Here is a 57,671-nt window from a genome sequence, read left to right on the forward strand (position 1 = left end):
ATAAGGATCGACTTTCTGACTTAGATCGCCAGGCAAAAATCCCAGCTTTTCTCCTGCTTCTACAGCAGGTCGTGTCAATAGAATACGTCTGACTTCTTGTCGCTCTAATGCATCCACAGCTGCAGCAACCGCAAGGTAGGTTTTGCCTGTACCAGCAGGACCGATCCCAAAGGTAATATCATGGCTATTAATATGGGATACATAGTCACTTTGGTTGGGATTTCTTGGTTTAATAACACCTCGTTTTGTTTTGATATAGAGAGACTTATCATCACTTGGTGCTTCAAACTCTAATGCAACAGCTTCTTGAATAGCAATATGAACTTTATCAGGTTCAAGATCTGGTGTACTGCCTTTAACCGTTTGGGTCTCAATATATAGCGCTTTAAGCAGATTGTTAGCCGTTAAACAGTTTTTGGGTAAGCCCACGATTTGAAAATGGTTATCGCGATAGTTGATTTCAACACCGATTCGGCGTTCTAATTGCTTGATATTGTCATCAAAAGGGCCACAAAGAGAGGCGAGTCGACGTGTTTCAGCAGGTTCAAGATACAGGTTGAGCGTAGTTAACTTATTTGACAAAAATCACTCCAAATACTGATTGTCATTCTATTAGTTTACGAGTCTATGGACAGAAATGCTAACCTTATTTTCCGCTCCATTAAAGCAAAAATAAAAGGCAGCATTACTATGCTGCCTTTCTTATTACTTAAGTGTGTGGATTTATGATGGAATAAATTGTGTTACACCTAAATCGTCATCTTGTTTATGTTTGGCTAAGATGTCAGATGGGCGTAAATCACGACGTAAATCCATTTCATCTTCGCCACGAATGAAATTACCGCGCAAAGAGTTAGTGTAGACATCGACTATCTCTACATCAACAAAACTGCCAATATGTTTAGGTTGACCTTCAAAGTTAACCACACGATTATTTTCGGTGCGTCCTCTGAGTTCCATTGGGTTTTTAATGGAAGGGCCTTCAACTAAAATACGTTGCACTGTTCCTAACATGTTACGGCTATAACGCATGGCTTGTTGAGTAATGCGGTCTTGTAAAATCGCTAAGCGCTCTTTTTTCTCTTCTAAACTGACGTCATCGGGTAAATCTGATGCAGGTGTGCCTGGGCGAGCACTATAGATAAAGCTAAAGCTGTGATCAAAGCCTACGTCTTCAATGAGCTTCATGGTATCTGCAAAATCTTGTTTGGACTCACCCGGAAAACCAATAATAAAGTCTGAGCTAATTTGAATACCTGGACGAGCCTTATGTAAGCGGCGAATAATGGATTTATATTCAATTGCCATATGGCCGCGTTTCATTTGGGTTAAAATAAGATCGGAGCCTGATTGAACCGGTAAATGTAAGAAGCTCACTAATTCAGGCGTATCTTCATAAACATCAATGATATCTTGAGTGAATTCGATAGGATGGCTGGTGGTAAAGCGCAGTCTATCGATGCCATCAATGGCGGCGACGAAACGTAATAATTCAGCAAAAGTGCAAATGTCATCATCATGAGTGGCGCCGCGATACGCATTGACGTTTTGGCCTAATAAATTGACTTCACGAACACCTTGTTCGGCCAATTGAGCAATTTCAAGAATAATATCATCTAATGGACGACTGACTTCTTCACCACGAGTGTAGGGAACGACGCAGAAGGAGCAATATTTACTGCAACCCTCCATGATAGAGACAAAGGCGCTGGGGCCATCGGCTCTTGGTTCTGGTAGACGATCAAATTTTTCAATTTCAGGAAAACTGACATCAATGACGGCTTTTCCACCAGCTTGAATTTGATCGATCATTTCAGGCAAGCGATGAAGGGTTTGAGGTCCAAAAATAAGATCTACACATTGGGCACGATCTTTAATGGCTTTACCTTCTTGAGAAGCCACGCAGCCACCGACGCCAATAATGAGATCAGGGTTTTTATCTTTTAATTTTTTCCAGCGGCCTAATTGATGAAATACTTTTTCTTGGGCTTTTTCACGGATAGAGCAAGTGTTCAATAATAGAACGTCTGCTTCTTCAGCTTCTTCTGTTAAGGTATACCCTTGATATTCATCAAGTAAGTCAGCCATCTTTGATGAGTCATACTCATTCATTTGACAGCCCCAAGTTTTAATATGGAGTTTTTTACTCATCAGTCTGCATCACTCTTAAGAATACTGAAAAAAATAGCGGGATATTTTACCTTGCTGTTGAACTGATTACTAGCTTTACCATATAAGACGGAAGGGAAATATTGATTCATTTTTGAGTTTAATAAGGCATTAGGTTGGAAATTATTGGTTTTTATCAACATAAACTCCATTAAAAGCATATTGCTGGCCGGATTGTTTTTGTAATTGGAGTATTTCTTTAGTGCGTAAGCTGTTGCTACGTTCTAGCCCAATGGTACCGATATATTTTGCATCGATAGGCAAATAATCATAACCGCCTTCACTATTTTTGATTTTGACAAAGTTATCAGGTTTCACATCCCAGGGATTGAAGCCTGCTTTGCGTAACATTTTGAGTACGGATCCCGGAATAGCTTCAAAATCATGATTTCTGTAAATACCGCCTTTTTCTTTATGGCAAGTGAGTTGCTCACAATTCGGTATCGTGTTGAATGTACTGACGCTAATCGGTTTTTGATCTATGTCTATCATACGCTCTACTTTATGGGTCGCCAAATGAGCGTATTTTCCATTATAAAAATGTGGGCTAGTGTAGATTTCATTAAGCCTTAAGCAGGTTTTAGCCTGCGCGAGTGCATCTTTTGGTGATGAAGATTTACTGACTTTAACTCCTTTTCCATCAGGCGTAATGTATACATCTCTATTTGCCCCTTCATAGTGCTTAACCTTAGGGGTATATTTGATATCAAGAACTTTCTGTCGGCAATGTGTGTCAATTATTTTACTGAGTTGCTGCCCTCGAGTTTGAGTGGCATTTTGTTCTGGATCGCGTGCTCGTAAAAAGAAATCTTTGACAGCTATTAGCGGTCGTTTTAATTGATCTTCTATATGACTATGATCGCGTTTAATGCAGATTTCATCAGCATCACTCACTGTAATGTTATAAATCTTGTTATTTAATACTAAATGTGGCTCGACTCTTATGGTTTCAACCGCGTAATCTTTAATACCTTGGATACTGGTTAAAGTAATGGGCATAATTTGTGCTCTTATAATAATTTTAATCTGTAAATATGGCTTACTTTAATCATCATATCTTCCTAAAAAAGCCAATATTTTATTTTTTATAATAGAAGTTGGTTTAATTGGTTATTTTTTATTTTATTTGTATATAAAACAAATGATAAATAGGGTTGAATAAAATTTTAAGTGTCACTAAAAAGGCAATAATTAGCCATTGTGTTATATTTAATCTGTATTTTTATTTGATTGAGTGTGTAATCGGTAAAAAATGCATTTTTTTGATAAAAAGGACTGCGTAAAACTTGTACATGAGTCGTTATCAGTGTGGGTGAGGCTTATTAACCTGAACTCAGGATAAGCTGCGCCGCACAATAGCGCTTTTTTTGCCCCTATCTATGTTGTGTTTTCTACTAATAGTCCACTATTAGATACGAAATCCCGCCTTGATATAGACAAAAATAGCGGTATTTAGCTAAATTAAACAATAAAGAATAATTGGGCTGATTTTAACCTATTGACTTTAAATGGATTACCAATGTTCTTTGACACTCATTATCCCGAGTTCAGGTTTATTATCGATTTTAGGATTGGTACATGAATGAGAAAAAATGCCGTAATAAAGAGTCAGATTAACAGTCTCTTATATTCAATTGATATGAATATGCGAGTTTTTCATGTCACGTGGGGGATTCTCTGACAAAGAAAAGCGGTTTAGAGGGGGAGGCTGTACCTAATATTTTATGATTAAAATGTGGTTATTTCAGACATAATGCGATCATTAAGTCTCTAAGCTCGACTTTAATGCAATTAAATTTTATGGACTTTATGGATAAAGAGGGTGGTTGCTGAGCTATTACAGTCCAGATGAACACAGTTTACCAGAGTAAAGTTTAATATTATCAATCAGCTATTTTATTTTATTTAAGCGTATTATTTTTGCCATTTGTATTATGCTATTTTAAAGTGATATACCACCGTCAGTATCTTGTTTTGTTGGCTTGACTTTAGATCAAAATTTCGCTCTATTGGCTCAATACTGATAGAGGTGAGCAAGGTTTTCGTTCACCCCTCTCTATTTATCTTTTGTAGAGGCTTATTATGTTTGAATTGCCAAAAATAAACCTTAAAGACACAGTGTCAGCACAAGAGTGGCAAACGCGTGTTGAGCTTGCTGCTTGTTATCGATTGTTTGTCATGCAGGGCTGGGATGATCTTATTCATACCCATGTTTCTGCACGTATACCTGACTCTGAACATTTATTGATTAATGCATTTGGTTTGAGTTTTGATGAAATTACAGCATCAAATTTAGTGAAGATTGATATTAATGGCAATATTGTTGATCCAAATTGTCCTTTTAAGATTAATCCGGCGGGTTTTACTATTCATAGTGCTGTACATGAAGCGCGTCATGAGGATCAATGTGCCTTACATGTCCACACTAATGAAACCATTGCTATAGCGAGTTTAGAAGAGGGGTTATTGCCTCTGAGTCAATATTCTATGTTTGCACTGGCATCTCTTAGTTATCATGATTATGAAGGACTTGCGGTTGATCATGATGAAAAATTAAGATTACAGAAAGACTTAGGTTTGACGAACTTTATGCTACTGAGAAATCATGGTGCGTTAACGATGGGGAAAACTATCGGTGATGCTTTTATGCACATGTATGATTTAGTCCGTGCATGCCAAGTACAATTACAAGTCATGTCTACTGGTATGAAGCCTATTTATGTTGATCAAAGTATTGTGGATGGTATTAAAGCCCAAGCCAATATTGTGCATTCTGGCTTAACGGGCGGGCAAAAAGCTTGGCCTGCGATGATGAGAAAAGTGTTACGCCACTATCCTGATTTTGCAGATTAATGTAATCGCTTTTATGTTGAACTTTTATATTTAATCTGTTTTACCTTGTTTTTCTATTCTTGATTATGGACATGCTTAAGCTTGTTGTGGACGGTGTTGCTAACGTGCTTACCTTATGGCTTTAAACGTGTTTTAAATTAACTTTTTTGAGAGAACGCTATGAAAGTCACTCATGTAGAAATCTTTGATATTGAATGCCCTAAACGTCCTGCTTGGAATCCTGTTTTTATTCGTGTGCATACCGATGAGGGGATAAGCGGTGTCGGTGAAGCGGGTCTTGCTTATGACTGGGGCCATAGTGCTGCGGCAGCAATGATTAAGGAAATAGCAGAAGCCGTTTTAATTGGTTTTAACCCCTTTAATACTGAGCAATTATGGTCAAGGATGTTGCGTGAAAGCTTTTGGGGGTTGGGAGGAGGGCCTGTATTATATTCAGCGATGAGCGCGATTGATACTGCCCTTTGGGATATTAAAGGTAAAGCCCTAGGTGTGCCTGTTTATCAATTGTTAGGCGGTAAAGTCAATGAAGAGCTTCGTACCTATGCCAGCCAATTACAATTTGATTGGGATACCACCATTAGTAAATTAATTGAGCCAGAGGAGTATGCTCAAGCTGCGTTAAAAGCGGTTGCAGAAGGTTATGATGCGGTAAAAGTGGATCCTATAGTGTATAACCACGATGGCAGTTCATCTTTTGATCGCACTAAACTCTTCACTAAACCGCAAATGCGTCTATTTGGTAACCGGTTACGGGCTATTCGTGATGCAGTGGGTGAAGATGTGGATATTATTTTTGAATCTCACTCTTTAATGGGCGCGGCGTCAGCGATTCAAATGGGGAAAGTTATCGAAGAAGTGGGCTGTATGATGTACGAGGAACCAGTGAATTATTTAAACTCAGCCGTACACAAAAAAGTCTCTGATAATGTGAATGTCCCTATTGCGGGTGGTGAGCGTTTATACCACAGGTGGGATGTACGTTCTTATTTTGAAGATCAAAGTATTGATGTGCTTCAACCTGATGTGGGATTATGTGGCGGCTTTACCGAAGCGAAGAAAGTGTGTGATTATGCCGATGTTTATGATATTCGCATTCAAGCGCATGTGTGTGGCGGACCCGTTGCAACTGCCGCTTCATTGCATTTAGAAACTGCTATTCCTAATTTTTTAATTCATGAGCATCATACTTATGCGATTAAAGACTGGAACCGAGAACTATGCTTGCAAGATCCTCAGCCTAAAAATGGGGTGTTTAAAGTCACAGAAGTGCCCGGTATTGGCATTGAACTTAACGATGAAGTCGTTAAGCGCTCACCTAATGTGACTGTGAAGTAAAGCTATGACTATAGATTAAATTTATACCAATAAGCGGCATTAGCATAAGTGAGTGCCGTGATTTGCTCACTCGTTAGATTGAGCGTGGCGTCCAGATTAAGGTATTGTTCCCATAATGTATGATAATTTTGTGTTAATAATACTAAAGGAAAATTACTGGCTAGCATGACACGTTGACTCCCAAATGCTTTAAGGCATTGAGTGATCACTTCTTGTTGCCATTGCTTGTCATAATTTCGGTCCAGCATTTCCCAAGCCGAACATTTAATTACGCAGTGCTCAAATTGGCTTAAGGCAACAACATTGGTTTGCCATTGTTGCCAAGCAGATGGTGTTGAATCGTCAATGGAGGCATCATTTAATGGTGGCCAGCCACCGTGATTAATGATGAGCCTTAATGTGGGAAGATGGTTGAGAAGGTCCAATAACACATCAACTGAATGTTTATCGGCTAGGGGCATTTGTAAGTCAAAACTTAGCTGATTTTTGGCAAGGTAAGCTAAATTGTGTTGTACGTTTTTGTGAGAAAGTAACTCGTAAGCTTGCTCATCTAAAATATGGCGGCAACCAACAACAGATGGATACAGTAATAATTGGCTTATACTCTCTTTAAAGTCATCTTCCTTAAGTGTTAAGTCAATGCCTGCAACGGTTTTAAAAGGCAAGTTGCAGCTAGACTCTAGCCAAGCAATTTCTCGCCAAGGTTTTGTGTTATCAAATCCTGCTTCAATATGAACAAAACCCGCCAGTACTGCATCTTGCTTAAGAGTGAGTGATTGCTCATGAAAATGATGACGTAGTTTGTGTTTATCAGGCCAAAAAGGTGGATTACCTTGCTTTAGCCACTGATAATGGCCTTGAGTAAGCTCAAAAAAATGCAAATGTGGATCAATAATCTTGTTCATTTCATCAGCGCAAAAATGAGTTTATTTGATACTACTCGATTATTCAGCGCTGATGAATGTTTTTTGCTCTAATTGAAAGTTATTCTGTTTATCTGATGATATTGTTATTGTGTAGTATAACCACCATCGATTACTTGTAGGCTACCGGTAATAAATTTTGCCTTATCGGACGCCAAAAATAAAACGAGTTCAGCCACTTCTTCTGGCTGACCTAGGCGCCCTAAAGGCTGAAGTTTGGCTTCTTCTTTGTGAATATCGTCCTTATTGGCACCCGATTTGCGGCAATAACTCTCAATAGCATTGTGATATAGCGGTGTCTCAATGGTGCCGGGGCACACCGCATTCGCTCGAATATTGAAAGAGGCGTAGTCAAGGGCGGTGGTTTTTGCCATTGAAGCAAGTGCTGCTTTACTGAGGCTATAAGCAAAAGAGTTAGGTTTACCGACCAATGCTTGTTCGGATGAGATTAAAATAATGGCGCCCTGTTGATTGGCTTTCATATTGGGAAGCACAGCTTTAACGGCAGCATAAGCGCCTTTGACATTGATACTCAGGACCTTATCGAGCTGTTCTTCTTTGGTATTTTCTATTGTTGCTGAAAAATGTATTCCAGCGTTTGATACCAGTGCATCGATATGATGGTGTTGGCTTATTTTATCGATAATACTGGTGACTTGTTTAAGGTTTGTGATATCACATTGACAAAATTGGCCCAAGTCACTGGGCTGGATATCAAGATTGAACACCTGATAATTATTTTCAACAAAAAGCTTAACCACACTGAGACCAATGCCTGAGCTTCCTCCGGTGACAATACATGTTTTTTTCATTTTATCGACTCTTTTACTTCGTTAGCTTTATTGAAGATACAGGATTTGAACTTAATGCAACAGTTTTCCTTTTCTTCAGCGGATTTGCGTGATGTCTCAAGCGAGGACTGCATGTCTATGGTAAGATGCTTACTATTAAAAAGTCTTGCGATGATCGCGACTTGATTAACGTTTGAAAACACATCTTTTCAGTGATTATTAATACTAATAATAAGACATATATCGACAAATGTGAGGGGGCTTAAGTGAGCCAGATGCAAGGAGTGGATATCCAACACGATGTAGTGATCATGGGGGGCGGCATGATTGGGGCTGCCAGCGCAGTGGGACTTGCTCAGCTGGGGTTAAATGTAGCTGTATTGGAAATGACACAGCCAAAAAACTACGACGCTACGCAACCTATTGATTTACGTGTATCGGCTATTAGCGCTCAATCGGAAAGGCTCCTTGAGCGCTTAGGCGCAATGGATTTGTTACATCAAGGTCGAATGCAGAGATTTAACGGGCTTGAAACTTGGGAATTAGAGGGGTGTATTACTCGATTTCACAGTGATCAAATTGGTGAAAGTCATCTAGGTTACATTGTTGAAAACCGCTTAGTGCAATTGGCACTGTGGGAACAAATGAACCGCTTAGATAATGTTCATCTTTATTGCCCCGTAAAAGTTAAAAGGTTATCACGTCAAACTGAGTCTCATCCAGTGTCCATTCTTTCTCGTGAGCAAAAAGCGCCTTTAACATCAGGTGTGCAAATTGCTTTAGAAGATGGTCGCACGTTAACAGCGCCATTATTAGTGGGGGCTGATGGCGCCAATTCCTTTGTGCGTCAATGGGCGCAAATTGGAGTGAGTGGTTGGGATTATGCGCAATCTGCGATGCTCATTAATATAAAAATGGCGCAAGCTGAACCGCCAGTCACTTGGCAGCAATTTACCCCGGCAGGGCCTCGCTCTTTATTACCTTTACCAGATAATCATGCTTCTCTTGTTTGGTATGACAGCGCGCAAAAAATAAGGCAATTAGTACAACTGAGTAATATGGCGTTAGCCAAGCAAATTCGTGCCCAATTTCCTAGCCGCTTAAGTGCAGACTTTGAGGTGCTAGATAAAGGCAGCTTTAGTCTGACTCGTCGTCATGCACAGCGTTATTTCAGTGATAATGTAGTGATTTTAGGAGATGCGGCCCATACGATTAATCCACTCGCAGGGCAAGGTGTTAACTTAGGTTTTAAAGATGTTGATGCATTGATAGAGTCAGTGAAACAGAGAATGTCGGTTTCTGAGATCTGGTGGGATAATACAATGCTTACGCAATATCAGTCGAGTCGCTATCGAGATAATCAATTGATGATGTCGGCTATGGATGTCTTTTATGCCAGTTTTAGTAATGACTTACTGCCAATAAAAATGATGCGCAATGGGTTGCTTAAACTGGCTGATCTTAACGGCCCGATTAAACGTAAAGTGCTTAAGTATGCCATGGGTTTCTAAACAGGCATTGACGGTCATTTGTTGACAGGGTATTTGGATGCTAAAATACGTCGCTTTTATATTTTAGTGATGTTGATGGCCTCATTTATTCATAACATTGTGCCTATTGAGATAATAAAGATTGGAAAACATGAGCGATATAAAATTAATTGTGGGTCTTGCCAACCCTGGTGCTCAATATGAAAGAACACGGCACAATGCCGGTGCTTGGTATATTGAAGAATTAGTCAAATTATGTGGCGCAAACTTAGTGCCAGACAGTAAATACTTTGGATTAACGGCTAAGGCGCATTTTGAAGGCAAAGAAGTGCGCTTGTTAATTCCGACTACTTTTATGAATTTAAGCGGTAAATCTGTTGGGGCATTAGCGAATTTTTTTCGCATTAAACCGGCAGAAATTTTAGTGGCTCATGATGAACTGGATATGCCACCTGGTATTGCTAAGTTTAAGCTAGGTGGGGGGCATGGTGGGCATAATGGCTTAAAAGATATTATTGCAAAAATGGCCAATGATAAGGGCTTTTATCGTTTGCGCATAGGCATTGGGCATCCCGGTGATAGAAATTTGGTGAGTAATTACGTACTAAGTAAAGCGTCACCGACAGATCAAGGTTTGATTGATGCCGTCATCGATGAAGCTGTTCGGTCAACACAAGTATTATTTAATCAAGATATGAGCAAAGCAATGCAGAGGTTGCATTCTTTTAAAGCATAATTTAATCGTCGTCCTAATTGAATAAATTGATCAGGCGTCGAGCAGTCGATAAGATAAAGGTAAAAATATGGGTTTTAAATGCGGTATCGTTGGCCTGCCAAATGTAGGTAAATCAACTCTTTTTAATGCGTTAACCAAAGCGGGTATTGAGGCATCAAATTTCCCATTTTGTACCATTGAGCCTAATACGGGAGTCGTGCCTGTACCAGACTTACGTTTAGAAGCATTAGCGGCGATTGTGAGCCCTGAGCGCGTGATTCCAACGACTATGGAATTTGTTGATATTGCAGGACTTGTGGCAGGTGCATCTAAAGGTGAAGGCTTAGGCAATAAATTTCTTGCTAATATTCGTGAAACCGATGCCATTGGTCATGTGGTTCGCTGTTTTGAAGATGACAATATTGTGCATGTGGCTAACCAAGTTTCGCCGGCAAGCGACATTGAAGTGATTAATACTGAATTAGCATTAGCCGATTTAGATGCTTGCGAACGTGCCATTACTCGTCAGCAAAAAAGAGCAAAAGGTGGCGATAAAGACGCTAAGTTTGAAGTGACAGTGCTTGAAAAAATGCGTCCTGTATTAGATGAAGGCCATATGTTGCGTTCATTGGATTTAGCGAAAGAAGAGCTGGAAGCAGTTGCTTACCTAAATTTTTTAACCCTTAAGCCGACCATGTATATTGCTAATGTTTCCGAAGATGGCTTTGACAATAATCCACATTTAGATGCAGTACGTGAAATTGCTGCCAAAGAAAATGCCGTTGTTGTTCCTGTTTGTGCCGCAATTGAGTCTGAACTTGCCGAGATGGATGCTGAGGATCGTGATGAATTTATGGCTGATCTTGGTTTAGAAGAGCCTGGTCTTGATAGAGTTATTCGCAGTGGCTATGAATTATTAACCTTGCAAACTTACTTTACTGCGGGTGTAAAAGAAGTGCGAGCATGGACCGTTGCCGTTGGTGCAACAGCGCCACAAGCTGCGGGCGTTATTCATACCGACTTTGAACGCGGATTTATTCGTGCACAAGTGATGGCTTATGACGACTTTATCACTTATAAAGGTGAAGCGGGCGCAAAAGAGGCGGGCAAGTTACGTGTTGAAGGCAAAAATTATATCGTTAAAGATGGCGATGTCATGCATTTCTTATTTAATGTATAAGTTATTAAGTCAAAGCGTGTATTGATACTGTGGTTTCAAGCCGTTTGCTCTTATCGTCATTGGATATACCGTTTTTAATGGCGATGAGATAAACTGACTTGAGCTATGGTTGAAAATGGGGATGAGTGCTATGGCTAAGTCACTTGAAAGTGCTTGTGGGTTTGGTGTTAGAGTAAATAAAAGTCAATTTAATCGCGGTTTAATCGTAATGTAGTTATTAGCTCTGTTTTGAAAATCAATTAACTGGCTTTATTTACGGCATTAATTGCAGAAGTGTTAGTCATTTTGATGAAGTTATCGCCAAGCAGTGCTTTTTACGGTGAATTGCTAAAAAAAGCAGTTGACCTTGATACCTTGAATAAGCATAATACGCCCCGTTCCTCGCTGATGGCGATGAACAAAACGTTGGCAATGTAGCTCAGCTGGTTAGAGCACAGCACTCATAATGCTGGGGTCGCAGGTTCAAGTCCCGCCATTGCTACCATCTCCTTTTAAACTGTTAAGTTTAAAGGCAGATGTAAAACAGCAATATCGACGACTTGGGTATCAAGTCCCGATGATAAGTTGCTACCATCTTCTTCTAAGTTGTTAAGTTTAAAAGTGGATGTAAAACAAGTTGTGCGGGAGTGGTGGAATTGGTAGACACGCCAGATTTAGGTTCTGGTGCCGCAAGGTGTGAGAGTTCAAGTCTCTCTTCCCGTACCATTTAATTTAAACATTATGGGCTTATGCCGGTAATGATGTTTAAAGTAGGAAGATAAATTGGGATATCGCCAAGCGGTAAGGCACCGGGTTTTGATCTCGGCATCCCCAGGTTCGAATCCTGGTATCCCAGCCATTCCTTTGCTTAAACAAATAAAATTTTGGGATATCGCCAAGCGGTAAGGCACCGGGTTTTGATCTCGGCATCCCCAGGTTCGAATCCTGGTATCCCAGCCAATTCTTTATATAAAGAATTGTGGCAATGTAGCTCAGCTGGTTAGAGCACAGCACTCATAATGCTGGGGTCGCAGGTTCAAGTCCCGCCATTGCTACCATCCCCTTTCATACGATAAGTTTAAAAGTGGATGTAAAACAGCAATATCTTGACTTGAATATCAAGTCCAGATGATAAGTTGCTACCATCTTCTTTTTAAGCTGTTAAGTTTAAAGGCAGATGTAAAACACAAGTTGTGCGGGAGTGGTGGAATTGGTAGACACGCCAGATTTAGGTTCTGGTGCCGCAAGGTGTGAGAGTTCAAGTCTCTCTTCCCGTACCATTATTTAAACGTTAATGTGAATTTTTAGTTTAAACTTTTACGTTAATGAATATGCTTCATTGGGATATCGCCAAGCGGTAAGGCACCGGGTTTTGATCTCGGCATCCCCAGGTTCGAATCCTGGTATCCCAGCCATATTTAAAGGCGCATTATTGTGTCTTTATTTATCAGTAAAATGATAAGTATCAATATTGATAGTATCAATGCGGGAGTGGTGGAATTGGTAGACACGCCAGATTTAGGTTCTGGTGCCGCAAGGTGTGAGAGTTCAAGTCTCTCCTCCCGTACCATTGATAATATTGCTTAATAATATTACTGATAATATGTATTACAACAAAAAAGCCCATCTTCTGATGGGCTTTTTTGTGCTTGTCACTTTTCTTCTCGGGCAATTTATTGCCTGTTTGAGCAATTTATTGCCTGATTTGAGCAATTTATTGCCCAGTTATTATCTGCTTTTTTAAAAGTCATTAAAAATCAACAATATAATTATTGGCATGTTTCCTGCTGTTATTTAAATGTCTCATATTTGAGTTTTAATTGTTTTTATATTGTTTGTGATGCTGTAGTCGAATCTTCAAGAACAATTATTAACAACTTAGATTTTATTTGATAATGAAATTTTTTCAATATCAGCCCCTAATAAAAAGGAATTACATTATGCCAACACCATGTTATATCTCAATAGAAGGTCAAACACAGGGTAATATTACCGCAGGTGCTTTTACGTCTGATTCAGTGGGGGATATTTTCGTTGAAGGCCATGAAGATGAAATGCTAGTTCAAGAGTTTAAACATGTTGTGACTGTACCGACCGATCCACAGTCGGGCCAACCTTCAGGACAACGAGTTCATAAGCCGTTTATTTTCACTGTGGCACTCAATAAAGCTGTTCCATTGATGTATAACGCGTTATCTACAGGTGAGAAGCTTAATAAAGTCGTATTGAATTGGTATCGTACGTCTATTGAAGGGAAACAAGAGCACTTTTTCTCTACCACGCTTGAAGGTGCAACCATTGTGGATATTAATTGTCATATGCCCCATTGCCAAGATCCGACTCAAGCCGACTTCACTCAACTGGTTCAAGTGTCATTGGCTTATCGTAAAATCGATTGGGATCATACGAGTGCAGGCACATCAGGTGCAGATGATTGGCGTAAACCTCTAGAAGCTTAACGCAAGTATATCTGTGTATCATTCTCAAGTAGACCAAAGTGAATATTGCGAGTCAGTTTGGGAATGATTGGTTGATGTTGACTATACAATAAAAATAAAAGGATGTGAGCATGACAATGGCAAGCTCTGGGTTAGGTTATCAATTTGTCGCTGAAGGATTAGATGAAGCAAGTTTTGAATTGCTTGAGTTTAATTTTGAAGAGGCGTTATCGACTCCCTTTAAGATTGAGATGACTTTACTGAGCAAAAAAAGTGATTTAACGCCAGAGTCTATCGTTGATAAAGCGGGATTAATGACATGGACTATTGACGGTGAAGTGCAGCGACAAATCCATGGTATGGTCAGTCAATTTACCATAGGTGATACAGGCTACCACGATACCCAATATAAACTGACCTTAGTGCCTGCAGTGTCTAGATTAACACTTAGACAAAATAGCCGTATCTTTCAAGCGCAAAGCAGTTTGGCCATTATTCAGACTTTACTGACTGAGATGGGCGTAAAGGATTATGCGTTTAATTGCGATCCAAGCTTAGATCAAAGAGTGCGGGAATATTGTGTGCAATATCGTGAAACAGATTTTGCTTTCATGAGTCGTTTAGCGGCAGAAGAAGGCTTGATTTACCATTTTGAACACGAAAAAAGTAAGCATACTTTAGTGTTTACAGATAGCACAAAAAAACTGGGTAAGTTAGGCATGCCTTTTCCTTATAATGCCACCAGTGGCGGGATGTCTGAGGTGCCTTATGTGTCACAATTTGAATTACAACATCAAATTGCGCCGGCCAGTGTGGTGTTAAAAGATGCCAGTTTTAAACAGCCTCAATACAGTTTTTTACAAGAAAGCCTAGGAACGGATCTGGATTATCAGCGTCAAGATTATGAGCATTTTGATTATCCGGGGCGCTATAAAAGTGATGCATCGGGTAAACCTTTTACGCAAACACGATTAGAATATTTACGGCGCCATACACACCTTGCTTTTGCTAAGAGTAATTTAATGGCGGCCAGTGCCGGATTTAAATTTGACTTGATGGAGCATGGGGATCCCAGTTTTAATCGCGATTGGTTGCTCATTAAGGTGATACATACAGGTTTGCAAGGAGCCAGTGCAGAAGGTAGCAATACCAGTATGCCAACGTCATATCATAACCAGTTTGAGGTGATCCCTGCGAATAGTCCATGGCAAGCTATGCCTGAGACAAAGCCATTAGTCACAGGCCCTCAGTCTGCTGTGGTCGTAGGACCAAAAGGGGAAGAGATTTTTTGTGATGAACATGGCCGCGTAAAGGTGCAATTTCCTTGGGACAGAGAAGGAAAAAATGACGAGCAAGCCAGCTGTTGGATACAAGTGAGCCAAGGTTGGGCCGGAGCACAATATGGCATGACAGCCATTCCGCGTATTGGTCATCAAGTGATTGTGAGCTTTCTAGAAGGGGATCCCGATCAACCTATCATTACTGGCCGCACCTTTCACGCCACCAATGTACCGCCTTATGTTCTGCCTTCCCATAAGACTCGAACAGTCATTAAAACCCAGACCCATAAAGGCAAAGGCTTTAATGAATTGAGGTTTGAAGATGAAGCCACTCGTGAGCAAATTTTTGTCCATGGGCAAAAAGATCTCGACATTATCACTCGCAATACTCGCCGTGAAAATACCGGAATGGATCATCATTTAACGGTTGAAAATGAGCAGTTTGCCATCGTGAAGCAAAGTAAACACAGCACGGTAGGTAAGGATTTAATCGAAGAAGTTCGCGGCGATAAGCACCAAGCCATTGGCAAAAATCTCATTCAAAAAGTCACCGCAGGGCTAAAGCGCATTATTGGCGGTGGCATGGTGACCCAAGTGGATGGCGCCCACAGCATGAAGATAGCCGCATCGGAGGAGAAAATCATTGGCGGCGATCATAAATTGAAAGTCAATAAAGACAGTTATGTGAATGCGGCTAATATCGTATTAGAAGCAGGCACGGCTTTGACGCTAAAAGGCCCGGGTGGTTTTATTAAAATTGACTCGGGTGGCGTGACGATTTCGGGCAGCAAAGTCAAAATCAATGAAGGGGGCTCACCGGGTAAAGGTAAGGCGCCAAAAGAAGTCAAACCCGAAGAACCCAATCAACCGACACTGCCAGAGCCCGCGGATAAACGTTGAGGCTGGATATAAACCATAAACATAAACGCGAGCTTTTACAGTGAGTCACCGTTAAAAGGAAAATAAGCGCTTGTTATCAATTTTTCATAAAAAGGCAAGCGCTTAAAGGCAATAAAATAACAAGGAATTGGATATGCCAAAAGCGGCAAGATTAGGGGATACGGCCGCAGGGCATGGCTGTATGCCTGCGACCCCCATTTTAGCAGGCAGTGGTGATGTGAGTATTAATGGTATGCCTGCCGCCCGTAAAGGGGACATGGTGTTACTGCACATGTGCCCTTGCCCTAATATGCCCCACGGTATTCATATGCGCAGCGTCAATGCCGGCTCATCCAATGTTAGTATTAACGGAAAACCCGCAGCGAGAGTCGACGATGCCATTAATTGTGGCGGTAAAGTCGCCGCAGGCTCACCCGATGTGCTGATTGGTGATACACCGTATCAATCCCCTGCTCACAAATGTGCAGAAGGGGCCGCTAAGTCCCATTCGCCCATGCTGAACTTTGAGCCTATGCTGACGCCGCCAATGGGCGAGTTTGTTAAAGCATTTGATTATGTCGAACGTTTAGAGCAAGTTAAAGCCATAAAAGAGGCTGTTGCGAAAGAGAAAAGTGCGCAAGAGCCCGTGGCCCCAGCGACTAAATGTGAAAGTGATCCCATTGATATGGCAACAGGTAATGTGGTGGAGTGGCGCACCGATTTTACCTTGCAAGGGCTGGTTCCTCTGCTTCATAAGCGTTTTTATCATTCAGGAAAAAACAAACTCACAGGCTTGTTGGGACGGACGTGGCGCAGTTATTGGGACATGAGTCTTGAAGTTGACGATGGCATAGTCACTTTTATCGACGACAAAGGCAGTCGAGCCCATTATGCCTTGCCCGCCGATGGTGAGCAAAAGCGTGCAGCCCATATGCCCGCATGGCGATTAATCCGTCAAAATCAGCAGTTGGTGATGCGTCACCTTGATGGCACGTATTTAGGCTTTGATAGTGAGATCCCTATCTACCCGGTTGATGATGAAACTGATATTGGTCACCTTAGCAACGCTGCAGACACGGCTGTCGATGGCGCTGGAAAACATCATTTACCATTGAGCCATATTCGAGATGGCTATGGTCATGAACTGCGCTTTATTTATGATAATGGTAAGCTGGAATGGGTGAAGCTCTGTGATAACAAGCAGCAAGTGAAGGTCGAGTCACAAGATGGGCTTATGACTAAGCTTATTTTATGTGATGAAAAGCAGCAAGCTCTGAAAACCTTAAGTACCTTTGAATATAATCGTGAAGGGCAGCTTATCTCTGTGCGCAGTGGTGCGGGCAATAATTTTGACTATGAGTATGACAAGCAAGACAATTTACTTAAATGGTCAGACTTGGGCGGCACTTGGGTCAAGCATACCTATGATGAGCATAATCGTGCCCTCAGTACCCGCGCCAGCAATGGTCGTTGGCACGATGAAACTCGCTATGACGATACCAATAATGTTATTTTTTATAAAAGCCCTCATAAAGGCATTCAGTGCTATTATCGCGATGAGCGCAATAATATTGTTAAGCACATCGATGCCAGTGGGTTTATCACCTTATCTGAGTGGCAAGATAATCAGCTAGTATGTGAAATCAATGCCCTAGGTGAGAAAACCCAATATGCTTACGATGATTGGGGGCAGGTGAGCAGCATTGTTGGCGCCGATGGCTGTGAGCATGTGTATGACTATGATGACAATGGTCAGCTGGTTTGCGTCACTAACCCTTTAGGTGCTAACTGGTTGTATGAATACGATGAGCAGCAAAATCTCATTCAATCCAGTGACCCATTAGGGCGCAGTTGGCAGTTTGAGTACAATGAGCAAGGCTTATTAAGCAAGCAAACCAGTCCCGATGGCCTACAAACTCGGTTTAATTTTAATGAGTTGGGGCAAATGAGTCAGATGTGTCCGCCCTTTGGTTATTGCTTAGGGTTTGAATATGATGCATTAGGGCGGTTAACTGCCCGTCATACTTATGTCGATGAAGCCGCTCTTGATAATAATAATGAACAAGTAGAGCCTTCAGCCGATAAAGAGCCTTCAGCTGATAAAGAGCCTTCAGCTACACTTAATAAAGAGCCCTCAGCCAGTAAAGAGCCAGCTTCTTCGTTAGTCAGGCGTTGGCATTACCAGCAAGATAAATTGCAGCCCAGCCGAGTGGTTTTTGAAGATGGCAGTGAGCAGCGTTTTGATTATGATATAGAAGGCAACCTCACTAAAGTTGTCGATCCATTAGGCCAAGTCTATGGCTATGAATACGGTGCCTTTGATTGCCTAACTGCCAGTATCGATCCCCTCGGGCAGATCACCCGTTATATGTATAACGGTGAGGGGCAATTTGCAGGTGTTATTAATAGCCAACATCATCAGTGGCGATATCACTACAACGAGTTAGGCCAAATAACCGAGGAACGGCATTTTGATGGCCGTAAAACCCAGTTTGAATACGATCCTCTAGGGCGAGTGGCAAAACGTATTGCCCCTGATGGTACGCAACTTAGGTTTTACTATGATGTCCTTGGCCGTTTAATTCAAAAGCAAGCGCTGCAATTACAATCCCCTCATAAGCGTCATAATAAAACCGCAGCAAGTGGGTCAGTACTTGAACCTGAATATCGCATCACCAGCAATAGCTTTTTTGAATACGATGATGCTTCACAGCTCGTTAAGGCAACGGTGGATGATAGCCGTTATAAAAGCGCGATTACCGCTGAAAGAAACGCTACACAAGTAGAGGTTGATCCACTTACATCAATCCAAAGTAGCAAAGTGGTCGTTGAATATGAATACAACCTTGCAGGGCAACGTATTCTTGAGACTATCAACGGTCACGCTATTAGTAGTGACTATGGTGATAGTGGTGAGCGTATCTCTATAACAGGCCAGCTTGACGATGAAGCCCAAAGGATCAGCCCTGAGCGGCCCTTAGCAACTGCGAGCCCCTATCAAATGCAACTCACCCATCAACAAGGCTTGCTCACGGGTGTAAAAATTAGCGATCACCAAGCGCTGCAATTTGCCCACAACAGCCATGGTTTTGAAGTATCCAGACACAACCAACAAGGTTTTCATTTAGCTCAAGCGTGGAGTTTGGGCGGGGACTTACTTTCTCAAGAATTAGTCTCTCAGGAGTTAGTTAAAGGTGGAGTTCAGGCCAACAAGGGGTTAAAACTGTCTGCTCCCAATGCGCAGCAGCCTTATTATTTAGGGCCAGAAAAACCTCAAGGTCCACGTACCTTACAGCGGAGCTATCAATATGATGCGCTGGCACGTATCAATGCCATAGATGAAACCCATTGGGGCAGCAGTCAATTTAGCCACAATGCCAATGGCCAAATCACCCATCAAGCGACTATGCCTGAAAAAGGCGGCGCGCTCAGTGACACCTCGGTTGAGCCAGATCTCAAAGTACAGCAATTTGATTATGACGCCGCGCAAAATTTAGTGGCAGTGAATCAACTGAGTTCAGCTAAACAAAGCGACAAACAGCTGGAGGGAGGAGCGCAGCCAACAGCTACGAACATTATTGACTTCGCCACTAAGCGGCTGGAAAAACAGCTGACATACCAACAAGGTGGCCGAGTCGAGCGCATAGGTCATCACACTTACCATTATGATGCTTGTGGCCGTGTGTTTGAAAAAGTCACGCAGAAAAAGGGCTTTCGGCCGCAAGTGACTCGCTTCGAGTGGGATGAAGAAGACAGACTCATTAAGGTGCGATTGCCAAATGATGATACTTGGCAGTATCAATATGATGCCTTTGGCCGTCGTGTGGCTAAAATAAAACGGCAGAGTAAGCTGACAGGGGGAGTAGCAAAACGAGTCGCCAACGCTAGTCGAATCAACTACCTGTGGGACGGTAATAACCTTATCGAACAACAAAGGTGCTATGCCGACGGCACCTTAGCTGACTCGACTCAGTGGATGTATGAACCAGAGAGTTTCCGTCCACTGGCTCAGCGAGTGCAAAAAGTAAACAGTGAACAAAGTGAATGTACAGCGCAGCTGCATTACATTATTGCGGATCACGCAGGCACGCCACGGGAGCTGTGCTCTGAAGCGGGTGAGGTCAAATGGCGCGGAAAGCAAAGCCTGTGGGGTAAATTTAACCAGTTTAATGAGAAAGACACTCCGCTCACACGCTTAGATAGCCGTGATGAAGATGTACTCGTGCAGCAGGCCGCTAATGATCCTGTGTTTTGTGACCTGCGTTATCAAGGCCAAGTCTATGATAACGAGACAGGTTTGTATTACAATAGACACAGATACTATGATCCTGACAGCTGCCAGTATTTATCACCCGATCCGATAGGTATTGCGGGTGGATTGCGTCCGAGTTCGTATGTGAATAATCCAATGGAATGGGTGGATCCGCTGGGGCTGAGTGAAGGGGCTTGTAAAAAGAATAACTGCATTGTTAGAAGTGATAATCATATGAATTCACATCAAGGTAAGGTACCAGGACGATTAAAATCTTATATTGATGATAATGGTAATTTAGTACCAGCTAATCCTAATGGGAAAGCAACGGTTATTGATCATATTAGAGGAAGTGAACCGCGTAAAAGTGATAGCCCATATACATCATTTTCATCAATTCAAGATCCTAAAAAGTCATATGGAGACTCAGTTATTTTTTTGGATATTAATCAGTTAACATCAGATATTAAAAATGGAGTCATCAATGGTGTTGAAATTATTACTCATAGTAATGTGCTAGATATTCATGATAAAGCGATTGATGTAGCACAAGTTAGATATAATAATAACTCAACTTCAAAAAATTTGGAAAGGTTGGAACGGGCTATGATGGATAAAAGTAATTCTGAGCGAGACTCTGAAATATTAGTAAAAGGTATTGTTCCTAGTAAGTATTTGAATATTTAGATGTTACCAGTACTTTATCGTTGAGTATAAGCATATAGGAGTTAGCATGTTGTTACCTGAATCTGAAGAATACCATTTATTATACACCGATGAATTTGGAGATGATGTTGGACTTGATGAAGTGCAACTTTTAGATCCACCTTTAGAAGAGAGGGTGCCTAAATTATGTGAAATGTTAAATTCATCCAATGCATATCTTTCATATCAATCAGCTCTGGTATTGACGGCATGGGGGAAAGATATAGGATTGAATAAAGTTGCGCAGTTTATAGATACAGAAGTAGTGTCTACTTTTGAATTTTCACCACACCGAATAACAGATGAGGATAATGTATATGATGATTTATCATATGCTATTTATTTATACGGTTTATCAGGAGGTGATAGAGATAAGATGCTGGAGGTTTTTAAAAAAATATTGGCCATTTACCCTAAGTATTTTTTTGAATCGAAGTTAAAACATGGGCTGATAAAAACTGAATTTGTAGAACTTACCTTCCCTATTGAAAAGGCTATTAAGGAAACCTTGTTAAAAGGACGGATTTATCAGGCTAGTCAACTTTTACCTGTTTTAGCTAAACTGAACCCCAAAAAAGGCTGGGAAATGATTTCGAATTTTACTTGTTTTTTTAGAGTAGAGCCTGATCCCATAATTAATGTTACAGAAGCTTTAAAATATTGCTCATCAAAAGAATCTATAAACCTTTTAAAACAATATTCGTCTAGTGATAGTTCGATTATTGCCGATGAAGCCAAAAAATCTTTATCATATTTATTAATGAATTAAGTGGGAATATTATAGCAAAGCCTCTGGGGGGCGTTCAAGCAGTTTAATGAGAAAGACACTCCGCTCACATGCTTAGATAGCCGTGATGAAGATGTACTCGTGCAGCAGGCGGCTAACGATCCCGTTAATTGCGACTTGCGTTACCAAGGCCAGATTTTTGATGTTGAAACAGGGCCATTCGTTTGAGTAAAGAGTTAATCGACATCGCTATTATGATCCGCTGTATTACTTTGTTGATCGCTGCCAGTATTTATCACCCGACCCCATAGGCATACAAGGTGGTTTACGACCGAGTTCGTATGTGAATAATCCAATGGAATGGGTGGATCCCTTGGGGCTGGCTCCATGTCCAAAAAGTAAAAACAATACTATCCCTAAATCCAATGCAGAAATGAGAAAGAGGGTTGAAGAAAACATTGCTGCAAGCCAATTAGCAAGAAATTCATCTAATGCTGGAAATGGATTAAATAAAAGTACGATGCCAATCTCTAATAAGAACGCAACTAAACTTTTAGAGAATAGATTCTTAGGGCGATTATCAGCGAAAGAAGCTCGAGAAGATGCTTTGGGAGTTGTAAACTCATTTGATGGTCAAATAAATCTTAGAAGAGGGCAAGCAGGAGAGTTATTTGAATCTTTTAGTGATATTAATCAAAATTCACCAGCTTCTTTAGTTTTTGTGACTAAAGGTTTAAAAGATACAAGCAGCTCTTTAGAAAGACAAATAATCTTAGCATTACCAGATAGTGATTTAGCTAGAAATTCTGCAATACGATATCGCCCAGCAGTATTGAAATCAGATCAAATTTTACTAGAGGGTAAAGTTGCTGGGCAACAAGGAGGCATTTTTGGTCCAACGTATAAAGCTGGGGGAGGTTCTCAGGTTGTTACTGATGGAGGACGTTTTAGTGGAAAAGTTGCATTTGGAGATGAGTAAATGTTTTTAGATAATACCATTAAAAAATGTCAGATTGTTGCTGACATACTAAAAAATGATGGTTTGAGTCGTCAAGCTGAGAGAATAAATAAAACTATTCGAATGTTGTCACAATTGACTTCACTTACAGATTTAGAGGCTCAAAAAAAATGTTCTACTAAAGCCTATAGAACAGAAATAACATTTTTATTGAGTGCAGTAACTGATGTCAAAGGGTTGAAAGACATGTGTCCAACTCAGCTATCTTACAATGACTGGAGAGCTGCTCTATCTGCTATGAAAGATGCATTAGATGATATTAAATAACATAGAAATAGTTAGACAAACAAAAGAGCTAATTAAATTACGATTAAAACAAGCTCCTGATTTTGTTATATTTAAATCTATTGAGGCACAATTGGATTATGTCTTAGATATATTGGAAGGGAATACAATGGATCGTAGTAAGTTGAAGGACATAAATGTTGGCCATTATGCGGTACATGAATTTGAAGAATCTGATCCAGAATTAGCCAATAAATTGAAAAAGATACAATATTTCGTATATAAAATGAATGGAGGCATAATTCGATAAAAATCGTTATTTCTTGGAAGTAGCTTTTTATCAACTTAGGTGGCGTCGCGCGGTGAAAAGTAGCAAACAGAATCATGGGGATATTAGGCAAACAGTGCTTAGTGGGGAACATCATTTGACCCTGTTAGTAACAGAAGATAAAACAGAGGTGATTGTTGTATCGAATGAGCATGGAGAGCAGTTACTTGAGCTGATGCCACCGAGTGGTTTTGTATTTTCCTATTTAACGACAGATCATCAAGGAAAAGTCAGTGTGATCTGTAGTACCGAAGAATATGAATCCTCAGGTTGCGATTGGTTTTTTTGTATAGATATTGAGAAAAAAATGCTTTTTAAAAAAGGACTATCATATTGAATTTATTTATGTAGTTTAGATTTACTTTATTTGTGATTACAAACGTACATATGAAAACTGATTACTATATTATTGCAAATGTAGATAAAAGAAGCGCTGACAGTGGTAATAGTGCCGATTGGCCAAAGGTTTTAGCTTACTCATTTAAAGCAAAGAAGCTTTATATGTCTGAGGGTTGTGGTCATGGTCTTGTGGGAGGGGAAATTTCCATTGCAAATGTTAAGCTGGCTGATTGGAGTGAGTTTTTTGATGACATAGATGGAAAGAGGGTTTAGTGACTTAATTTTAAATGGTTCGTTGTCATCTATATTCGATGAATCCAAATTTATTGAGCTATTGAAAAATAATAACTGCACTATTGAAGTGATGAGTTACTGAGTGGCGTAAGGTATATAAAAAACTTAAATATCATATAATTATGTAATAGATGAGAGCGTTAAATACATTGTTGAACTCATATGATGGTGACGAAAACGGATTCATAACGGCTAAAGGCTCTGTTTCTTGCCCTACCTGTTCGAAAACAAATGAGTTTGTTATTTCTGATGGTATTTCAGCTAGCAAAGTGGATATTAGCTATTGTAATAAAGTATTGGCCAATATACCTCATATTAAAGAAATCAGAGTTGGTGATTCTTGTTTTTATAAAGTAAATGGATTACCCGTTCAATTTCACCATATGACGTGCGCTGAATGTGGTGAGCTGTTTACTGCCGTGGTGGGCGCGGGAGAATATCAGTCTTGTCGATATATGGCTGTGTTAGTCAAAGTGGTGATTGATCGAGCTTAGTGGATATGAATGACGATGAAGCGAGAGCTGAAGTGATAAATTTGATAAATCCTTATCTTGTTGGCAACGATCCAGAAGCAGATAATTTAGTTTTATTACTTCAAAACAAAGATAGGCAAATACCCATAAGAGGTGTGCTTGAACATCTTAGAAAATACAACAGTATGCCGTATACAGTACAAGAGCAGAAAATTATTGATGAATTACTGTATTTGTATGGTTAAAACGATCTAGTGAAAATAGAAAATACCAAGCACGGTTCCGGCAAACATGCTTATACAAGTATATCTTGGGACAGTGCTGATAAAAAAGTTGAAATTGAATTTCCTGTATTAGCAAGATGCTGTTATTCAAAAAAGATGAACAAGATTTTTGCCAGTCTATACCAAGAAAGGCAAATCTACCTCTATGATCTTGATGGTGGCTTGTATACCAAACTGCTCATTCCGATCAAAGACGGCTATCAATATATGGGGCTGAATGCTAATGAAAAGTCCACTACTGGTATTGCACTGTTATATGCGCCGTCCGAGAGTCAATATGGCAATGAATGGGGAGATTATGAGCAATATGAATTGCTGCAATCAAAGGCTGCTTTAGGCAAATTTATTGATATTTACCGGTAACGTTCAAAGGGGATGGAGCTAAACTCAGTGGATAATTTATTTGAACAAGCAGTATCACGATCAGAAACCGAGCGTTTTTTTAAGGGAGAAGGGCAATATTATTCCCATAATCCTATGGATGGTGGACATTGTTATGGGATCAGGTTATCGGGAAATTTAGCTCAATATCTGAATAATGATAAACATAATTTATATATTTTTAATGAAGTTTTTAATCATTTTATTGCTTCACTTTCGTCAAGTGAAGCAGATTTAAGGCACTTACTCGCCAATGTTTTTGAAATTAATAGATTAAAAAATAATGGTGTGTTGTCAGGTGTTAATTTTGTTAATGAGGAAGGCTCTCTAATTATGAAATCGATTCAACAGTATTTTAAGCAATTAGAAGTAAGTGAAGCTAATAAGGAGTTAGTTAACATATATTTAGCTGCGTTTGAAGACTTAGATTCGAAGCTATTAGTTAATATTATGAATAACTATATGGATAGAAATAATTGAATGCTTTTTTAATCAATTACGACAAGTATTGTATTTGAATAAAAACTGCCACTATTAATAGTGCGGCCAGTACTTTTTCCAAAGCGATAGTGTGAGTGGGTGTTCAAGCAGTTTAATGAGTCAGACCCCTCGTTCACGCGCTTAGATAGCCGTGATGCAGAAAGCCTCACCAAAGATCAACAGCCCCTAGACACTCGCTGTGCATTTGCTTTTTATTCAATAGCTTCTATAGGTTATTTAGAGGCTGAGTAACCTATTTTATTCAGTCGTTAGCAGCTCGCCTAGCTCATCATGAAAGGAACTTCATGAATAAGTCACTGTTTGTTTTATATTTGGTTATTTTTCTTGATGCGGCAGGGATGGGCATGTTTTTCCCCATTGTGAATAATTTAATTAATAACCCAGCACAAGATTTTTTACCTACCGGAACCCCTTTAAGTCAGCGGAACCTCTACTATGGTGTGATGGTGGGGTTGTTTTTCTTATTTTGGTTTTTAGGGGCGCCATTTTTATCTCGACTGTCTGATGCCATTGGCCGAAAGCGGGCATTGCTGATTTGCCTCGTCGGTATGTTTATCGGTTATGGTTTGACTTTGCTTGCCATTGTGATTAAAAGCTTTTGGGTGCTGTTATTGGGGCGTATGGTCGCGGGTATCACATCGGGCAATCAAGCGGTGTCGCAAGCGGCTATCGTGGATATGAGTAATGAGCACAATAAAGCACGATATTTAGGTTATACGGTGTCTGCGTTTGCATTGGGGATGATTTTAGGTCCAGCCATTGGCGGCATTTTTTCAGATCGTTTGTTGTCGCCCGATTTTAATAACCGTTTACCTTTTGAGATTTTATTGGTGTTTATTGCATTGAATATTGTTCTGCTTATATGGTGGTTTAATGAGCAGCAAACCCGCCGTGAGAATTATCGATTTCATTTAACGGATTTTATTACCCAATTTTCAATTATTAAGCGTAATCGATTAGTGAGAAATTTATCCATTGCATTTTTTACCATGCAATTTGCTTATAATATTTTTTATATTTTCATTTCAACCTTACTCTTAAAGCTGTATCACTTTACGGTGCTTAATAACAGTATGGTGATGATTCTATATGGTATATCAGCGGCTTTTGGTGGCATGGTGCTAGTGCCCTTTATGCATAAACGCTTTGAATCTAAATTCATTATTCAGTTGGGCGTGTTGATTATGGCGTTGATGTGTTTGGTGCTAACTGTGTTTAATCAAGCATCATTGCCCTATGTTGTGGTGGTGATTTTTATGCTGGGTTTTTCGCTGGCCTATACCACTATGTTGAAATTTTTTTCCGATGCTGTCGATGAACAAAGTCAAGGCTGGGTGATGGGGATTACCGTCTCTTTATTTACCAGTGGCTGTGCCATCGTCTCTATTTTAGGGGGCGCATTAATGGATATTTCTACTCGCGCTCCCATGATTTTAATGACCTTAGTTTATTTCTTGGCCTTAGTATTAATCGGTGTATTGCCGTTACAAAAATCATTAAAATAGTCGGCTGTTTTTTGTGCTTACTATTTCAATAATCTGGGCAATTTATTGCTCGCTGGGCAATTTATTGCTCATCTCAGGCAACTTATTGCCCAGCCCTCCTATGTTTATTTTAACAAATCCATATAAATCATTTACATACCTATTGGCATGTAAACTGCTTGTTAGTTTACCGTGTCTAATGCATTTTACTTGAGCTCGCATGGAGTATTTACGATCAAAGCCCATTACTTGGTGGTGATGCTAGCGCTTGATGATTGAGCGTGATGCTAGCGCACTGGGGCAAACTAGGTGATAAGACCGATTGGCATACAGTGAGCAATAAAGTGAACAAAAAAAGGATGTAGTTTCAATATGGATACGATAAACAACCCCTTATTGATAGTAGTAAATCATGATGATAAGGATTGGCTTGAGCGAGTACAGCAAGGTGGCTGCTTTATTTTAGCGGAAACCATCATCAATGAATGGATCCCGAGTATTGCCGATGAATTAATGTCTAATCGCGGTGAAGTGGGCCGTTTGTACTGGGGAGAAGCGGGTCGTATTCATGGTTCGATTTCACCCTATTTGTTACCTGTGACGCTGGATAATTGGCCGCAAATCAAACAAGAGGTGTGCCATCAAGATGCCTGGGGAGTGGCCTTAGTGCTAGGTAGCCATATGCGAGCATTAACGCCTGCACAGCAGTTCACTGAGCTATTAACCCATTTACGTCAATGGACGCTAGTTAACACCCATGAGGGTCAGCAAATATTGCGATTATCTGATTGGCAGGTGTTGTCGACTTTGTTGCAGGCGAGCAATGGGCAAGAATTGTCGGCATTATTGGGTCCGCTGGATGAAATCATGTACAGAGACCATGAAGGGGAGAGCCAAGGTGAGGAGCATAGCCTCAATGATGATAATAACAACAGGGCAGCTTTAAATGAAGGGGCGGCTCTGAGTGATAATACAAGCTTAAATCAGCGCGCTGACCCAAACCCAAGCCTAGATCCAAGCCAAGAATCAGATCCAGACAAGTCAAATGAATGGCAAACACTCAAGCTTGTGACCAAACAGCCTGTTGAGAGTGATGCAAGTTTCCCGAGAACTTTGAGCCAATCTCAGCAGCTTGCACTCGCGCAAATGAGCAAGCTTGAGCAATATAAAGATTATCGAGAACACTTGCATCAACATCATATTGCTACGCAGGAGTGGAATGATAAGCAAATGTCGAGTTTTATTGAAAAACAACTCGATATTGCCACTCAGCATGACTTTAATAACCCACAAGATAAAGTGCGTTTTTTAAGCTTGTCTGTGGTATTTGGCCAAGACGTTGTTGAACAGCCTTGGGCGAAGTCGGTGCTCACACACAATAAGCAACAAGGCGCTGTGGGTAAAATGGATCAATTACATGAAGCGGCCATGGCGCAGCTATAGCAAAGGGGAAACCCCAACGAATACTCAAGGCCAATAAAGACAGCTCAATGGAGCAATGTGATAACGCTTATTGAATGCGCTGCTAAGCCAGTTAAGTAGAAAGGAAACGCGTCATAATGGACAATAATAATCAAAGCAATACCGCAAACAATAGCCAAAATAAAAAAGCTGAACTGATCTCTAGCTCAGAAGCGGCAAAGAAAAATTTCAGTACCAATAATACCTTATCTGGCGGTTGCACTGAGTGTGGCTGCAGTGCGCTGATTTATTATCATTATGACGATGGCAAGCCTGTGCCGAATGCCCCCTTTGAACTCACCGACAGTAATAATACTAAGGTGACAGGAAAAACGGATGATAAGGGCCTGTGCCTCATTGAAGACATGGGTTGCGGCAGCTTTGATTTATTGCTTGAAGAGGGGAGTGACGAGTTTAAGGCCCCCGAGACTGAAATCAATAATCCAGTATTGCAAAGTAACCCTGAAAATGCGGTGTTGGCGGGAGAGTATTTTAGCTTATTCGTTATTCTACAAAATAAAGGTTATATCGTTTACGATGCCGATGACAGTAATAATAACAAGGTCGATGTGGATGACACTAGCCTATTTTTAAATATTCCCGATGAATACGAGCCCGCTTATGAACGTTTTTGGGAGCTCAATGAACAGATTAACGACGGCAGTTTAGCCTTAAGGCAATCGGTTAATAAAATTCATACCAGCTTGCCCGCCGAAGTGAGCAGTGATGCTAACGATAATTCGGCTATTTTACTGTTTTGTGAAATCGCGCTCGGGTTTGTGCCTGTAGTGGGTCAAGCCATGGATTTATATGATGTGGGTCAGTGGGGATGGACGACTTACAGCGAAGAGGCTAGCCGTAGCGATCCTCTGCATTGGGCCATGGGCACCTTAGCCATTATCGGCTTTGTGCCCGGCCTCGGTGACGCCCTTAAAAAGACGGGTAAAACCATTATTAATGCTCTGCAAAAGAGCGACAATAAAGCCATTCAAAAGGGCATTAAAGCGCTGCGGGCGTTATCGAACGGCAATCTGGTTAAGTTTTTAACCGGCTTTGCCAGCAAAATCAAAGAGTATGGTCAAAAAGCGCTGGACTTACTCAATCAAATCATTGCTGGCTTAAAAAAAGCCCTCAATAACGCCGCCAAGAGTAACTGGATTGTCAGACTGTTAAAAGATGGCTTTGATGGCATGATAAAAGCCATGGAAGGTTTGTCGAAAAAAGTCGATGAAATGCTCGATTGGATAGCGAATAAGGTCGATGAATTTATCGAGAAAATCTTTACTAAACTCAGCGGTACGCCAAGGCCTAAAGGCACCAAAGATCCGTTAGCGCCTGTCAATGCCGGTAAAGCGGACGTCAATAAAAACACCACGGAGGTGGTGCAGAAAAAAGATAAAGTCCAAGAGCATAATAATACTGCTAAGACAGATAAAGCGGAAAAGTGTAAGGGGGATCCTGTGGATATGGCCACGGGCAATGCGGTGGAGTGGCGCACCGATTTTACCCTGCAAGGCCTAGTGCCACTTATTCATAAACGTTTTTATCATTCAGGTAACGATAAAATCCCCGGTTTATTAGGCCGCACTTGGCGCAGTAATTGGGACATGACGTTAACCCTTTTTGATGGCATGGTGGTGTTTACCGACGATAAAGGCGGTGAGGCCCATTATGTTTTGCCCGATGAGGGCGGCTTTGAGCGAGCACCCCATATGCCCAAGTGGCGCCTTGAGCGATTAAAAGGGCGCTTATACATGCGCCATCTCGACGGCACGGTTTATGGCTTTAATCACGCGGGCTTTAATCCTCTTGTTGTTGATGAGAGTGCCGACAAGAGTGATGATCAAAGTGTTGATAGCAGTGTCGATAGCAGTGATGCTAAAAGCGAGGACCATCACGGGGCGACCAGAGGTAAAAACACCCTGTTACTCACGGACATAAGCGACGCCAATGGCAATGGATTGCAGTTTATTTATGAGCGCACAAAACTCAAGTGGATCCACTTAGACGCTAATCTCAGTGCTAATTCCAGTGCTAATTCCAGTGATAGTCAGCAAGGCATTAAGGTTGAGTTACATAAAGGCCGTATCGAGGCGTTGACCTTATGTGACGCTAACAAAAATCCCCTTAAAACATTGGCAAGGTTTAGCTATAACCGCGCAGGGCAATTAGTTAAGGTCAGAGGGGATGCGGGTAAGAATTTTGATTATGAGTACGATCACCAAGACAATTTATTGCGTTGGTCAGACTTAGACAAAACCTGGATTGAACACACTTATGATGAGCAAGGCCGCACTCTAAGTACCCGAGGCAGTGATGGCCGCTGGCAAGATCAAACCCGTTATGACGATGCCAATAAGGTCATTTTCTATAAGAGCCCTCTAAAAGGCATTGAGTGCTTTTACCGCGATGAGCGTAACAATATTGTCAAACACATCGATGCCAATGGTTATGTTACCTTATCAAAATGGCAAGACAATCAGCTGGTGAGTGAAACCAATGCCCTAGGTGAGACCACTCAGTACGCTTATGATGACTGGGGACAAGTCACTAAGGTCATCGCCCCCGATGGCAGTGAGCAGGAGTACACTTACAATGACGCTGGCTTATTGACTAGCGTCATCAATCCCTTAGGGGCGGTTTGGCAATATGATTATGACACACAAGGCAATTTACTTAAGGCGCAGGATCCTTTAGGAGCGGCTTGGCATTATGAGTACAATGTAAAAGGTCAGCTCATCTCACGTACCAGTCCCGATGGTCTTTCAACGGCGTTCAGTTACACTGCCCAAGGCCAAATCGAGTCTATATTACCGCCATTAGGCCATAAAATTGGCTTTCATTACGACACCTTAGGTCGCTTAACCGAGCGCCGCACCATTGTTAAAGCTGAAGCGCCTTCAGCTTCTCTTCCTTTTGACAGTAATAGTCAAGGAAACCAGACTCTAGTCAGGCGTTGGCAATATCAAAATACTTCACCCACACCGGAAAAAGTGATTTTCGAAGATGGCACTGAGCAGCGCTTTGAATACGATATTGAAGGTAATCTCACCAAAGTTATCGATCCTCTTGGGCAAATATACGGTTATGAATACGGCGCCTTTGATATGTTAAAGGTGAGTACCGATCCTTTAGGGCATCGCACTGTGTACATGTACAACGGCGATGGGCAATTCTCGGGGGTTATTAATAGCCAAAAAGATCAATGGCGTTATCGCTACAACGAAGCGGGGCAAATTGTAGAGGAGCGCCACTTTGATGGCCGCAAAACGCAATTTGCCTACGATGAGCTGGGCCGCGTGGCGAAGCGTACCACGCCTGATGGGGCGCAGCTGCGATTTTATTACGATAATGTCGGCCGCCTCATTCAAAAGCAAGCTTTTGCCTTGGCAAAACCGCTAAACGATAAACAATTGTCCGCCAAACAGCCTACCGCTGGATCTAATGGCCAAGAAACAGTTGAAAAACCTAGATATATTGTCGCTTCAAATACCTATTTTGAATACGACGCCGCCTCTCAGCTTATCAAGGCCACAGTGGATGACAGCCGCCGTAAAGCGGTATCGACGCTTGATGGTGGCTCTGCCAATAAGGTGGTGGTGGAATATGAATATGATTTAAGTGGTCGCCGCATTATGGAGACCATTAACGGCCAAACCCTTAACAGTGAATACGATGCCGCAGGTGAGCGTGTTGCTATCAACAGCCTTGAGCGGCCCTTAGCAACAGCCAGCCCCTACCAAGTGCAGTTCGATTATCAGCAAGGGTTATTAAATGGCGTTCAAATTAGCGAACACCAAGCCCTGCAATTTGCCCGCAACAGCCAAGGTTTAGAGACGTTTCGCTCCAATGGTCAAGGCTTTGATTTAGCCCAAGAGTGGAGCCTAGGCGGCGATTTACTCAGCCAGCAACTCATAGGTTATCAGCATACGCCCAATGCAAATGACACCTTAAGTCGCGGTGCTGATTTAAAAGGGCCCATTAAGCCCGATTCTTTTCAAGCGTTGCAGCGCAGCTATCAGTACGATGCGCTGGCGCGCATTACCGAAATCGATGAATCTCATTGGGGTCGAAGTCAGTTTAAGCATAACGCCAATGGCCAAATCACGCATCAAAAGCAAGAAAAATCTTGGATAGACGCAAAAGCCAGCATCAAGCAGTTTGATTACGACGAAGTGCAAAATCTGGTTGCTGTGAATGTGCTTGGCTCCGGGACTAATGCTAATCACAATGGCAATAACAAAGTCGTTGATTTCGCCGCTAAGCGCCTTGAAAAACAGCTTAAGTACCAACAAGGCGGCCGCGTCGAGCGCATAGGCGAGCACACATACCATTATGATGTCTGCGGCCGCGTGTTTGAGAAAGTCACCCATAAAAAAGGCTTTCGGCCCCAAGTCACAAAATTTGAATGGGACGAAGAAGACAGGCTCATTCGAGCGATTGTTCCAAATGGCGACACTTGGTTCTATCAGTACGATGCCTTTGGTCGAAGAATCAGCAAGATTAAACAGCAGAGCCGAGAAGCTGGCAATAAACGAGCTAATCAACCTGAGAAAATCCAGTATCTCTGGGACGGCGATAACCTTATCGAACAACAGCGCCGTTATGCAGACGGCACGCTGTACGATACCACGCAGTGGACCTATGAACCCGATTCGTTCAGGCCGCTCGCTCAGAGGGTCATAAAGGAGACTCACAATTCTCAGGCTGAGCTAGCGCCGCAGCTGCACTACATTATCAACGACCATGCTGGATCGCCACGGGAATTATGCTCTGAAGAAGGTCATGTCGAGTGGCGGGGCAAGCAGCAGCTGTGGGGAGGCTTTGATAGTATTAGTAATAGCCGCTTGCCTGAAAGGCAATATCTGGAGGAGGCAGCTAATGATCCCGTCAGTTGCGACATAAGGTATCAAGGGCAAGTCTATGATAACGAGACAGGATTGTACTATAATCGCCATCGCTATTATGATCCGGATTCATGCCAGTATTTAACCCCCGATCCTATTGGCATCGCGGGTGGATTAAGGCCTAGTTCCTATGTTCACAACCCCATGGAGTGGGTGGATCCGCTGGGATTGGCAAAATGTACAGCAAGTCGTAAGCCTGGTGGTACAGGTGCTAACTACGATCAAGTTAATGGTCAAGGATTATATGTTTTACGAGATCCTATGACAAATGACATAAAATATGTTGGTAGAGGGGATGCTCCAGCAAGGGCTGTTGCACATTCAGCTTCAGATGATAAGGGACATTTAGTACAAGAAATAATTCATAATAATAATTTAACTAAAGCTGAAGCTAAGCATTTAGAACAACGGTTGCTAGATAAATTAGGAGGAGCTAAGTCAACAGACCCTGACACAGAAATGTTAAACAAAATTAGATCTTATAGTCCTTCCAATCCTAATGCTCCTAAATATACAATAGCTGGGGAGTCTGAGTCACATGCAAATTTAATTTTCTCAGAGACAACAACAAAACTTGGAATTTAAAGCTCTTTAAGCTAGGAATCGTTTATGAAAGTAGAATTAGGTGATTTAATAGTAATACCTTTAGCAGGGAAAAATGCATTGGCTCATATTGTTTGGATTTCATCACAAATGAAAAATGTTTTTGGTTTTTGTGTATTTAATGAATTATATATAGAAGATTCCTTTGACATTAAGAAAGTTAAGGTTGGTGAGTATTTGAAGGTAAAGATGTTTTCAGGTGAAGTTTCTGTATTATATGGGGATATAAGGAATGTTAAGAAGAGTGTTTGGCCTAAAATAGCACATTTAGATCTTCAAGATTCTTATAAAGAAATGATAATACACAATATTGGTGGTAATCTTTATGAAGGAGATGTTCTCTTAAGAACATTATCTCCATCAGAATACCTTTTATTTCCGAAAGTATTAAGTGCTGGGAATAAAGCTGTTGAGAATATTTTAATCCAATCTTTTCAGTAAATTATGGGTAGTTAAAGGGCTTTTTTAGCCCTTTTCATTTAAAAATACTTCAAGTTTACTCTGGTGTGAATAGCGATGACCTCATAGAGCAACAGCGTGGCTTTTTATTAAGGGTTTAGGCCGATGGCAGCTTGTTCGATACCACCCAGTGGCCAATGCCAAAGGCATGAGCTTTCATAAAGAGTGAGCCAGATAGTTTCCGTCCGTTAGCTCAACGGGTTATAAAACAAACCAATGAGAACCAAGCGGAGCTAGCGCCGCAGCTACATTACATCATCAATGATCATGCAGCTCTTTATTTACTGCATGGCCTCGTGAACTTTGTACCGAGGAAGGCCTTTCTTTTATAAGGAGTTAAATGGCGCGGCCAGTGTTTTTTGAAAACTATGGGCTGATTATAAAGTATAAGCTTAATTCAGTATCAAACAGCCGTCTGCCCGAACGCCAATACCTCGAACAAGCCGCCAATGATCCGGTTTCGTGTGACCTACGCTACCAAGGTCAAGTGTATGATCAAGAAACTAATTTGTATTACAATAGGTTTAGGTATTTTGATCCGGATTCGTGTCAGTATTTAACCCCAGACCCCATAGGCATGGCTGGCGGATTAAGGCCCAGCTCATACGTACATAATCCCATGGAATGGGTAGATCCTTTGGGGCTGGCGGGTTGCTCCGATGATGCAAAAAAATTGAGAGCGAATATGGTCGAATCGGGTAAAATAGAACCAGAGTATAAAAACTCAGCACATCATATCGTGATGTCAAATTCAACTCATCCAGATGTAGTTGCAACGCGAAATCATCTAGAAGCACACAATGTCGATATAAATGACTCAAATAATGGTGTATTCTTACCCACAAGCTCAGCTGTTAAAAATGATTATCAATTAAATGATGTATCTCATTCTAAAGTACATACTAATGTATATAAGAAAAATGTTAGGGATAGAATTACATCTAAAAATACAGCGCAAGATATTAAAAACGAATTAAATAATATAGCTAATGAATTAACTGCCGGTACATTTCCAATAAGGTGATACATATGAATCGTGACGTGTTATCAAGTTTAATATCTGATTTTATTTTAAAAAATAAAATCATTCCTTTTGCAATTGGCTTTGTTTTGTCATTTGATCAAGATGATAATCCAGAAGTTTTAATTGGTATATGCCAAGATAAAGAGATGAAAACTTGGAAGAAACAATATGGAGGTGATGCTAAGTATTATATATGGAATGTGGCTGAATATGACATATTTGAACATGAATCACTATATATAGATATAAAACAGTGGGCAGATATGAACTCTAGGGAAGAGTATATCGACTATTTTTGTAATTCATTACCTTCAATTAAAACCAGTATTGATGCAAATACAGGTTATACTCCTTATTTATTCGCTCATGATCTAGATGATGATGATATTAATGGATTTTTGGATAAATCTTTAAGTAATGAAGAAATAGACAGTTTAAAGAAGGGGTTGTTATTATAATTTAGAGAGTATTGACTATTTCGGTTTTAAAAGGGCTTTTTAGCCCTTTTTTAGGACATTTTATACCTATTGGACGGTGACAACCTCATTGAACAGCAGCGTGGCTTTTTATTAAGGGTTTAGGCCGCTCGCGCAGAGAGTGATCAAAGAAACTGCTTCGAATCAAAATGCTTTACCGCCTCAGCTTCATTATGTGATTAACGACCATGCTGGATCGCCAAGGGAGTTATGCTCTGAAGAAGGTCATGTCGAATGGCGCGGCAAACAGCAGCTATGGGAAGGCTTTGATAGTATTAGTAATAGCCGCCTGCCAGATAGACAATACCTTGAACAAGCAGCCAATGATCCGGTTTCGTGTGACCTACGTTATCAAGGTCAAGTGTATGATCAAGAAACTAATTTGTATTACAATCGGTTTAGGTATTATGATCCGGATTCCTGCCAATACCTAACCCCAGATCCTATTGGCATGGCGGGTGGATTAAGGCCCAGCTCATACGTACATAATCCCATGGAATGGGTTGATCCTTTGGGGTTGGCGGGCGCTCAGCATGATTGGAAGAAGGAATTGGATCCTCAACCAGATAATGCACCTTATAAAAAAGATAGTAAAGGGCGATGGCATGATAAGAAAGGTAAATATGTTTCTCAAACTTGGCCACCAAATGAAGGGTTTGGTACTGTTCATGGTCAAGTTATTAGAGAAAAAATTACAATTGAACCAGGACATAAACTAGATCGATATGGTGGATGGGTTGATGATACGGGTTATCATGACAAAGGTAGTTATTTTTCGGATGTCGGTGCTCCGTTTAAAGATAGAGCATTACCGCCAGAGTCATTAAAAGCACCATATCATCAATATGAAGTTATTCAGCCATTTGAAGCAGAAGCTGGTCCTATAGCACCTTGGTTTGGTGAGCCGGGAGGTGCAACACAATATTTAGTTCCAAAATCAGAAGGTGGTGTCGATGGCTTGCTGGATTCAGGTAAAATAAAAAGAATAACAAAGGGTTAATTATGAATAAAAAGAAAAAATATATAGATTTTGAACCTAACCAACGTAAGGGATACCCTGCGGGTAAATCAATTTTTTACGAATGCAGCATTTGTGGGGATGTTGTTGAATCTAGACCGGAGCATTTTGCAGAATGCCAGTGTCAAAATATTACTGTTGATACAGCCGGAGGGCGTTTAACGATTACTTATCCTGAAAAGTTTAAAATTTTTAAGTAACTTATTGACTAGTAAAACAAAAGGGCTTTTTAGCCCTTTTTTATTATCTATAATTTTCCAGATCCATTACTTATGGGACGGAGATAATCTCATCGAACAGCAGCGTGGCTCTTTATTAAGGGGTTAGGCCGATGGCAGCTTGTACGATACCACCCAGTGGCCAATGCCAAAGGCATGAGCTTTCATAAAGAGTGAGGTTGATAGTTTTAGACCGCTCGCGCAGAGAGTCATTAGAGAGACTGAAGCTAATCAAGGTCAACTCGAACCGCAGTTACATTATATTATTAATGATCACGCAGGCTCGCCACGCGAACTCTGTTCTGAGGATGGCCACATTGAATGGCGGGGCAAGCAGCAGCTATGGGGAGGCTTTGATAGTATTAGTGATGGTTTAAGTAATAAACCCGAACGTCAATACCTCGAACAAGCGGCCAATGATCCCGTCAGTTGCGACATAAGGTATCAAGGGCAAGTCTATGATAATGAGACGGGTTTGTATTATAATCGCCATCGCTATTACGATCCTGATAGCTGCCAGTATTTAACACCAGACCCAATAGGTATGGCTGGCGGATTAAGACCCAGTGCTTATGTTCACAATCCGATGGAGTGGGTAGATCCGCTGGGGTTGGCGGGGTGTCCGAAAAATGAAACAACAAGAGTTAGACATTACACTAAAAAATCCTCTGCTAATAAGATAATGGAAAGTGGTGAAATTACTTCTAAAGATCACGGTAGAGTTTATGTTGAAAGCGCAAATAAAAAAGCATTAAGTCCTAAAAAAGCTGAATCTGTACATAAAATCAAACCTGGTAAAGGTAATAGTTATATAGAAACAGATGTGCCAACCAGTAATATAGAAATGATAAAAAATCCATTAACGGGTAAACAAGAAATGACAATAAAAGGCACTGTTAAGCTTAATAATGCCGAAGTTATACATAGGAGAGGCTAATGAAAGGTAATAACAATCCAAATGTGACATACTCTAAAGATGATATCTTTGGTGTACTAAAAACTATAAATTTATTAGTTGTATCTCTAAATTCTATAGCAATGGAATCAGTTGATAATCCAAAAATAAATTTGGCAAATGAAATCTTAACATTTTTACAAGAGAATAATATGCTAGATAGACTTTCGAGTATTAGAGAGGTGTTATCTGAGGCTTTTGATACAACACTTGGTGATGATGACATGGACGAGCTAGAAAGGGCAATGGAAGATATTGAATATTGGTCCGCACCGAATGATTGATTATAATAATTTTATTTAAATTTTTATGTGGAACATTTTGTATAAAAAGGGCGTTAAGCCCTTTTAATTTTTGGATTGCTTATATCTCGAACAAGCCGCCAATGATCCCGTTATCTGTGACTGACGTCTCTTTACTATAAAGAAGTAGGCCAAGTTTATGATGCTGAAACAGGGCCATTTTTTGGGTAAAGAGCCAACAGATATAGGTATTACGATCCTGATAGCTGTCAGTACCTAACGCCCGATCCTATCGGTATGGCGGGGGGATTAAGACCTAGTTCATACGTTCCGCCAATATTTAAATCTTATGGCCCATGGAATGGGTGGATCCTTTGGGGCTTGCCAGTTGTCCTAAAGGACGTGAAGCAGAGAAAAATGAGAGAAGACAACGACATCATTCAACCTCGGGAGAGTATGATAAACATACTAAAGCATCATCTGTTAACGAGGCAAAAAGTAAATCCTCAAATGGAGGAGCAGCGCAATATTGGGGTGATGAATTACCTGATAAAGCAACAGAAAGTAATGTAACAGCTTTTAGGAACAAAATAGAAAAAGAAGGTTTACGAAATGGTGTTCGGGTTCCTCAGGATGGTGGTTCTGATTACTACGTATATGATGCTGGTAGAACAATCGGATATAATGAAGGAAAAGCAACGCAGTTCATGCGTGTTGAGGTTACAAAAAATCCTAACCCTGAATTTCATGGACATCCTATTTCCGAAGGAAAATATAATTCATATTTAAAAGGTGCTAATTGATGGATTTTAGAAAGTTATTTCAACCTGTTCGTGAATTTTATGTTCCGAGTGGATGGCAAGTGGATAAAAATAATGTTTTTTATTTAGATAAAGATAGCTTTGAAAATATTCAATGTGAAAATCAGAGGTTTTTAGCTAAAGAATTTTTCATTAATTATACTGTTTTTTATAGTAAACATGAACTTTTGAAAGATAATAACATGGTGGTTTGTGTTGTAGATGCAGGATGTAGGGTCACAGATTGGGATAATTTTATATTAGAATATGATATTAACTTAAATGTGTGGCTTAAAGGAAAGAAAAAACGCACAAAATTAATAGAAAAAACGTGCCTTGCTCATTCTCCAGGTGAAGCAGCAAGAAAACTTTCTGATTTTATGGAAGACTATTACAATGAAAAATATATTGATTTTACGACAGGTAAACTAAAAGAAATGATTGAATAGGGAAGATGTAATCAACAGTTAAGATTAAATTAATGGGAAAGGGCTTAAAGCCCTTTTTCTTTTTAAACGTATTTAAATCCATTACCTCTGTGAATGGCGATAACCTCATTGAACAGCAGCGTGGCTTTTTATTAAGAGTTTAGGCCGATGGCAGCTTGTACGATACCACCCAGTGGCCAATGCCAAAGGCATGAGCTTTCATAAAGAGTGAGCCAGATAGCTTCCGTCCACTGGCGCAGAGAGTGATAAAGGAGACCAATGAGAACCAAGCGGAGCTAGCGCCGCAGCTACATTACATCATCAATGATCATGCAGGCTCGCCTAGAGAGTTATGTAGCGAGGACGGACTTTCTTTTATAAGGAGTTAAATGGCGTGGCCAGTGTTTTTGAAACTGTGGGCTGACTTTAAAATATAAGCTTGAGAGTATTAGCGATAGTCGTTTATCAGAACGCCAATATCTGGAGGAGGTGAATGATCCCGTTATCTGTGACTTACGTCTCTTTATTATAAAGAAGTAAGTCAAGTTTATGATGGTGAGACTAATCTTTTTTTTGAGTAAAGGGTCAATAGGCATCGCTATTATGATCCGCTGTATTACTTTGTTGATCGCTGCCAGTACCTAACATCCGACCCAATAGGCATGGCGGGTGGTCTTAGACCCAGCTCTTATGTCCACAACCCCATGGAATGGGTAGATCCTTTGGGGCTGGCGGGTTGCTCCGATGATGCAAAAAAATTGAGAGCGAATATGGTCGAATCGGGTAAAATAGAACCAGAGTATAAAAACTCAGCACATCATATCGTGATGTCAAATTCAACTCATCCAGATGTAGTTGCAACGCGAAATCATCTAGAAGCACACAATGTCGATATAAATGACTCAAATAATGGTGTATTCTTACCCACAACCTAAATTCATATAATAATTGCAATACTCATGGACAATCGGGTGAGGAGAAGCCAACTGCTGGTAGTGCTATGCTTTTTAGTAGTGTTCGGAATTCTGTGCCATTTCCGTACAATGGTAAAAAAAACAGGAATGACACATGACTCAATCTTTTTGATTTTGTTGAGTGTGAGGTATTGTTTATAAGGTATTTTGATGATAAAAAATGTTTTTGTTTTAAAGAGCAGCATGTATGCTGCTCTTTTTACGTTAAACTGTTTTTAGGTGCTTTTCCCCTATGGGTAAAATAGTGCGCCCAAATTGTTCTTCTAATACTTGCGCCATGGCTAAGTAAATGGCTAAAGCACCAACAATAATCCCTTCATATGCCGCGATGATGCCGATGAGACTATTTTGAGTGAAATCTCGAACGGCCAATAAGAAAAAGAGTAAGGTGAGGCCTGCAAAAATGGCTTGTTTGACGCGATTATATTTTAACGTGCCTAAGGTCATAAATAATGTGAATATTCCCCACATGAATAAATAGCACCCCATGTAGGCTGTTGGTGTCGTTTCTGCTATTCCCATTTTAGGCATAATCAGTAGCAGGACTAAACTCCACCAAAAGAGTCCATAAGAAATAAAGGCCGTCATACCAAAAGTATTGTTGCGGCGATACTCCATTATTCCTGCAATGATTTGTGCGAGTCCGCCGTAACACAGTCCCATGGCTAAGATCATGGCACTAATCGGGAAAAAACCAGCATTATGAATGTTGAGTAAAATAGTGGTCATGCCAAAACCCATGAGTCCTAATGGGGCGGGATTTGCGAAAGGTTGTTGCAAGGGAGTACTCCAAAATAATAATAAATAAAGGGGGTAATAATTCTTGTTTCCAGCCCAATGTTTCGAAGTGAAGATGAAAACTCGTTATTGGGAGACAGATCCATGTACTTAAGGGCGGGCTATTATAGAGAGTCAGTCTGGGAGCATCAATTGACACTTTAGTCGTAGGCCTTAATGAAATCTGCTGAATAGTCTATGATTATATTGAGCCTACTTTAATATTAATAAGTTAATACTAAAGTAGAGGTGGTTTACGGATAAACTTATTACCACTTTTTTGCAAATGTAAAGTGGAGCTTATTTAGGGTTTATCAGTACTAGAAGGTGCTGTCTCTATGTCTAATGTATCGAATACCAATACCTCATTGTCACTTATTCCCTTACATTGTGCACAAGAAAATGTCTATTTTGAACAACTTATTTCACCCAATAGCCCTATGTATAACATAGGCTGTTATTCTGTGGTTCAAAAAGCATATGATTTAAGCCAGTTACAACTTGCTTGGCAGTTATTGATTGATCATGTCGATGCTTTAAGGCTTGAGTTGGTACAGCAAGATGATGGTTTACCTTTACAGCGGATCTTGCCTAAAGGGGTCATAAAAGGAAATATTGAATTTATTGACTTTTCAGATAAAACTTCACCGCATCATCAGGCTAAAAAATGGATGGCTAAGCAATACAGAAAAGTGTTTCATTGTGCTCAGGAGCAAAAATACCAATTAGCGGTGATCAAGTTAAGTTTAAACAAATATTACTTATTTTCGCGTTTTCATCATCTAGTGGTTGATGGTATTGCAGTGTATCGTATTTACGAGGAACTCAATTATATTTATTCTAAGGTTATTAAAAATGAAACGCCGCATTTTATTCACTATTTACCTCAATACTCCGCTGAAATTGAGAAGTCTCAAGATTATTTTTTATCAAATCGTTACAGAAGAGATAAAGAGTATTGGCAAGACTTTTTAGCACAAAAAACACCGACACATTTACCTCAATATTATATGGAACAAGGAAGTGACGAATATTCTATAGCCTTGTCATCTCAATTGAGTTATCAGTTAAGGACGTTTTGTGAGCAATCTAAGCAGAGTGTACTGTCTGTTTTAATGGGCGTTTCAACGTTATATTTCTCACGATATTTAGATTTATCAGAATTGGTGATCAGTACTCCGTTGCATGGACGGCGAGGCCAGCAAGCGATGAGAGTGATTGGTATGCATTCTGATGCAGTTATGCTGGCTTTGGAAATAGATGAATCTTGGTCATTTGATGAGCTCTTAACTTATTCAAATAAAACCCTTAAAAGAGGGTTTAGGTATAGTCAATTTCCACAAAGTCATTTATCAAGGTTGGATCACCATAGTGAAGTGCTAACCAGTGATATTAGTTTAAATTATGAGCTGTATTGTTATAACGATAGAGAGTTTGATATTGGTGAAATTGTTCACTTAAGTCCAGAAGAGAATCATATACCATTAGAGATCCGTTTGATTGACTTTACGGATAAAGAGAATGTGATTTTAAGGGTTAATTATCAAAAACAATATTTTTCTAGTTGTGAAGTCGAGCGGCTTTCAGGAACCTTAATTCGCTTCATTTCTGAAGGACTACAATACAGTCATAAATCAATTAATACATTAAAAGGACTGTCTAGTGATGAATATGAAGCATTGCAACAAACATGGTTACAAGTGGGTAGGTCATATTCCAGAGATAAAACGCTTGCTCAACTCTTTGAGGAACAAGTTCAACGAACGCCGACTAATATTGCATTGATCTGTGAGACATCTCAATTAACCTTTGAAGAGTTGAACGAAAAAGCGGATCAATTAGCTTCAGTTCTTCGGGCTCATTATGAGGCTTTTGTCGGTGTTGATCTTGGCCCTGATACGCTTATCGGTCTTTATATTGATCGTAGCATGGAGCTCATTATTGGCATGTTAGCAATATTGAAGGCTGGTGGGGCTTACGTTCCTCTTGCTCCTGAATATCCTCAAGCAAGAATTTGCTATATGTTACAAGATACTCAAATGCCTTTTGTCCTGACACAAGCCCACTATAAAAAGAAAATGCAGTCTTGGTTACATGATTCTAAGGTAACCAGTGAGCTTTTATGTGTTGATGCGGATTATTCAAATCATGTTGCTGTACTGCCTACAAATGTACAACGTTCGGATCTAGCGTATGTTATTTATACATCGGGTACGACTGGTGAGCCAAAAGGAGTGATGTGTAAACATCGTGGTGTTTCATCACTGATCTGTGAGACTAATTATATTAATATCAAGGAGGAAGATGTCCTCTTGCATCATTCACCTTCACAGTTTGATGCTGCTACTTTTGAGATTTGGGGAGCGTTACTTAATGGCGCTCAATTGGTCATTTCAACAACTAAACATATTATGACCGTGGATGAGTTAGAGCATTTTCTAATGGAAGGAGGGGTGAGTATTTTATGGATGACTAAAACATTATTTGACAGTGTTTATCTTGAGAAGCCAGCTATATTCTCTGGATTGAACTATTTATTAGTCGGTGGTGAAGCATTAACCGCAAGTTTAATGAATCAATTGGTGTTGAGTACACAAAGACCAAAGCATATTTTAAATGGATATGGCCCAACTGAATGCACTACCTTTGCTGCAACGTATGAATGTGATACACCGATGAAGAGTATCCCTTTAGGTAAAGGAATTAATACACGATCTTTGTATGTACTCGATGATAACAAATTATTAAGCCCTATTGGTGCGATAGGTGAGTTGTATATTTCTGGTGCTGGTTTAGCGCGAGGTTATTTGAATTCACCTGAGAAGAGTTTTGAGAGCTTTATTGAGAATCCTTTTAGTACAAAATCAACAGATAATGAAAATAATCGATTGTATAAAACGGGTGATAAAGTGCGATATGCAGTTAATGGTAATCTGGAGTATTTAGGTCGAAGGGATAGTCAAGTTAAAGTGAGAGGTTATCGAATTGAATTAAGTGAAATAGAAGCTGCTATTGATAGGTTGGCGGGGGTTAAACAAGCGGTGGTCATTGACTATAAAGCGGTGAATAAACACTTTTTAGCGGCTTATATTGTTCCAGAAATGCCCGCTGACTCATTGGATTTTGATCAAGATCGCCGTTCCATTTCACGTCATATCAATGAACTGGCGTTAGCGTTAGATCTTGATGGTATTGCAGATAAATTAATGGAGTTTTTACCTGAGTATATGCTTCCTAAATGCTTTATGTTAATTGATGAGGTGCCGTTAACCTTAAATGGTAAATTGGATAAAATGGCTTTGCCTGAGCCATTATTGATTGATGTTGAGAATTATGTACCGCCTCGAAATGAGATTGAAAAGCAGCTATGTGAAATTTGGCAAGAGATCTTAGGGCTTGAGCAAGTGGGTATTCATGATCACTTTTTTCATATTGGAGGGGACTCCATTAAGGCAATACAATTATTAAAGAAAATGAATGTGTGTATTGATGTGAGTTTAGTCACTTTATTTACCCATCCTAATATTGCTAGTTTATGTGAGTCGATATCAAAGCCAGAATATGATTTACCCTTACTTTATTCTTTAACGCCAAATTCGACGATAGAAGATCGTTTGATTATGATCCATCCTGGTACTGCTGGTGCAGAGGTATATCATCAGCTGGCTTTGAAGTTAGCCCCAAGGTTTCATTGTATTGGTGTTGATAATTATAATTTAGTGTCAGAAACTAAAATAGGCTCTCTTAAGATCATTGCATTAATGTACCTTGATTTGTTGATGGAAGCTAAACTTCATCATAAACCTATTACCATTTTAGGTTGGTCTTTAGGTGGCAATATTGCGTTAGAAATGGCTTATCAATTAGAGTTACGTGGTTATACCGATGTGCATGTGTATTTATTAGATACCTTAGTTCATAATATTGAAACTAAAGATGTTTTTAAAAAATTAGGTCAAAATGTTTTTCTTAATATGATGCAAAGGGATGTGATAGATAAAAATGCGACTAAAGAATACCTTGAACGGGTGATGACGGCGGTTCCTTTTGAAAATGATATGAATCAAGAAGCGTTAAGTGGACAATTAATTCATTCTAAAGTGACGCTTTTTAAAGCTGAAGAGATGATGAAAGTGAATGAGCAACATGAAGGGCTAATAGAGCTCGATGAGCTCGTTAATCAATTAAGTGATAACAATATTCAAAGTGTAACCTCAAATGATATCAATGTTATTCAGATAAAGGATAAGCACCATGTGAATATTATTGAAGCTGAAGATATTATTAGTGCGAATATCCTTAATCGGTAATGAGTAAAGTTTGAGCATTCTCTAGAGAGTGAAGGTACGGTTGAATGCTCAATATGGATATGTTTTATTAGAAGATAAAATTCACCATAAAGGTGACAAGATTAGCATCTTTTTTCTCGGAATAGAAAATCGGTGGTTGTACAAATAATCCCGTTGCATAGATGTAATCAGATTCAATCGCTTCGTATTGATATTCTAAATTAACCGACACTGTTGGAGTGATATCATAGCGAACGCCGGGTGTGACACTTTGACTGGGGTTTGTATGATGAGACTGCGCGTAAGTAATATAAGTGGTGAAATCATCAATATTATAGGCGGTACTGACATACCAGTTGGTTTGTAACTCATCAGTTTCAACTTCTGCCATAAATTGAAATTGTTGCCAAGATAGTTCATATCCAAAAGCGTGTATATTGATAGTCGATGTATTAAATGGAAATTGTTGTGCGGTGTATTTGGTCCGCATGTAAGTATAGTGCAGACGGTAATCGTAGCCTGATAAGTCGGTGGATAAACCAATGAGTAACTCAGTATCAAACTTCAATTCATTTCCTACTATTTCTATGGGGTAGGTGCGATCGCTGCCATAAAAGGGATTAATACTGAGTGTGAGTTCATCGGATAAATCTCGTTTCCAAGTGATATCCCCACCGTCATAATAAGTGATACCTGAAACGCTGTCGTATACTTCTTGAGGAGGTCTGGCCCAATAATAAGCTTCGGCAACATAGTAGTACTGAGAAGCTAAAAATAGCGGCAGTCTTAAACGCCCTGCTCTGATGGTAAAGTTACTAATATCATAAGATAAGTAGGCCCATTCAACTTCAGGTTCGCTCCATTCATCTTGAGGACGTTTAACCCATTGCAGTGAGGCTTCTAGGTCATCAGTAATGTCATAATCTAACTGCACGCCGAAAATGGTATCGCAATCATAGCAAGTGTTATCAGTGATTTCCCGATTGATGAATAAGGGGGTTTTATTGTCTGATTTGGTTATGGACGTTGAACCAAAACCGCTAAGAGTGAGATCCGAAGTGATGTCAATGGCTGACAAGGCTGGAGCTGACAAAAGGGTTAGAGAGAGAATAGAGAATATGGGGGATTTAGGAAAGTTCATCCGTTACTGTCCTTTTTCTATAGTTATTAATATATTTGCATCTTCAGGCACGAGAGGAGTTGGCGCATAACCTATGCCATTTTTATTTTCTTTTAGCCAGTTGACCAGTTGACCTACATTGTCATCATCGATGATATGGGGTAAAGATGCTTTGCCTGAAAAAGCTAGGCTAGCCCAATATCCATTGACTTGAGATACAGTTTTACCGAGTAATATCTTATAGAATTCTTCTTTAAATTTTGAATTGTTTTCCCAGTCAGCCAATTTTATTTTATTATTACTGAGTTTGTCTGTTTTACCTTTATAAATCATTCTTACTTTACTATTACTTATTTTAGGTAAATCAGCATTCATTGAAAAAACAGCAAACTGAATATCTTCACCATAAGCTAAAGTACTCATGAAGATAAACCAAAGTAGTAAAGAAACGGAAGAAATTGCAGTAAATGAGGGTGGATTCTTTTTATTCATCAGAGTGCATTCTAATCCCTTAATATAGTTATACTTACTAAGGTAGTGGACAAATTGTAAAAAAACAAAAAATAAGATATAAAATTTATTATGCTTATTCTTTTACCATAATGATTCGGAATGTATCAAAGCGATTAGGAGATTGTAGATAAAATAATGAATTGGTATATTTATTTGGATTATATTTAATTTTTTATGATGAATCATATTGATTAAAAATGATTACTTTGTTTGTTCTTTAATTGTTATTGTTTTGCTTGGTTGGATTGTGTATTGGTTTTATTTTTGTTTTATATTCGTTTATTCCCTGTGTCGTGATTATTTTATCAATGAGTTAGGTGATTTTTATTTTAATATTGATGAAATCATAAACATTATTGGTATGATTATTTTATCCTGTTTATTGTAAGTATCATGGGCATATTGATTTAGCTATACCTTTTTGTACTAACAGTCTTTGGCGAATATTATGGTTAACATAAAGCTGACATTTAAAATAAAACTGATCTTAGTGGGGGTGTTGGTACTGTCTTTATTTTATTTGACAGTTTTATATTTATCATTCAGGCCTAATGTCTCTCCAGCTTATGCTGAATATTATATCCATAACCGAACAATGTTTTATCGTCAAAGCACGCCTAATATTCTGATCCCCATGGATAAATTATTAACTGTAAAAATGTTAGAACCTTATTTTAGTCGTGACGGTTGGAGTAAAAAATTGATTAAATCTGGAACCGCTTTATTTTCAGGTAAGGCAAGTTTGTTATTTAATCTTGAGGATAAAAGTCAAGTAAAAACGTTTAAGTTTATTTTTTATCCACCAAAAAGTACTGTGGATGTGTTTTTTACTATTGCGGGGCACACGTTTGAAAAACAACTTATTTCAGAAGATGAATCAGCTGTAAGTTTGAATGTACCCAATACGTTATTGGATGACAAATCTGATGTGGTCAACACGTTAACGATGAGTTCATCCGTACCTATATCACTAAAAAGTTTAATGGTTAAGGGGTCGCAAAATGAGCCGAAATTTAACGCTTATTGTACCTGTTTATAACGAACAAGATAATATTTCAGCATTTATAAAATCGATAAAGGTTGAGTTAGTATCAATATATCAACATATAGATATTCTTTTTATTAATGATGGGAGTACTGATGATACCTTTAATGTCATTAGTGCTGAAATAGAAAAAAATGACAATATCAGTTTAATTGACTTAGCGAGAAATTTTGGAAAAGAAGCAGCAATGACTGCGGGTTTACAGCATGCAAGAGGTGATGCTGTGGTGATCATGGATGTCGATTTACAAGATCCTCCTTGCGTTATTCTTGAGTTTTTCCGTCTTTGGTGCACGGATAAGTATGATACGGTTTATGGGGTGAGAGTCGATAGAAGCGCTGATACGAGAATGAAGCGATGCACTGCAGGGGGCTTTTATAAGCTCTTTAATTTGTTATCTCATCGAACAAAATTACCTGAGAATACAGGAGATTTTAGGTTAATTAATAGGAAGGTTATTGATGCCTTGAATCAAATGCCCGAAAGAAATCGCTTCATGAAAGGCATGTTTGCTTGGAGTGCTTTTCGAGCAATAGGGGTGCCATTTGAACGACCCGAAAGGAATATAGGTAAAACTAAGTTTAACTATTGGAGTTTATGGAATTTTGCGCTTGATGGTATTTTAAGTTTTACCAGCTGGCCATTACGGGTTTGGAGTTATATTGGTTTTGGTATTTCATTTATTGCTTTTCTCTATGCTTCTCATATTTTAATTGATACGTTATTTTTAGGTGTAAAGGTACCAGGATATGCTTCAATCATGTCAGTTATTTTATTTTTAGGTGGGGTTCAGTTAATATCTCTTGGTGTGATTGGTGAGTATATTGGTCGAATCTTTACTGAGATAAAACAAAGGCCTATATATTTGATTAATAACATTACAGGTTTTTATCAAGGTAAGGATAGATAGGCCCAGTGAATAATGAAATAAGAAAGAACACTTATCATTTTTGGCAATTAAATCGTTTTGCACTTGTGGGCGGTATGGCAACGTTAGTGCACTTATCTTTATCACGATTTATTTTATTTTATCAAGATAATTTACCTGAGTTAACGGTAAATAGTGTGGCTTTTTTTATCGCTTTTTTTATTTCTTTTTTAGGGCATAGACACTTTACGTTTAAAACAAATGGATCAATTATTAAGTTTTTAAGTGTGTCATTATTGGGTTTCTTAATAAATAACAGTTTGCTTTTTTACATTGTACACTCTCAGTTTTTAACGGGATGGGATGCCATATTCCTATCAACACTATCTGTGCCTATTTTAACTTACGTCTTAGCAAAGCTATGGGTGTTCAAATAATGGGTAATGATTCATTGCTGTCAAAAGAAACACTCTCTAAGACAGATTGGAAAATGATTATCTGTGTTTTTCTGTTAAGTCGAATATTCATTTACTTTATTGGGTTAATAGCGAGCCGTATTTATGGCGGAGACTCGACGGTATTGGATGCATTTTGTCGATTTGATTGTACTTGGTACAAACAGATAATTGATATTGGTTATGATTTGCAGCCTCGTTGGCATTTAGAACATGATGCAGCCAGTTGGGCATTTATGCCTGTTTATCCTATGATAACTAAGGTATTAGATGTTTTCGTCAATTCGATAACTCTGTCGCTTTATATTGTCAGTAATATTTCTTTTTTTATAGCATTAGTGCTTATTTTAAAGCTTTCTAGGCAAATGGGGGTCTCTCAGCAAGGGTACTTTCCAATATGGTTTCTCGCTTTTTCACCCTTTTCGGTTTACTTTGTGAGTGGTTATACTGAGTCACTTTTTATCGCATTAACGTTAGCTGTCTTTTTATTTAGTTATCGTCAGCAATGGTTATATGTTGCTATATGTGGGGTATTACTTGCAGGGACTCGAAATTTAGGCGTGATGAGCGTTTTTTCTGTATTACTGATTGCGATTGGTCATTATGGCGTTCGTTCTTTTTTTAAAACTGAACGAGGATTCATGGTGATTGCAGTGCTTTGGGTTATTCCTATTCTATTATTCAGCTATATGCTTTATTTGTATACTTTAACTGGGGACGGCTTTGCTTTTACTCACATACAAATTGCTTGGCAACGTTATATTGATTGGCCGACTCATTGGTTAGAGAAAGGTTTGTCTAATGGTGGAAAAGATCTTTATTTAGTTGGTATGATCATGTTTGGCTGGCTGATTAACCTGTATCTGGTTTATAAAAAATTGTGGGCTGAAGCCATTTTTGTTTTTATTTGCACTTTTATTCCACTATTAACAGGGATAACTGCTATGCCTCGTTATTTATTTGGGTTAGCGCCTGTTTATATAGCCTTTATTGTATTATCGGATAGGAAACCTCATTTACAGACAGCTATTTTAATGATTTCATCAGCATGCTCAACTTTTATTGTGATGGGCTTTGTATTAGAAAAGATGTTTACCGTATAGAAACATTTTAAGATATCAATGATGAGGTACATTAATAAATTTATGGTAGAGTTTTTTATGTGTTTATATTGAAATAGAAAAGTCTTTATAATGATGTTATTATGTTAACTTTTTTGATTGTTATAATTTATATCAAAAAATCGATAATATAAAAGCCGTTTACTGTTTTAATCTATGGTTGATTATATTAGTCTACATTTAATGTTTCTTCGTGAGTTCTCGTATTTTATGACAAAATATGTTGCTTGTTTTATTGTGATTATCTCTCTTTTAGGGCAGTCTTTGCTTCTATCAGTGAGTGCTGAGCCGAGCATTGGTGTCAGTACAGAGATAAGTCCAATGACTCAAAGTCAACCATTGTCTGCTGGTACATTGAATCATCAATATGAGATTAATACAGAGACATCAGTGACAATGCATGATGTAAAAATCAAAGATGTGTCACAGTGTGAAAAGTCGTTATCCCAATGTGTTCAACTGGATTCAGGACATTGTACTGCGCACAGCTATTGTCATTCAGGCGCTTTATTGCCAATGACAATCATGGTTTCATCAATGCCTTTATCTTCTAAGATCATGACCATCTCATGGTCTGCTAAAACCATTACAAATCCACAAGATTTTCGCCCTCCTATTGTTTAATTTTTCAGTTAAATTCGTTTTTAAAATTTGTGTAATTTAATTTGATTAATTGATTTCTTATCGTTCTTATTTTCTTTTTGGACTATGTTGCCGCATAAAGAATAGAAAAGAGCGATAAGATTGGGAGTATTATATGAAAACCTTAACTCACTTATCTGTTTTTAGTGTTCTTTTCTTTTCTGTTGCTGCTTTTGCAAACTCAAGCGGTACTCAATCGAGAATTTATGATAAAACGGGACAAGAACAAACTGTACCCCAAAAGAGTCAAAAATTGATCTCGACGTCTAATAAAGTTCAGCCGAACCAGGATTATCAGAGTCAATTAACGGCGAGTACGGATAATAATGGAGGTAAGGCTTCATTATTGGGGAATACGGACAAAAAGGATTTTAATCAAAGCCAACAAGATAAATATAGGACGATTGCCGCAAAGCCTAGCTACCAATTTGCTAATAATATGGATAGTAAAAAAGCGCTTGCCAGTAATCAAATAACCTCTACGACATCATTTACTCAAACACAACATGACTTTTCACAACCCAGTTCACTTCTATAATGTGAACTGTTGAGTCGATTCAATAGATGGCAAAAGGAGTTTGCCATCTATTTTATTTGTATTGTTTCATTAGAGTGAAGGCTGCTTAAGGGGTTGGGCAATGTCTGCATTTACATTCCCTATAAAAAGTATCTTCTCCATGATACGTTTTTCCACCATTCGTCGAGGTCAGTACCCAATTGGTGTATAGAATACCGTCTTTTATTTCTCCATCCCACACAGTATAAGATTGACAATCTTGGGAATCATTTTGCCAATTGACCGTAAATGTGAGTGCATTGTCACCTATCATATGGCCTGTTAAAGGAAACCATTGTTCTGGTTTGGCGCACCAACCTGCTTGCCCGTTAGCAAAGTCCCCCGTTAATCTTCCTTTTTTTGATTCTTGTGTGATGTACATTGAGGAGCATCCGTGAGCGTTGAAATTGTACCAAGCGCCAATCAGAGTATCTTCTTTTTTTGTGCTTGGAACTAGTGTATCTGTTGCATAGCTCGTGAGTTGATAATTTATTGAACTTATCAACAATACAATCATTGAAAAATAGGTTCTTTTTGTCACAACGACATCCCTGAGAAGTGAGTGTGCTTTGGTAAAATATAGTTGATAGGATTACTTTTTGCATTAGGCTGATAGGTGAGAAAGCATGTAACTAACGGATGACTCATTGGCATGAGGCTCAGTAAATTGTAACGGCATATTGCGATATAAAAGATCCCGTTTAAGTTTAGCTATACTTCATTCAGGTTTACTATTGAAGTGGTTTGTGAACATGCTGAAGTGGATGCCTTATTGTCTCATTATTGTGTATTTGGGCTTGTTATTCTGGCCATCTGTTCTTGTGTATAATGATGGAAGTCCAGCTAGTGTTTCTTATCATCCTCATCATAGTCTGGTATCGTTTTTTGTGCGTGATCACGCTCAATTTATCAAACAGCCTAATGATATTTCTTTTATTCCTCAACACAGTGAGGATGCTCCCAGTCAATTATCGAATGTTCAAATATCTCTCTTTGTTGTTTTATTGCAAGATAGTACACCTGCCAAACTAGAGCCCGTCAATGAGTATATGTTAGCGCCAACGGTTTTTTTTCGTGTGCAAAACATAATTTATACCACAAGCTTAAATGCGTTAATGTGGGTTGCAAAAACCATCATTCTGCATGATATTGATCATCCTCCAATTTTTCACCTTAGCCACGTTATAAATAATTGATTTTTTTAAATTGTTAAGTTTTCCAGAAAAGCAGTGGTAAGTACTTGTTCATGGTACTTTGATGATTTTTTATCCCTTAAGTGAAGGAGTCTGTGATGAATTACCTTATATCAGTGTGTTTATTCTTTTTTACCGCTTCAATGGTGAATGCTTCAAATGACTTTGTAACATGTATGGATAGCACTCAGATTGATGTTGCGGCGCAATCAGAAACTGAGGAGAAAAACATGAATAGATTATCTCTGGAGCAATCTAAACAATTAGTTGATGACGATGTGCTGCGACAGCAAGGAGGGGGCTTTTATACAAAAGCAGTTAAAAGTAATTATGATTTTTCTCAAAATCAACCTGCGGAGCAAGCACTCGCTAAAAAAGCGTTCTTAACTCGAACAAATTATGATCAAAGTCAGCATGATTTCTCAGGGGCAGAGTCTACATTGTTTAATGAATAGCTACCTGTAACATGTTCATTTTAGAACTAGCTTATCGTGAAAGTTCAGCAAGAATAAGAGACTCATTGGGTAATGATTTAAGGGGAAGTGGGGTGCAGTTGCTGGCTATTGCGCTTTCCCTTACACCATTTACCATTAAATTGATGGCTAAATTCACACATTTTTGACCAGCTGCCGGCAACATGACTGTAGTGATGACTGAAATGGCGACAGGTTTCTATCCAATCTTTCTTTTTAATTGAAAGTAAGGTGAGTAATCTAGGTGTTGGGATCGGGTTAGTGGGGATTTTATTTTGGATTATTCCTCGATGTGTCCATATTATTAATTCAATATAATCAGGTAAATGAAAAGGAATGTGGACTTTTTCACCTGAACGCGTCATGTGATCTAAAGGCAATAATGTGGTCGGTTGTTGCACTATGGCTAAGTCGTTGTGATCAACATCATATATTTCAGCTTCTGCTTGAGCTTGATTGAATGCTGATAGTCGTAAATTGATTGAGGTGAAATAATCATTTTCAAGTGATTGGGTTAGCTGTGCTCTTATCGGCGCTAAGTCAACGAACATAATACAAGCGAGGAGAGCTGGAGAGTCCAGCAGTGCTTGGCTTTTAAAACGTCCTTGCCAAAAAGCACCTTTGCATTTTTCTTCTTTATTAATTTTACGTGAAACTGTTTCATTTAAGCAGCGCATAAACCAACTAATATTGGTTAAGCGTTCACGCCATTGGAGTTTCAATTCATCCAGTGATTCTTTTTCTGCAGTAGACAGTACTTCTTGATTGGCATATTTGTTTGCGAGAGGAGGAAGATTAAAGATTTGCTTCCAGCGCTTCATTACTTGAATTAATGTCAAGTGTTTAGCCGTGGAGATATTGACCTTTAAGACTAGATGATAACGATTAGGGAGAATGGAGTAAGCACAAATATCGATGCAAAAAATAGTGGATAATTGAATGAGTCTATCTAGAAACCATTGGGCCCTATGTTGGTCGAGTTTGCCGTTTTTATTGTATTGATTGTCTTCTTTGATTAAATACGTCCCTCTGACACAATGATTACTGATATGGTAATAAGGCGTGCTGTTAATATGGATGAGTTTTTTTCGGCATTCAGTCATGACGTTATATTTTTAGTTAACTTTTTAAAAGCTTAGTTAGCGTTATGTAAAAATACAATTAGGATATAGCAGAATATTTTTAGTGGAGGTTCTCGCATAAGAGCGACGCAAAATATTCTTGTTAAGCCTGTCCTAAAAAATGCCATGTGATAACATTCTTTGTATATTTTTATCTACGTCAATTCCATTATGAAAATCCTGCATACGTCCGATTGGCATTTAGGGCAAAGCTTTTTAACCAAGAGTCGTAAAGATGAACATCAGGCTTTTTTAAATTGGTTATTAGAGCAAGTTAATTCACACATGATTGATGCCATTATTGTGGCTGGTGATATCTTTGACACTGGCACCCCGCCTAGCTACGCAAGAGAAATGTATAATCGTTTCGTAGTCGCAATGGAGCAATTGAGCTGTACTTTGATTGTGCTAGGGGGAAATCATGATTCGGTCTCAATGCTCAATGAGTCTAAAACCTTATTAGCTTGTTTAAATACCCATGTAGTTGCCAATACGGCAGACGATATCAATGAGCAAGTACTGGTTTTGAATACTCGACAAGGGAAAGTGGGAGCGGTGTTATGTGCTGTGCCATTTATTCGAGCTAGGGATATTATTATCAGTCATGCTGGTGAATCCGGTATTGAAAAGCGTCAAGTATTGGGGGAAGCGATTGAGCAGCATTATGCCAGCATTTATGAGGCTGCATTAAGGCTAAGAAAGGATAAGCAGTGGAATGTACCTATTATTGCCACAGGTCATTTAACGGCACTAGGGGTAAGTCAATCGGAATCAGTGCGAGATATTTACATTGGCTCTTTAGATGGATTTTCTGCTGAAGGGTTTCCACCTGCTGATTACATTGCACTTGGTCATATTCATCGGCCTCAAATTGTGGCTAAGGCTGAACATATTCGTTATAGCGGATCGCCTATACCCTTGAGTTTTGATGAGCTTAAATACAAAAAACAAATCATAGTGGTTGAATTTAATTGTGGCGTTCGTCAGCGTATCATGCCTATTGAGGTGCCTTTGTTTCAACCCATGGCAATACTAAAAGGCAGCCTTGAAGAGATAGAAGTACAATTAGCCCAGTACAATGTTGAGCCTATAGGTTTGCCTACTTGGCTTTTTATTGAAGTGCATATGCAAGATTATTTTTCTGATCTACAACAGCGTATTCAGAAGATGACCCAAGATTGTCATGTTGAAGTATTAAGGATAAAACGAGCTCGTGGAACCCAGCAACAAGGCATTGTTCAAGTGGCAAAAGAAACGCTAGCAGAGTTGACTCCTTTTGATGTATTTAATAAGCGCCTCGCCATTGAAAATGCCAATGAAGAGATATCTCAGGCTCAAGTGGAGCGTATGACATTACAGTTTCAGCATATTGTCTCTGAGATAGCTGATCTGGAGGTGAGTGAATGAAGATCTTGCGTTTACAATTTAAAAACCTAAATGCGTTGAAAGGAGAATGGAAAGTTGATTTTACAAAATCGCCTTTTATTGATAATGGACTTTTTGCGATCACAGGCCCAACGGGGGCAGGTAAGACAACCATTTTAGATGCCATTTGTTTGGCTTTATATCATTGCACGCCAAGACTTGGAGCTATTACGACTTCTAGTAATGAAATTATGACACGAGGCACGGCTGAGTGCTCAGCCGAAGTGGAGTTTGAGGTCAAAGGTACCGTTTACCGAGCCCATTGGAGTATGCGCCGCTCTAGAGGCAAGCTTGATGGCAAACTTCAATCGGCTGATGTGCAGCTGGCGGAGGTACAAAGTGGAAAAATTATTGCGAGTCAAATAAAACAAAAAAGTGAGGATATAGAGACGATTACGGGACTGGATTTTGCTCGCTTCACTAAATCTATGATGTTATCTCAAGGAGAGTTTGCCGCTTTTTTAAATGCGAAAGAGAGTGAACGGGCAGAATTATTAGAAGAGTTAACTGGTACTGAAATATATGGGCTTATTTCAGAGAAAGTACATGAGAAATTTACCCAAGCGAAACAAGCTCTCTCAGAGCTTGAATCGAGAGCTAAAGGGGTAAAACTGCTAACAGAAGAGCAAAAAGAAGACCTTGAGCAAGAGTTGCAGGAATTGAGGCAAAAACAACAAGCATTAAAATCAAAACAAGCGTCTTGCCATGAGCATATTACTTGGCTAAATGATCATGAGAAGGCAAAAATAACCCAATTAGCTGCAAATGAACAATTTGACCTTGCAAGGCATAAACAAGAACGTGAAGGGCCTAAATTATTACGCCTCTCACAGGCGGAGCCTGCTGAAAAACTCAGAGCGCCTTATGCTTTGTGGAATGACAGTGTGAAGCAAACTGATAATATGCAAATGTTATTAAGTGAAAAAGAAGTTAGTGTCGAGGCACTTGAGGATAAGTTGCATAAGGCGCGATTAGCCCATGAATGCACTGAGTCTCATCTAGAGCAAGTTAAGCTGCAACAAAGCTTGTTGGAGCAGCGTCTAAATGAAGATATTTTACCTTTAGATCACCAGATCATTAGTTTACAAGGAAAGTATGATGAAAAAGTGAAACAAGTTGCCCTTTGGGATGAGGCATATCAACAAGCATGTGCCAGTAAGGAACAATTGGCACGTAACCAATTACAGTTAGAGGTAGAGCAAGAAACAGTAGCAGCCTACTTACAGTTTCATCAAGCTGACGCTTGCTTGAGTCAACTTTTAGGGCAATGGCAGCTACACTCTGATCAACTTAAAAATGAACAAGATTGGCTGGATAAATTGACGTTTAGTGAACGAGAACAGCAGGCGTTGATGGATGAAAAGCAAGCCAGTTTAAAAGTGAGCCATGAGCAATTAATCAATGCAAAAAAAAAGGTGTCATTAACCAAGAAAACACTCGAGTATGCCAAGCAACAGCACCTTAA

Annotated in this window: 51 protein-coding genes, 8 tRNA genes and 1 pseudogene (2 of these 60 running past the window's edge); 50 read left to right on the plus strand and 10 right to left on the minus strand. The window is 39.5% G+C overall.

The features are described from left to right. From Q0976_RS03130 to Q0976_RS03140, 3 genes are all read right to left on the minus strand, one after another. On the minus strand, positions 1-582 hold the 5' portion of the coding sequence (locus Q0976_RS03130; protein WP_299490877.1) for a PhoH family protein. The gene continues 462 nt to the left of window position 1, outside the view; the window shows 582 of its 1,044 coding nt (coding positions 1-582); the start codon lies at positions 580-582; the stop codon falls past the left edge of the window. Between the two features lie 141 nt (positions 583-723). Further along, positions 724-2,151, minus strand: coding sequence for a tRNA (N6-isopentenyl adenosine(37)-C2)-methylthiotransferase MiaB (gene miaB, locus Q0976_RS03135; protein ID WP_299490879.1), 1,428 nt, complete (start codon positions 2,149-2,151; stop codon positions 724-726). Between the two features lie 141 nt (positions 2,152-2,292). Beyond that, entirely contained in the window at positions 2,293-3,168 is an 876-nt protein-coding gene (locus Q0976_RS03140; RefSeq protein WP_299490881.1) for a hypothetical protein, read from the minus strand. A gap of 1,083 nt (positions 3,169-4,251) precedes the next feature. On the opposite strand from Q0976_RS03140, the gene Q0976_RS03145 reads away from it, so the two are divergent. After that, positions 4,252-5,022 carry a class II aldolase/adducin family protein gene (locus tag Q0976_RS03145; protein ID WP_299490883.1) on the plus strand — a complete coding sequence of 257 codons (771 nt, stop codon included), beginning with the start codon at positions 4,252-4,254 and terminating at the stop codon, positions 5,020-5,022. Between the two features lie 159 nt (positions 5,023-5,181). Further along, positions 5,182-6,357, plus strand: a complete 1,176-nt coding sequence (locus tag Q0976_RS03150) for a mandelate racemase/muconate lactonizing enzyme family protein (RefSeq protein WP_299490886.1) — start codon at positions 5,182-5,184, stop codon at positions 6,355-6,357. 8 nt (positions 6,358-6,365) lie between these two features. On the opposite strand, the gene Q0976_RS03155 is transcribed toward Q0976_RS03150, so the two are convergent. Both Q0976_RS03155 and Q0976_RS03160 read right to left on the minus strand, forming a co-directional pair. After that, positions 6,366-7,262: an amidohydrolase family protein gene (locus Q0976_RS03155; protein ID WP_299490888.1), complete on the minus strand. Its 897-nt coding sequence runs from the start codon at positions 7,260-7,262 to the stop codon at positions 6,366-6,368. Positions 7,263-7,366: 104 nt separating this feature from the next. Then, positions 7,367-8,092 (minus strand): SDR family oxidoreductase, encoded by a 726-nt coding sequence (locus Q0976_RS03160; protein ID WP_299490890.1) that lies wholly within the window; start codon positions 8,090-8,092, stop codon positions 7,367-7,369. 254 nt (positions 8,093-8,346) lie between these two features. Here Q0976_RS03160 and Q0976_RS03165 point away from each other — a divergent pair, with 254 nt between their 5' ends. From Q0976_RS03165 to Q0976_RS03345, 37 genes and pseudogenes are all read left to right on the plus strand, one after another. Further along, a complete protein-coding gene (locus tag Q0976_RS03165; RefSeq protein ID WP_299491082.1) occupies positions 8,347-9,582 on the plus strand; it encodes an FAD-dependent monooxygenase in 1,236 nt (411 codons plus the stop codon). 130 nt (positions 9,583-9,712) lie between these two features. After that, positions 9,713-10,297, plus strand: a complete 585-nt coding sequence (gene pth, locus Q0976_RS03170; protein WP_299490892.1) for an aminoacyl-tRNA hydrolase — start codon at positions 9,713-9,715, stop codon at positions 10,295-10,297. Between the two features lie 67 nt (positions 10,298-10,364). Continuing rightward, positions 10,365-11,456, plus strand: a complete 1,092-nt coding sequence (ychF, locus tag Q0976_RS03175) for a redox-regulated ATPase YchF (protein WP_299490893.1) — start codon at positions 10,365-10,367, stop codon at positions 11,454-11,456. Between the two features lie 407 nt (positions 11,457-11,863). Next, positions 11,864-11,940, plus strand: a tRNA-Met gene (locus tag Q0976_RS03180). 136 nt (positions 11,941-12,076) lie between these two features. After that, positions 12,077-12,161: transfer RNA gene (locus tag Q0976_RS03185), tRNA-Leu, on the plus strand. Positions 12,162-12,219: 58 nt separating this feature from the next. Continuing rightward, a tRNA-Gln gene (locus tag Q0976_RS03190) sits at positions 12,220-12,294 on the plus strand. A 26-nt stretch (positions 12,295-12,320) separates the two neighbouring features. Next, positions 12,321-12,395, plus strand: a tRNA-Gln gene (locus tag Q0976_RS03195). A 21-nt stretch (positions 12,396-12,416) separates the two neighbouring features. Continuing rightward, positions 12,417-12,493: transfer RNA gene (locus Q0976_RS03200), tRNA-Met, on the plus strand. A 137-nt stretch (positions 12,494-12,630) separates the two neighbouring features. Further along, positions 12,631-12,715 (plus strand) — tRNA-Leu (locus Q0976_RS03205). A 60-nt stretch (positions 12,716-12,775) separates the two neighbouring features. After that, positions 12,776-12,850 (plus strand) — tRNA-Gln (locus tag Q0976_RS03210). Between the two features lie 70 nt (positions 12,851-12,920). Next, positions 12,921-13,005 (plus strand) — tRNA-Leu (locus Q0976_RS03215). Positions 13,006-13,375: 370 nt separating this feature from the next. Continuing rightward, on the plus strand, positions 13,376-13,894 hold the full coding sequence (locus Q0976_RS03220) for an Hcp family type VI secretion system effector (RefSeq protein ID WP_298776643.1): 519 nt from the start codon (positions 13,376-13,378) through the stop codon (positions 13,892-13,894). A gap of 110 nt (positions 13,895-14,004) precedes the next feature. Further along, positions 14,005-16,053 (plus strand): type VI secretion system tip protein TssI/VgrG, encoded by a 2,049-nt coding sequence (tssI, locus tag Q0976_RS03225; protein ID WP_299490895.1) that lies wholly within the window; start codon positions 14,005-14,007, stop codon positions 16,051-16,053. 133 nt (positions 16,054-16,186) lie between these two features. Next, positions 16,187-20,971, plus strand: a complete 4,785-nt coding sequence (locus Q0976_RS03230; RefSeq protein WP_299490897.1) for an RHS repeat-associated core domain-containing protein — start codon at positions 16,187-16,189, stop codon at positions 20,969-20,971. A gap of 46 nt (positions 20,972-21,017) precedes the next feature. Next, entirely contained in the window at positions 21,018-21,758 is a 741-nt protein-coding gene (locus Q0976_RS03235) for a hypothetical protein (RefSeq protein WP_299490899.1), read from the plus strand. 208 nt (positions 21,759-21,966) lie between these two features. Further along, positions 21,967-22,695 (plus strand): annotated as a pseudogene (locus Q0976_RS03240) (hypothetical protein); the annotation flags it as partial. Beyond that, on the plus strand, positions 22,696-23,001 hold the full coding sequence (locus Q0976_RS03245) for a hypothetical protein (protein ID WP_299490901.1): 306 nt from the start codon (positions 22,696-22,698) through the stop codon (positions 22,999-23,001). Beyond that, a complete protein-coding gene (locus Q0976_RS03250; protein WP_299490903.1) occupies positions 22,988-23,269 on the plus strand; it encodes an immunity protein Tsi6 family protein in 282 nt (93 codons plus the stop codon). Before Q0976_RS03245 ends, Q0976_RS03250 begins: the two co-directional genes overlap by 14 nt. A gap of 52 nt (positions 23,270-23,321) precedes the next feature. Then, positions 23,322-23,624, plus strand: coding sequence for a hypothetical protein (locus Q0976_RS03255; RefSeq protein ID WP_299490905.1), 303 nt, complete (start codon positions 23,322-23,324; stop codon positions 23,622-23,624). Between the two features lie 50 nt (positions 23,625-23,674). Next, positions 23,675-23,899, plus strand: a complete 225-nt coding sequence (locus Q0976_RS03260; protein ID WP_299490906.1) for a hypothetical protein — start codon at positions 23,675-23,677, stop codon at positions 23,897-23,899. A 152-nt stretch (positions 23,900-24,051) separates the two neighbouring features. Then, positions 24,052-24,414 carry a hypothetical protein gene (locus Q0976_RS03265; RefSeq protein ID WP_299490908.1) on the plus strand — a complete coding sequence of 121 codons (363 nt, stop codon included), beginning with the start codon at positions 24,052-24,054 and terminating at the stop codon, positions 24,412-24,414. A gap of 5 nt (positions 24,415-24,419) precedes the next feature. Further along, positions 24,420-24,638 (plus strand): hypothetical protein, encoded by a 219-nt coding sequence (locus tag Q0976_RS03270; RefSeq protein ID WP_299490910.1) that lies wholly within the window; start codon positions 24,420-24,422, stop codon positions 24,636-24,638. Between the two features lie 9 nt (positions 24,639-24,647). Beyond that, positions 24,648-25,040: a hypothetical protein gene (locus Q0976_RS03275; RefSeq protein ID WP_299490913.1), complete on the plus strand. Its 393-nt coding sequence runs from the start codon at positions 24,648-24,650 to the stop codon at positions 25,038-25,040. A 27-nt stretch (positions 25,041-25,067) separates the two neighbouring features. After that, positions 25,068-25,538, plus strand: coding sequence for a hypothetical protein (locus tag Q0976_RS03280; protein WP_299490916.1), 471 nt, complete (start codon positions 25,068-25,070; stop codon positions 25,536-25,538). Positions 25,539-25,843: 305 nt separating this feature from the next. Further along, positions 25,844-27,064: an MFS transporter gene (locus Q0976_RS03285; protein WP_299490919.1), complete on the plus strand. Its 1,221-nt coding sequence runs from the start codon at positions 25,844-25,846 to the stop codon at positions 27,062-27,064. A 351-nt stretch (positions 27,065-27,415) separates the two neighbouring features. Next, complete coding sequence (locus tag Q0976_RS03290) at positions 27,416-28,486, plus strand: DUF4123 domain-containing protein (RefSeq protein WP_299490922.1); 1,071 nt, start codon at positions 27,416-27,418, stop codon at positions 28,484-28,486. Between the two features lie 116 nt (positions 28,487-28,602). Beyond that, positions 28,603-33,996, plus strand: a complete 5,394-nt coding sequence (locus Q0976_RS03295) for an RHS repeat-associated core domain-containing protein (protein WP_299490925.1) — start codon at positions 28,603-28,605, stop codon at positions 33,994-33,996. Between the two features lie 24 nt (positions 33,997-34,020). After that, the gene (locus Q0976_RS03300; RefSeq protein ID WP_299490928.1) at positions 34,021-34,455 is read left to right on the plus strand and encodes a hypothetical protein; all 435 of its coding nucleotides are present in this window, start codon (positions 34,021-34,023) and stop codon (positions 34,453-34,455) included. Positions 34,456-34,813: 358 nt separating this feature from the next. Further along, positions 34,814-35,497: an RHS repeat-associated core domain-containing protein gene (locus Q0976_RS03305; RefSeq protein ID WP_299490931.1), complete on the plus strand. Its 684-nt coding sequence runs from the start codon at positions 34,814-34,816 to the stop codon at positions 35,495-35,497. Between the two features lie 5 nt (positions 35,498-35,502). Then, a complete protein-coding gene (locus tag Q0976_RS03310; RefSeq protein ID WP_299490934.1) occupies positions 35,503-35,955 on the plus strand; it encodes a hypothetical protein in 453 nt (150 codons plus the stop codon). A gap of 139 nt (positions 35,956-36,094) precedes the next feature. Beyond that, positions 36,095-36,973 carry a glycohydrolase toxin TNT-related protein gene (locus tag Q0976_RS03315; RefSeq protein ID WP_299490937.1) on the plus strand — a complete coding sequence of 293 codons (879 nt, stop codon included), beginning with the start codon at positions 36,095-36,097 and terminating at the stop codon, positions 36,971-36,973. Between the two features lie 2 nt (positions 36,974-36,975). Continuing rightward, positions 36,976-37,191 carry a hypothetical protein gene (locus Q0976_RS03320; RefSeq protein ID WP_299490940.1) on the plus strand — a complete coding sequence of 72 codons (216 nt, stop codon included), beginning with the start codon at positions 36,976-36,978 and terminating at the stop codon, positions 37,189-37,191. Positions 37,192-37,474: 283 nt separating this feature from the next. Next, positions 37,475-38,146: an RHS repeat-associated core domain-containing protein gene (locus Q0976_RS03325; protein WP_366525061.1), complete on the plus strand. Its 672-nt coding sequence runs from the start codon at positions 37,475-37,477 to the stop codon at positions 38,144-38,146. After that, a complete protein-coding gene (locus Q0976_RS03330) occupies positions 38,146-38,448 on the plus strand; it encodes a hypothetical protein (RefSeq protein ID WP_299490943.1) in 303 nt (100 codons plus the stop codon). Before Q0976_RS03325 ends, Q0976_RS03330 begins: the two co-directional genes overlap by 1 nt. A 314-nt stretch (positions 38,449-38,762) precedes the next feature. Further along, positions 38,763-39,209: a hypothetical protein gene (locus tag Q0976_RS03335; RefSeq protein ID WP_299490945.1), complete on the plus strand. Its 447-nt coding sequence runs from the start codon at positions 38,763-38,765 to the stop codon at positions 39,207-39,209. Further along, complete coding sequence (locus tag Q0976_RS03340; protein WP_299490947.1) at positions 39,209-39,655, plus strand: hypothetical protein; 447 nt, start codon at positions 39,209-39,211, stop codon at positions 39,653-39,655. Before Q0976_RS03335 ends, Q0976_RS03340 begins: the two co-directional genes overlap by 1 nt. A 683-nt stretch (positions 39,656-40,338) precedes the next feature. Continuing rightward, positions 40,339-40,569: an AHH domain-containing protein gene (locus Q0976_RS03345; protein ID WP_299490950.1), complete on the plus strand. Its 231-nt coding sequence runs from the start codon at positions 40,339-40,341 to the stop codon at positions 40,567-40,569. Between the two features lie 243 nt (positions 40,570-40,812). On the opposite strand, the gene Q0976_RS03350 is transcribed toward Q0976_RS03345, so the two are convergent. Further along, a complete protein-coding gene (locus Q0976_RS03350) occupies positions 40,813-41,388 on the minus strand; it encodes an acetate uptake transporter (protein WP_299490953.1) in 576 nt (191 codons plus the stop codon). 335 nt (positions 41,389-41,723) lie between these two features. Between Q0976_RS03350 and Q0976_RS03355 the strand changes: the two genes are divergently transcribed. Continuing rightward, positions 41,724-45,695 (plus strand): amino acid adenylation domain-containing protein, encoded by a 3,972-nt coding sequence (locus Q0976_RS03355; RefSeq protein WP_299490956.1) that lies wholly within the window; start codon positions 41,724-41,726, stop codon positions 45,693-45,695. A gap of 67 nt (positions 45,696-45,762) precedes the next feature. On the opposite strand, the gene Q0976_RS03360 is transcribed toward Q0976_RS03355, so the two are convergent. Both Q0976_RS03360 and Q0976_RS03365 read right to left on the minus strand, forming a co-directional pair. Then, positions 45,763-46,815, minus strand: coding sequence for a porin (locus tag Q0976_RS03360; protein WP_299490960.1), 1,053 nt, complete (start codon positions 46,813-46,815; stop codon positions 45,763-45,765). Positions 46,816-46,818: 3 nt separating this feature from the next. Next, complete coding sequence (locus Q0976_RS03365; RefSeq protein ID WP_299490963.1) at positions 46,819-47,286, minus strand: hypothetical protein; 468 nt, start codon at positions 47,284-47,286, stop codon at positions 46,819-46,821. Between the two features lie 469 nt (positions 47,287-47,755). Between Q0976_RS03365 and Q0976_RS03370 the strand changes: the two genes are divergently transcribed. The 6 genes from Q0976_RS03370 to Q0976_RS03395 all read left to right on the plus strand — a co-directional run bounded on the left by Q0976_RS03370 (position 47,756) and on the right by Q0976_RS03395 (position 51,976). Continuing rightward, positions 47,756-48,346, plus strand: coding sequence for a hypothetical protein (locus Q0976_RS03370; RefSeq protein ID WP_299490965.1), 591 nt, complete (start codon positions 47,756-47,758; stop codon positions 48,344-48,346). Further along, positions 48,309-49,262 carry a glycosyltransferase family 2 protein gene (locus Q0976_RS03375; protein ID WP_299490967.1) on the plus strand — a complete coding sequence of 318 codons (954 nt, stop codon included), beginning with the start codon at positions 48,309-48,311 and terminating at the stop codon, positions 49,260-49,262. The genes Q0976_RS03370 and Q0976_RS03375 overlap by 38 nt, the downstream gene beginning before the upstream one ends. A gap of 5 nt (positions 49,263-49,267) precedes the next feature. After that, on the plus strand, positions 49,268-49,657 hold the full coding sequence (locus tag Q0976_RS03380; protein WP_299490970.1) for a GtrA family protein: 390 nt from the start codon (positions 49,268-49,270) through the stop codon (positions 49,655-49,657). After that, entirely contained in the window at positions 49,657-50,778 is a 1,122-nt protein-coding gene (locus Q0976_RS03385; RefSeq protein ID WP_299490973.1) for a hypothetical protein, read from the plus strand. Before Q0976_RS03380 ends, Q0976_RS03385 begins: the two co-directional genes overlap by 1 nt. 228 nt (positions 50,779-51,006) lie before the next feature. Then, the gene (locus tag Q0976_RS03390) at positions 51,007-51,420 is read left to right on the plus strand and encodes a hypothetical protein (protein ID WP_299490975.1); all 414 of its coding nucleotides are present in this window, start codon (positions 51,007-51,009) and stop codon (positions 51,418-51,420) included. Positions 51,421-51,553: 133 nt separating this feature from the next. After that, positions 51,554-51,976 (plus strand): hypothetical protein, encoded by a 423-nt coding sequence (locus tag Q0976_RS03395; protein ID WP_299490978.1) that lies wholly within the window; start codon positions 51,554-51,556, stop codon positions 51,974-51,976. Between the two features lie 85 nt (positions 51,977-52,061). Here the strand turns inward: Q0976_RS03395 and Q0976_RS03400 are convergent, their stop codons facing one another. Next, positions 52,062-52,535 carry an avidin/streptavidin family protein gene (locus tag Q0976_RS03400; RefSeq protein WP_299490981.1) on the minus strand — a complete coding sequence of 158 codons (474 nt, stop codon included), beginning with the start codon at positions 52,533-52,535 and terminating at the stop codon, positions 52,062-52,064. A 211-nt stretch (positions 52,536-52,746) separates the two neighbouring features. On the opposite strand from Q0976_RS03400, the gene Q0976_RS03405 reads away from it, so the two are divergent. Both Q0976_RS03405 and Q0976_RS03410 read left to right on the plus strand, forming a co-directional pair. Beyond that, complete coding sequence (locus tag Q0976_RS03405; RefSeq protein ID WP_299490983.1) at positions 52,747-53,190, plus strand: hypothetical protein; 444 nt, start codon at positions 52,747-52,749, stop codon at positions 53,188-53,190. A gap of 95 nt (positions 53,191-53,285) precedes the next feature. Beyond that, the gene (locus Q0976_RS03410; protein ID WP_299490985.1) at positions 53,286-53,642 is read left to right on the plus strand and encodes a hypothetical protein; all 357 of its coding nucleotides are present in this window, start codon (positions 53,286-53,288) and stop codon (positions 53,640-53,642) included. 77 nt (positions 53,643-53,719) lie between these two features. Here the strand turns inward: Q0976_RS03410 and Q0976_RS03415 are convergent, their stop codons facing one another. Further along, on the minus strand, positions 53,720-54,763 hold the full coding sequence (locus tag Q0976_RS03415) for a transposase (RefSeq protein WP_299490987.1): 1,044 nt from the start codon (positions 54,761-54,763) through the stop codon (positions 53,720-53,722). Between the two features lie 189 nt (positions 54,764-54,952). Between Q0976_RS03415 and sbcD the strand changes: the two genes are divergently transcribed. Both sbcD and Q0976_RS03425 read left to right on the plus strand, forming a co-directional pair. Then, entirely contained in the window at positions 54,953-56,188 is a 1,236-nt protein-coding gene (gene sbcD, locus Q0976_RS03420; RefSeq protein WP_299490989.1) for an exonuclease subunit SbcD, read from the plus strand. Then, positions 56,185-57,671, plus strand: the 5' end (the start) of a protein-coding gene (locus Q0976_RS03425; RefSeq protein WP_299490992.1) for an AAA family ATPase. It continues 2,191 nt past the right edge of the window; only the first 1,487 of its 3,678 coding nucleotides appear in the window; the start codon lies at positions 56,185-56,187; its stop codon lies off the right edge, out of view. Before sbcD ends, Q0976_RS03425 begins: the two co-directional genes overlap by 4 nt.

This window comes from uncultured Shewanella sp. (assembly GCF_947501665.1).
In the GTDB taxonomy this organism is placed as follows: domain Bacteria; phylum Pseudomonadota; class Gammaproteobacteria; order Enterobacterales; family Shewanellaceae; genus Shewanella.

What these genes read in the sequence shown, in the direction of transcription:
- miaB (WP_299490879.1), bottom strand. Translation starts at nt 2,151, where the DNA reads ATGAGTAAAAAACTCCATATTAAAACTTGGGGCTGTCAAATGAATGAG.
- Q0976_RS03140 (WP_299490881.1), bottom strand. Translation starts at nt 3,168, where the DNA reads ATGCCCATTACTTTAACCAGTATCCAAGGTATTAAAGATTACGCGGTT.
- Q0976_RS03145 (WP_299490883.1), top strand. Translation starts at nt 4,252, where the DNA reads ATGTTTGAATTGCCAAAAATAAACCTTAAAGACACAGTGTCAGCACAA.
- Q0976_RS03150 (WP_299490886.1), top strand. Translation starts at nt 5,182, where the DNA reads ATGAAAGTCACTCATGTAGAAATCTTTGATATTGAATGCCCTAAACGT.
- Q0976_RS03155 (WP_299490888.1), bottom strand. Translation starts at nt 7,262, where the DNA reads ATGAACAAGATTATTGATCCACATTTGCATTTTTTTGAGCTTACTCAA.
- Q0976_RS03160 (WP_299490890.1), bottom strand. Translation starts at nt 8,092, where the DNA reads ATGAAAAAAACATGTATTGTCACCGGAGGAAGCTCAGGCATTGGTCTC.
- Q0976_RS03165 (WP_299491082.1), top strand. Translation starts at nt 8,347, where the DNA reads ATGCAAGGAGTGGATATCCAACACGATGTAGTGATCATGGGGGGCGGC.
- pth (WP_299490892.1), top strand. Translation starts at nt 9,713, where the DNA reads ATGAGCGATATAAAATTAATTGTGGGTCTTGCCAACCCTGGTGCTCAA.
- ychF (WP_299490893.1), top strand. Translation starts at nt 10,365, where the DNA reads ATGGGTTTTAAATGCGGTATCGTTGGCCTGCCAAATGTAGGTAAATCA.
- Q0976_RS03220 (WP_298776643.1), top strand. Translation starts at nt 13,376, where the DNA reads ATGCCAACACCATGTTATATCTCAATAGAAGGTCAAACACAGGGTAAT.
- tssI (WP_299490895.1), top strand. Translation starts at nt 14,005, where the DNA reads ATGACAATGGCAAGCTCTGGGTTAGGTTATCAATTTGTCGCTGAAGGA.
- Q0976_RS03230 (WP_299490897.1), top strand. Translation starts at nt 16,187, where the DNA reads ATGCCAAAAGCGGCAAGATTAGGGGATACGGCCGCAGGGCATGGCTGT.
- Q0976_RS03235 (WP_299490899.1), top strand. Translation starts at nt 21,018, where the DNA reads ATGTTGTTACCTGAATCTGAAGAATACCATTTATTATACACCGATGAA.
- Q0976_RS03245 (WP_299490901.1), top strand. Translation starts at nt 22,696, where the DNA reads ATGTTTTTAGATAATACCATTAAAAAATGTCAGATTGTTGCTGACATA.
- Q0976_RS03250 (WP_299490903.1), top strand. Translation starts at nt 22,988, where the DNA reads ATGATATTAAATAACATAGAAATAGTTAGACAAACAAAAGAGCTAATT.
- Q0976_RS03260 (WP_299490906.1), top strand. Translation starts at nt 23,675, where the DNA reads ATGAAAACTGATTACTATATTATTGCAAATGTAGATAAAAGAAGCGCT.
- Q0976_RS03265 (WP_299490908.1), top strand. Translation starts at nt 24,052, where the DNA reads ATGAGAGCGTTAAATACATTGTTGAACTCATATGATGGTGACGAAAAC.
- Q0976_RS03270 (WP_299490910.1), top strand. Translation starts at nt 24,420, where the DNA reads ATGAATGACGATGAAGCGAGAGCTGAAGTGATAAATTTGATAAATCCT.
- Q0976_RS03285 (WP_299490919.1), top strand. Translation starts at nt 25,844, where the DNA reads ATGAATAAGTCACTGTTTGTTTTATATTTGGTTATTTTTCTTGATGCG.
- Q0976_RS03290 (WP_299490922.1), top strand. Translation starts at nt 27,416, where the DNA reads ATGGATACGATAAACAACCCCTTATTGATAGTAGTAAATCATGATGAT.
- Q0976_RS03295 (WP_299490925.1), top strand. Translation starts at nt 28,603, where the DNA reads ATGGACAATAATAATCAAAGCAATACCGCAAACAATAGCCAAAATAAA.
- Q0976_RS03300 (WP_299490928.1), top strand. Translation starts at nt 34,021, where the DNA reads ATGAAAGTAGAATTAGGTGATTTAATAGTAATACCTTTAGCAGGGAAA.
- Q0976_RS03305 (WP_299490931.1), top strand. Translation starts at nt 34,814, where the DNA reads ATGGCGCGGCCAGTGTTTTTTGAAAACTATGGGCTGATTATAAAGTAT.
- Q0976_RS03310 (WP_299490934.1), top strand. Translation starts at nt 35,503, where the DNA reads ATGAATCGTGACGTGTTATCAAGTTTAATATCTGATTTTATTTTAAAA.
- Q0976_RS03320 (WP_299490940.1), top strand. Translation starts at nt 36,976, where the DNA reads ATGAATAAAAAGAAAAAATATATAGATTTTGAACCTAACCAACGTAAG.
- Q0976_RS03330 (WP_299490943.1), top strand. Translation starts at nt 38,146, where the DNA reads ATGAAAGGTAATAACAATCCAAATGTGACATACTCTAAAGATGATATC.
- Q0976_RS03335 (WP_299490945.1), top strand. Translation starts at nt 38,763, where the DNA reads ATGGAATGGGTGGATCCTTTGGGGCTTGCCAGTTGTCCTAAAGGACGT.
- Q0976_RS03340 (WP_299490947.1), top strand. Translation starts at nt 39,209, where the DNA reads ATGGATTTTAGAAAGTTATTTCAACCTGTTCGTGAATTTTATGTTCCG.
- Q0976_RS03345 (WP_299490950.1), top strand. Translation starts at nt 40,339, where the DNA reads ATGGAATGGGTAGATCCTTTGGGGCTGGCGGGTTGCTCCGATGATGCA.
- Q0976_RS03355 (WP_299490956.1), top strand. Translation starts at nt 41,724, where the DNA reads ATGTCTAATGTATCGAATACCAATACCTCATTGTCACTTATTCCCTTA.
- Q0976_RS03360 (WP_299490960.1), bottom strand. Translation starts at nt 46,815, where the DNA reads ATGAACTTTCCTAAATCCCCCATATTCTCTATTCTCTCTCTAACCCTT.
- Q0976_RS03365 (WP_299490963.1), bottom strand. Translation starts at nt 47,286, where the DNA reads ATGAATAAAAAGAATCCACCCTCATTTACTGCAATTTCTTCCGTTTCT.
- Q0976_RS03370 (WP_299490965.1), top strand. Translation starts at nt 47,756, where the DNA reads ATGGTTAACATAAAGCTGACATTTAAAATAAAACTGATCTTAGTGGGG.
- Q0976_RS03375 (WP_299490967.1), top strand. Translation starts at nt 48,309, where the DNA reads ATGAGCCGAAATTTAACGCTTATTGTACCTGTTTATAACGAACAAGAT.
- Q0976_RS03385 (WP_299490973.1), top strand. Translation starts at nt 49,657, where the DNA reads ATGGGTAATGATTCATTGCTGTCAAAAGAAACACTCTCTAAGACAGAT.
- Q0976_RS03390 (WP_299490975.1), top strand. Translation starts at nt 51,007, where the DNA reads ATGACAAAATATGTTGCTTGTTTTATTGTGATTATCTCTCTTTTAGGG.
- Q0976_RS03395 (WP_299490978.1), top strand. Translation starts at nt 51,554, where the DNA reads ATGAAAACCTTAACTCACTTATCTGTTTTTAGTGTTCTTTTCTTTTCT.
- Q0976_RS03405 (WP_299490983.1), top strand. Translation starts at nt 52,747, where the DNA reads ATGCTGAAGTGGATGCCTTATTGTCTCATTATTGTGTATTTGGGCTTG.
- Q0976_RS03410 (WP_299490985.1), top strand. Translation starts at nt 53,286, where the DNA reads ATGAATTACCTTATATCAGTGTGTTTATTCTTTTTTACCGCTTCAATG.
- Q0976_RS03415 (WP_299490987.1), bottom strand. Translation starts at nt 54,763, where the DNA reads ATGACTGAATGCCGAAAAAAACTCATCCATATTAACAGCACGCCTTAT.
- sbcD (WP_299490989.1), top strand. Translation starts at nt 54,953, where the DNA reads ATGAAAATCCTGCATACGTCCGATTGGCATTTAGGGCAAAGCTTTTTA.